Source organism: Aeromicrobium sp. MLTX1 (assembly GCF_046452335.1).
Lineage (GTDB): Bacteria > Actinomycetota > Actinomycetes > Propionibacteriales > Nocardioidaceae > Aeromicrobium.
Window position 1 is genome coordinate 2,071,097 of record NZ_JBKFDN010000001.1, and the last position, 56,153, is coordinate 2,127,249.

At 71.6% G+C, this 56,153-nt stretch carries 51 protein-coding genes, 3 tRNA genes, 1 other RNA gene and 1 pseudogene (1 of these 56 cut by a window edge); 42 read left to right on the forward strand and 14 right to left on the reverse strand.

Annotated elements, in window-relative coordinates:
• The 3 genes in view from ACK99Q_RS10060 to coaD are tightly spaced (at most 1 nt apart) and all read left to right on the forward strand, a layout consistent with a single transcriptional unit that may run on beyond the window.
• Positions 1-1,503, forward strand: the 3' portion of a protein-coding gene (locus ACK99Q_RS10060) for an ATP-dependent DNA helicase RecG (RefSeq protein ID WP_410185977.1). Its footprint begins 675 nt before the window's first position; the window shows 1,503 of its 2,178 coding nt (coding positions 676-2,178); its start codon lies beyond the left edge, outside the window; the stop codon is at positions 1,501-1,503.
• The gene (gene rsmD, locus ACK99Q_RS10065) at positions 1,500-2,039 is read left to right on the forward strand and encodes a 16S rRNA (guanine(966)-N(2))-methyltransferase RsmD (protein WP_410185978.1); all 540 of its coding nucleotides are present in this window, start codon (positions 1,500-1,502) and stop codon (positions 2,037-2,039) included. Before ACK99Q_RS10060 ends, rsmD begins: the two co-directional genes overlap by 4 nt.
• Before the next feature lies 1 nt (position 2,040).
• The gene (coaD, locus tag ACK99Q_RS10070; protein ID WP_410185979.1) at positions 2,041-2,517 is read left to right on the forward strand and encodes a pantetheine-phosphate adenylyltransferase; all 477 of its coding nucleotides are present in this window, start codon (positions 2,041-2,043) and stop codon (positions 2,515-2,517) included.
• 4 nt (positions 2,518-2,521) lie between these two features.
• Here the strand turns inward: coaD and dinB are convergent, their stop codons facing one another.
• Positions 2,522-3,703, reverse strand: a complete 1,182-nt coding sequence (dinB, locus tag ACK99Q_RS10075) for a DNA polymerase IV (RefSeq protein ID WP_410185980.1) — start codon at positions 3,701-3,703, stop codon at positions 2,522-2,524.
• Positions 3,704-3,934: 231 nt separating this feature from the next.
• Between dinB and ACK99Q_RS10080 the strand changes: the two genes are divergently transcribed.
• From ACK99Q_RS10080 to ACK99Q_RS10125, 10 genes are all read left to right on the forward strand, one after another.
• Positions 3,935-4,453, forward strand: a complete 519-nt coding sequence (locus ACK99Q_RS10080; RefSeq protein WP_410185981.1) for a YceD family protein — start codon at positions 3,935-3,937, stop codon at positions 4,451-4,453.
• 2 nt (positions 4,454-4,455) lie between these two features.
• Positions 4,456-4,641, forward strand: coding sequence for a 50S ribosomal protein L32 (gene rpmF / locus ACK99Q_RS10085; protein WP_179423890.1), 186 nt, complete (start codon positions 4,456-4,458; stop codon positions 4,639-4,641).
• A 10-nt stretch (positions 4,642-4,651) separates the two neighbouring features.
• Positions 4,652-5,380: a ribonuclease III gene (gene rnc / locus ACK99Q_RS10090; RefSeq protein ID WP_410185982.1), complete on the forward strand. Its 729-nt coding sequence runs from the start codon at positions 4,652-4,654 to the stop codon at positions 5,378-5,380.
• Positions 5,364-6,209: a bifunctional DNA-formamidopyrimidine glycosylase/DNA-(apurinic or apyrimidinic site) lyase gene (mutM, locus tag ACK99Q_RS10095; protein ID WP_410185983.1), complete on the forward strand. Its 846-nt coding sequence runs from the start codon at positions 5,364-5,366 to the stop codon at positions 6,207-6,209. The genes rnc and mutM overlap by 17 nt, the downstream gene beginning before the upstream one ends.
• Before the next feature lie 35 nt (positions 6,210-6,244).
• Positions 6,245-7,453: a deoxyguanosinetriphosphate triphosphohydrolase gene (locus tag ACK99Q_RS10100; RefSeq protein WP_410185984.1), complete on the forward strand. Its 1,209-nt coding sequence runs from the start codon at positions 6,245-6,247 to the stop codon at positions 7,451-7,453.
• Positions 7,454-7,501: 48 nt separating this feature from the next.
• Complete coding sequence (dnaG, locus tag ACK99Q_RS10105; protein WP_410185985.1) at positions 7,502-9,382, forward strand: DNA primase; 1,881 nt, start codon at positions 7,502-7,504, stop codon at positions 9,380-9,382.
• A gap of 243 nt (positions 9,383-9,625) precedes the next feature.
• Entirely contained in the window at positions 9,626-10,093 is a 468-nt protein-coding gene (locus tag ACK99Q_RS10110; protein WP_410186085.1) for a sigma factor-like helix-turn-helix DNA-binding protein, read from the forward strand.
• Positions 10,056-10,128 (forward strand) — tRNA-Asn (locus ACK99Q_RS10115). The genes ACK99Q_RS10110 and ACK99Q_RS10115 overlap by 38 nt, the downstream gene beginning before the upstream one ends.
• A 179-nt stretch (positions 10,129-10,307) precedes the next feature.
• Positions 10,308-10,511 carry a DUF2945 domain-containing protein gene (locus ACK99Q_RS10120; protein ID WP_410185986.1) on the forward strand — a complete coding sequence of 68 codons (204 nt, stop codon included), beginning with the start codon at positions 10,308-10,310 and terminating at the stop codon, positions 10,509-10,511.
• A 233-nt stretch (positions 10,512-10,744) separates the two neighbouring features.
• A tRNA-Met gene (locus tag ACK99Q_RS10125) sits at positions 10,745-10,818 on the forward strand.
• A 23-nt stretch (positions 10,819-10,841) separates the two neighbouring features.
• Here the strand turns inward: ACK99Q_RS10125 and ACK99Q_RS10130 are convergent.
• Positions 10,842-13,271 (reverse strand): LuxR C-terminal-related transcriptional regulator, encoded by a 2,430-nt coding sequence (locus ACK99Q_RS10130; RefSeq protein ID WP_410185987.1) that lies wholly within the window; start codon positions 13,269-13,271, stop codon positions 10,842-10,844.
• A 367-nt stretch (positions 13,272-13,638) separates the two neighbouring features.
• Here ACK99Q_RS10130 and ACK99Q_RS10135 point away from each other — a divergent pair, with 367 nt between their 5' ends.
• From ACK99Q_RS10135 to ACK99Q_RS10155, 5 genes are all read left to right on the forward strand, one after another.
• Positions 13,639-15,915: a choice-of-anchor G family protein gene (locus ACK99Q_RS10135; RefSeq protein WP_410185988.1), complete on the forward strand. Its 2,277-nt coding sequence runs from the start codon at positions 13,639-13,641 to the stop codon at positions 15,913-15,915.
• An 83-nt stretch (positions 15,916-15,998) separates the two neighbouring features.
• Entirely contained in the window at positions 15,999-16,769 is a 771-nt protein-coding gene (locus ACK99Q_RS10140) for a DUF5819 family protein (protein ID WP_410185989.1), read from the forward strand.
• A complete protein-coding gene (locus tag ACK99Q_RS10145) occupies positions 16,766-17,749 on the forward strand; it encodes an HTTM domain-containing protein (protein ID WP_410185990.1) in 984 nt (327 codons plus the stop codon). The genes ACK99Q_RS10140 and ACK99Q_RS10145 overlap by 4 nt, the downstream gene beginning before the upstream one ends.
• A gap of 22 nt (positions 17,750-17,771) precedes the next feature.
• Positions 17,772-18,218 carry a hypothetical protein gene (locus ACK99Q_RS10150; RefSeq protein ID WP_410185991.1) on the forward strand — a complete coding sequence of 149 codons (447 nt, stop codon included), beginning with the start codon at positions 17,772-17,774 and terminating at the stop codon, positions 18,216-18,218.
• Positions 18,219-18,315: 97 nt separating this feature from the next.
• Entirely contained in the window at positions 18,316-18,843 is a 528-nt protein-coding gene (locus tag ACK99Q_RS10155) for a DUF3145 domain-containing protein (RefSeq protein WP_410185992.1), read from the forward strand.
• Positions 18,844-18,863: 20 nt separating this feature from the next.
• Here the strand turns inward: ACK99Q_RS10155 and ACK99Q_RS10160 are convergent, their stop codons facing one another.
• A complete protein-coding gene (locus tag ACK99Q_RS10160; RefSeq protein ID WP_410185993.1) occupies positions 18,864-19,376 on the reverse strand; it encodes a hypothetical protein in 513 nt (170 codons plus the stop codon).
• A 60-nt stretch (positions 19,377-19,436) separates the two neighbouring features.
• Between ACK99Q_RS10160 and ACK99Q_RS10165 the strand changes: the two genes are divergently transcribed.
• Positions 19,437-20,411 (forward strand): alpha/beta fold hydrolase, encoded by a 975-nt coding sequence (locus tag ACK99Q_RS10165; protein ID WP_410185994.1) that lies wholly within the window; start codon positions 19,437-19,439, stop codon positions 20,409-20,411.
• Here ACK99Q_RS10165 and ACK99Q_RS10170 read toward each other — a convergent pair.
• Together ACK99Q_RS10170 and aceE are read right to left on the reverse strand one after the other, a co-directional pair.
• Entirely contained in the window at positions 20,345-21,433 is a 1,089-nt protein-coding gene (locus tag ACK99Q_RS10170) for a phosphatase PAP2 family protein (protein ID WP_410185995.1), read from the reverse strand. The two genes, ACK99Q_RS10165 and ACK99Q_RS10170, sit on opposite strands and share 67 nt — an antisense overlap.
• 57 nt (positions 21,434-21,490) lie before the next feature.
• Positions 21,491-24,250: a pyruvate dehydrogenase (acetyl-transferring), homodimeric type gene (gene aceE / locus ACK99Q_RS10175; RefSeq protein WP_410185996.1), complete on the reverse strand. Its 2,760-nt coding sequence runs from the start codon at positions 24,248-24,250 to the stop codon at positions 21,491-21,493.
• A gap of 117 nt (positions 24,251-24,367) precedes the next feature.
• Here aceE and ACK99Q_RS10180 point away from each other — a divergent pair, with 117 nt between their 5' ends.
• The 6 genes from ACK99Q_RS10180 (at position 24,368) to ACK99Q_RS10205 (ending at position 27,218) form a co-directional block, all read left to right on the forward strand.
• Complete coding sequence (locus ACK99Q_RS10180) at positions 24,368-24,754, forward strand: DUF3052 domain-containing protein (RefSeq protein WP_410185997.1); 387 nt, start codon at positions 24,368-24,370, stop codon at positions 24,752-24,754.
• Between the two features lie 2 nt (positions 24,755-24,756).
• Positions 24,757-25,215, forward strand: coding sequence for a peroxiredoxin (locus ACK99Q_RS10185; RefSeq protein ID WP_410185998.1), 459 nt, complete (start codon positions 24,757-24,759; stop codon positions 25,213-25,215).
• A gap of 180 nt (positions 25,216-25,395) precedes the next feature.
• A tRNA-Val gene (locus tag ACK99Q_RS10190) sits at positions 25,396-25,469 on the forward strand.
• A gap of 56 nt (positions 25,470-25,525) precedes the next feature.
• Positions 25,526-25,951 (forward strand): DUF6153 family protein, encoded by a 426-nt coding sequence (locus tag ACK99Q_RS10195; RefSeq protein ID WP_410185999.1) that lies wholly within the window; start codon positions 25,526-25,528, stop codon positions 25,949-25,951.
• Between the two features lie 95 nt (positions 25,952-26,046).
• Positions 26,047-26,643, forward strand: coding sequence for a DUF305 domain-containing protein (locus ACK99Q_RS10200; RefSeq protein WP_410186000.1), 597 nt, complete (start codon positions 26,047-26,049; stop codon positions 26,641-26,643).
• A complete protein-coding gene (locus ACK99Q_RS10205; protein ID WP_410186001.1) occupies positions 26,640-27,218 on the forward strand; it encodes a CueP family metal-binding protein in 579 nt (192 codons plus the stop codon). The genes ACK99Q_RS10200 and ACK99Q_RS10205 overlap by 4 nt, the downstream gene beginning before the upstream one ends.
• 46 nt (positions 27,219-27,264) lie before the next feature.
• Here ACK99Q_RS10205 and ACK99Q_RS10210 read toward each other — a convergent pair whose 3' ends face one another.
• The gene (locus ACK99Q_RS10210; RefSeq protein WP_410186002.1) at positions 27,265-27,951 is read right to left on the reverse strand and encodes a HEAT repeat domain-containing protein; all 687 of its coding nucleotides are present in this window, start codon (positions 27,949-27,951) and stop codon (positions 27,265-27,267) included.
• A 70-nt stretch (positions 27,952-28,021) separates the two neighbouring features.
• Between ACK99Q_RS10210 and ACK99Q_RS10215 the strand changes: the two genes are divergently transcribed.
• Genes ACK99Q_RS10215 through ACK99Q_RS10240 form a run of 6 tightly spaced genes read left to right on the forward strand, consistent with a single transcriptional unit; the run spans position 28,022 to position 34,439 of the window.
• Positions 28,022-28,351, forward strand: coding sequence for a TfoX/Sxy family protein (locus tag ACK99Q_RS10215; RefSeq protein WP_410186003.1), 330 nt, complete (start codon positions 28,022-28,024; stop codon positions 28,349-28,351).
• A gap of 47 nt (positions 28,352-28,398) precedes the next feature.
• Positions 28,399-30,504, forward strand: coding sequence for a RecQ family ATP-dependent DNA helicase (locus ACK99Q_RS10220; RefSeq protein ID WP_410186004.1), 2,106 nt, complete (start codon positions 28,399-28,401; stop codon positions 30,502-30,504).
• A gap of 1 nt (position 30,505) precedes the next feature.
• Positions 30,506-31,360, forward strand: coding sequence for a M23 family metallopeptidase (locus ACK99Q_RS10225; RefSeq protein ID WP_410186005.1), 855 nt, complete (start codon positions 30,506-30,508; stop codon positions 31,358-31,360).
• A 25-nt stretch (positions 31,361-31,385) separates the two neighbouring features.
• Complete coding sequence (locus tag ACK99Q_RS10230; protein WP_410186006.1) at positions 31,386-32,510, forward strand: Nif3-like dinuclear metal center hexameric protein; 1,125 nt, start codon at positions 31,386-31,388, stop codon at positions 32,508-32,510.
• A gap of 10 nt (positions 32,511-32,520) precedes the next feature.
• Positions 32,521-33,264, forward strand: a complete 744-nt coding sequence (locus tag ACK99Q_RS10235; protein ID WP_410186007.1) for a zinc ribbon domain-containing protein — start codon at positions 32,521-32,523, stop codon at positions 33,262-33,264.
• On the forward strand, positions 33,264-34,439 hold the full coding sequence (locus ACK99Q_RS10240; protein ID WP_410186008.1) for a bifunctional RNase H/acid phosphatase: 1,176 nt from the start codon (positions 33,264-33,266) through the stop codon (positions 34,437-34,439). Before ACK99Q_RS10235 ends, ACK99Q_RS10240 begins: the two co-directional genes overlap by 1 nt.
• A gap of 22 nt (positions 34,440-34,461) precedes the next feature.
• Here the strand turns inward: ACK99Q_RS10240 and ACK99Q_RS10245 are convergent, their stop codons facing one another.
• On the reverse strand, positions 34,462-35,205 hold the full coding sequence (locus ACK99Q_RS10245; RefSeq protein WP_410186009.1) for a YaaA family protein: 744 nt from the start codon (positions 35,203-35,205) through the stop codon (positions 34,462-34,464).
• Between the two features lie 18 nt (positions 35,206-35,223).
• Positions 35,224-35,805 carry a TMEM165/GDT1 family protein gene (locus ACK99Q_RS10250; protein ID WP_410186010.1) on the reverse strand — a complete coding sequence of 194 codons (582 nt, stop codon included), beginning with the start codon at positions 35,803-35,805 and terminating at the stop codon, positions 35,224-35,226.
• A 235-nt stretch (positions 35,806-36,040) separates the two neighbouring features.
• Here ACK99Q_RS10250 and rnpB point away from each other — a divergent pair.
• The 5 genes from rnpB (at position 36,041) to ACK99Q_RS10275 (ending at position 39,895) form a co-directional block, all read left to right on the forward strand.
• Positions 36,041-36,425, forward strand: an RNA gene (gene rnpB / locus ACK99Q_RS10255) — RNase P RNA component class A.
• A gap of 98 nt (positions 36,426-36,523) precedes the next feature.
• Complete coding sequence (locus tag ACK99Q_RS10260) at positions 36,524-37,195, forward strand: CDP-alcohol phosphatidyltransferase family protein (protein WP_410186011.1); 672 nt, start codon at positions 36,524-36,526, stop codon at positions 37,193-37,195.
• Between the two features lie 117 nt (positions 37,196-37,312).
• A complete protein-coding gene (locus tag ACK99Q_RS10265; RefSeq protein WP_410186012.1) occupies positions 37,313-37,507 on the forward strand; it encodes a hypothetical protein in 195 nt (64 codons plus the stop codon).
• On the forward strand, positions 37,504-39,000 hold the full coding sequence (locus ACK99Q_RS10270) for a hypothetical protein (RefSeq protein WP_410186013.1): 1,497 nt from the start codon (positions 37,504-37,506) through the stop codon (positions 38,998-39,000). The genes ACK99Q_RS10265 and ACK99Q_RS10270 overlap by 4 nt, the downstream gene beginning before the upstream one ends.
• A gap of 55 nt (positions 39,001-39,055) precedes the next feature.
• Positions 39,056-39,895 carry an aldo/keto reductase gene (locus ACK99Q_RS10275; protein WP_410186014.1) on the forward strand — a complete coding sequence of 280 codons (840 nt, stop codon included), beginning with the start codon at positions 39,056-39,058 and terminating at the stop codon, positions 39,893-39,895.
• Positions 39,896-39,941: 46 nt separating this feature from the next.
• Here ACK99Q_RS10275 and panB read toward each other — a convergent pair whose 3' ends face one another.
• Positions 39,942-40,793, reverse strand: a complete 852-nt coding sequence (panB, locus tag ACK99Q_RS10280; RefSeq protein ID WP_410186015.1) for a 3-methyl-2-oxobutanoate hydroxymethyltransferase — start codon at positions 40,791-40,793, stop codon at positions 39,942-39,944.
• An 81-nt stretch (positions 40,794-40,874) separates the two neighbouring features.
• On the opposite strand from panB, the gene ACK99Q_RS10285 reads away from it, so the two are divergent.
• Positions 40,875-42,569 (forward strand): hypothetical protein, encoded by a 1,695-nt coding sequence (locus ACK99Q_RS10285; RefSeq protein WP_410186016.1) that lies wholly within the window; start codon positions 40,875-40,877, stop codon positions 42,567-42,569.
• 4 nt (positions 42,570-42,573) lie between these two features.
• On the opposite strand, the gene ACK99Q_RS10290 is transcribed toward ACK99Q_RS10285, so the two are convergent.
• A complete protein-coding gene (locus ACK99Q_RS10290; RefSeq protein WP_410186017.1) occupies positions 42,574-44,325 on the reverse strand; it encodes an NAD+ synthase in 1,752 nt (583 codons plus the stop codon).
• An 88-nt stretch (positions 44,326-44,413) separates the two neighbouring features.
• Between ACK99Q_RS10290 and ACK99Q_RS10295 the strand changes: the two genes are divergently transcribed.
• From ACK99Q_RS10295 to ACK99Q_RS10305, 3 genes are read left to right on the forward strand one after another with little or no spacing between them, the layout of a single operon-like run.
• Complete coding sequence (locus ACK99Q_RS10295) at positions 44,414-45,751, forward strand: glutamine synthetase family protein (RefSeq protein ID WP_410186018.1); 1,338 nt, start codon at positions 44,414-44,416, stop codon at positions 45,749-45,751.
• A 4-nt stretch (positions 45,752-45,755) separates the two neighbouring features.
• The gene (locus ACK99Q_RS10300; RefSeq protein WP_410186019.1) at positions 45,756-48,647 is read left to right on the forward strand and encodes a bifunctional [glutamine synthetase] adenylyltransferase/[glutamine synthetase]-adenylyl-L-tyrosine phosphorylase; all 2,892 of its coding nucleotides are present in this window, start codon (positions 45,756-45,758) and stop codon (positions 48,645-48,647) included.
• 54 nt (positions 48,648-48,701) lie between these two features.
• Positions 48,702-49,598 carry a DUF3152 domain-containing protein gene (locus tag ACK99Q_RS10305; RefSeq protein ID WP_410186020.1) on the forward strand — a complete coding sequence of 299 codons (897 nt, stop codon included), beginning with the start codon at positions 48,702-48,704 and terminating at the stop codon, positions 49,596-49,598.
• A 33-nt stretch (positions 49,599-49,631) separates the two neighbouring features.
• Here ACK99Q_RS10305 and ACK99Q_RS10310 read toward each other — a convergent pair whose 3' ends face one another.
• Positions 49,632-50,180: a hypothetical protein gene (locus ACK99Q_RS10310; RefSeq protein ID WP_410186021.1), complete on the reverse strand. Its 549-nt coding sequence runs from the start codon at positions 50,178-50,180 to the stop codon at positions 49,632-49,634.
• Between the two features lie 591 nt (positions 50,181-50,771).
• On the opposite strand from ACK99Q_RS10310, the gene ACK99Q_RS10315 reads away from it, so the two are divergent.
• Positions 50,772-51,155: a hypothetical protein gene (locus ACK99Q_RS10315; RefSeq protein ID WP_410186086.1), complete on the forward strand. Its 384-nt coding sequence runs from the start codon at positions 50,772-50,774 to the stop codon at positions 51,153-51,155.
• Here the strand turns inward: ACK99Q_RS10315 and ACK99Q_RS10320 are convergent.
• The 3 genes and pseudogenes from ACK99Q_RS10320 to ACK99Q_RS10330 all read right to left on the reverse strand — a co-directional run.
• A pseudogene (locus ACK99Q_RS10320) lies at positions 51,098-51,691 on the reverse strand (DUF6801 domain-containing protein); the annotation flags it as partial. The gene ACK99Q_RS10315 and the pseudogene ACK99Q_RS10320 sit on opposite strands and share 58 nt — an antisense overlap.
• A gap of 276 nt (positions 51,692-51,967) precedes the next feature.
• The gene (locus tag ACK99Q_RS10325) at positions 51,968-53,245 is read right to left on the reverse strand and encodes a fatty acid desaturase family protein (RefSeq protein WP_410186022.1); all 1,278 of its coding nucleotides are present in this window, start codon (positions 53,243-53,245) and stop codon (positions 51,968-51,970) included.
• 11 nt (positions 53,246-53,256) lie between these two features.
• A complete protein-coding gene (locus tag ACK99Q_RS10330; RefSeq protein ID WP_410186023.1) occupies positions 53,257-54,348 on the reverse strand; it encodes a ferredoxin reductase in 1,092 nt (363 codons plus the stop codon).
• Between the two features lie 228 nt (positions 54,349-54,576).
• Here ACK99Q_RS10330 and ACK99Q_RS10335 point away from each other — a divergent pair, with 228 nt between their 5' ends.
• A complete protein-coding gene (locus ACK99Q_RS10335) occupies positions 54,577-56,142 on the forward strand; it encodes an MFS transporter (RefSeq protein ID WP_410186024.1) in 1,566 nt (521 codons plus the stop codon).
• Positions 56,143-56,153 lie beyond the last annotated feature (11 nt).

The window sequence follows — 56,153 nt, forward strand, 5'->3', positions numbered from 1 at the left end:
GAGGTGCAGGCGGTCTTCGCCAAGCGCCGTTCCGACTCCGAGCAGCGCCGCTCGCTCGCCCGGCCGGGGCGCGGCGACGGCATCCGCGTGGCGTTCGAACAGCGGCTCCCGTTCCAGCTCACCGCGGGCCAGGCGCAGGTGGCCGCCGAGATCGACCAGGACCTCGCCGCCACGCATCCGATGCACCGGCTGCTCCAAGGCGAGGTCGGCTCCGGCAAGACGATCGTGGCGCTGCTGGCGATGCTGCAGGTGGTCGACTCCGGCGGCCAGGCCGCGCTGCTGGCGCCCACCGAGGTGCTCGCGACCCAGCACCACCGCAGCATGGAGCGGATGCTCGGCGACCTCGCGAAGGGCGGGATGCTCGGCGGCGCCGACGAGGCCACGCGGGTGCGCCTGCTCACCGGCTCGATGGGTGCGAAGGCACGTCAGCAGGCGCTCCTCGACATCGTCTCGGGCGAGGCCGGCATCGTCGTCGGCACGCACGCGCTGCTGGAGGAGACCGTCCAGTTCGCCGACCTCGGCCTGGTCGTCATCGACGAGCAGCATCGGTTCGGCGTCGAGCAGCGGTCGGCCCTGTCCGACCGCGCGGCGGCGGCCGACGGGGTCAGCCCGCACGTGCTCGTCATGACCGCCACGCCGATCCCGCGCACCATCGCGATGACCGTCTTCGGCGACCTCGAGGTCTCCACGCTGCGCGAGCTGCCCGCCGGACGTCAGCCCATCCAGTCCAACGTCGTGCCGGTCGCCGAGCAGCCCGGCTGGCTCGAGCGGGCGTGGCAGCGCGTGCACGAGGAGGTCGCGCGCGGCCGTCAGGCCTACGTCGTCGTCTCGCGCATCGGCGAGGCCACGGCCGACGACGACGTCGAGCCGCCGCCCGACGACGACGCCGAGGAGAAGCGCCCCACGGTCGGCCTCGTCGAGCTCGCGGAGGCGCTGGAGCAGGGGCCGCTGGCGGGTCTGCGGCTCGGCCGTCTCCACGGCCGCATGCCGCCCGACGAGAAGGACGCCGTGATGTCCGCATTCGCGGCCGGCGACGTCGACGTGCTCGTCGCCACCACGGTGGTCGAGGTCGGCGTCGACGTCCCCAACGCGACGATGATGATCGTGATGGACGCCGACCGCTTCGGCGTCTCGCAGCTGCACCAGCTGCGCGGGCGCGTGGGTCGGGGGTCCGAGCCCGGTCTGTGCCTGCTCGTCACGGGGTCGCCCGCCGGCACCTCGGCCCGCGAGCGCCTCGCCGCCGTCGCGGCCAGCACCGACGGCTTCGAGCTTTCGCGCCTCGACGTCGAGCTGCGCCGCGAGGGCGACGTCCTGGGCGCCCGCCAGTCCGGCGTCCGCTCCAGCCTCAAGCTGCTGTCGGTGGTGCGGGACGAGCAGATCATCGCCGACGCGCGCGACGCCGCCGTGGCCGCGCTGTCCTCGGGCGACGTCCCGCCCGACCTCGAGGCGTCGATCCGCCGCCTCGAGGAGTCCGAGCGCGCCGAGTACCTGGAGCGGGCATGACGAGAATCATCGCCGGCCGCTGGGGTGGTCGGAGGCTGGCCACGCCGCCCGGCGACGGCACCCGCCCCACCTCCGACCGGGTGCGGGAGTCGATGTTCGCCTCGCTCAACTCATTGCTGGGCGGGTTCGACGGGGTGCGGGTCCTCGATCTCTTCGCCGGCTCGGGCGCGCTGGGTCTGGAGGCCGTCTCGCGCGGTGCCGAGCACGCCGACCTCGTCGAGTCGAACGACCGCGCGGCCCGCACGATCCAGCGCAACGTCTCCGACCTGAAGGCGCCCGCCCGGGTGCACAAGGTCACCGCGCAGCGATTCGTGGCCGCGCCGGGAGGCCCGTGGCACCTCGTGTTCCTCGATCCTCCGTACGCCGTCACGACCGACGAGGTGGCCTCGATCGTCGCCGCGCTGCGGCCGTCGCTGGCCGAGGACGCCGTCGTCGTGGTCGAGCGCTCCAGCCGCGATCCGTTCGCCTGGCCCGAGGGGTTCGACGCGCTGCGGGACAAGGCGTACGGCGAGACTCGGCTTTGGTACGGTCACTGACATGACGCGCGTGGTGTGCCCCGGTTCCTTCGATCCCGTCACGAACGGCCACCTCGACATCATCGAGCGAGCCTCGTTCCTGTTCGACGAGGTCGTCGTCGTGGTCCTGGTGAACGAGAGCAAGGCGGGTCTGTTCCCGATCGAGCGCCGCCTCGAGCTGATCGCCGAGGCGACCGCCGAGATGGAGAACGTCACCCTCGACTCGTACGCGGGCCTGCTGGTCGACTACTGCGCCCAGAACGACGTCCAGGCGATCGCCAAGGGCCTGCGCGCGGTGTCGGACTTCGACTACGAGCTGCAGATGGCCCAGATGAACGGCAACCTCACGGGCATCGACACGGTCTTCATCCCGACGTCGCCCGACTACACCTTCATCGCCTCGAGCCTGGTCAAGGAGGTCGCGCGCCACGGCGGCGACGTCAACGGCCTCGTCCCCAAGCACGTGCTGAACGCGCTCGACGAGGCCTTCGGTCACTGAGCCCTCACTGCACGGGCGAGCGCGGCTCCCAGCGCCGCCCGAGGTGACTCCCGCGGCGCACTGCCTGGTTCCCGAAGCGCGCGGCGACGCGGTCGAGCGTCTGGTCGAGCGCCGGGTCGGCCTCGTCGTCGAGCGGCAGCACCAGCTGCGCGCCGTGGTCGTCGAGTCCTGACAGCGCGACGCCCACCAAGGAGATGCCGTCGCGGTCGATCTCGTCGCGGCGCGAGGCGAGCAGCGCGCGGGCGACCTCGGAGATCACCGAGGTGCTCTCGGTGGGGTGGGGGAGCGTGCGCGAGGAGGTGGAGCGGCGGAAGTCGCCGAACCGCAGCCGCACCGTGACGGTCGCGGCCGTGCGCCCCGCCCGGCGCATCCGCCGCCCGACCTTGTCGCAGAGGGCGAGCAGCGCGAGGTCGGCGTCGGCGAAGCGCGCCCGGCCCAGTGCGTGCTGCGCGCCGATGGACCGGCGTGACGGGGCGGACTCGACCTTGCGGGCGTCGCGGCCGTGGGCGAGGGCGTGCAGGTGGTGCCCGGCGGCGCGCCCGACGATCGCCGAGAGCTCGGCGGGGGAGAGCCGCGCGACGTCGGCCACGGTGCGCAGGCGGGCCGCGTGCAGCTTCTCGGCGGTGACGTCGCCCACGCCCCACAGCCGCTCGACGGGCAGCGCGTGCAGGAACTGCAGCTCGCCGTCGAGCGGTACCACGAGCAGGCCGTCGGGCTTGGCGAGCGTGCTGGCGACCTTCGCGAGGTAGGGCGTGCGCGCGAGGCCGACCGAGATCGGCAGGCCCGTCTCGGCCTGCACGCGGCGCCGCAGCTCGCGTGCGATCGGCAGGGCCGGCCCGCGCAGGCGCCGCAGCCCCGACACGTCGAGGAAGGCCTCGTCGATCGACAGCGCCCGGACGAGGGGAGTGGTGTCGCGGAAGATCTCGAAGACCGCCTTGCTGGCGGCGACGTAGGCCTCGAAGCGCGGCGGCACGACGATCGCGTCGGGGCACAGGCGCAGCGCCTGGCGTCCGCCCATCGCGGTGCGGACGCCGCGCGCACGGGCCTCGTACGACCCCGACACGACCACCCCGCCGCCGACGATGACCGGCCGCCCCCGCAGCGCGGGGTCGTCACGCTGCTCGACCGAGGCGTAGAACGCGTCGAGGTCGGCGTGCAGGATGGACCCGAACGGGTCCGGTTCCACCGTCTCCACCCTCCGACCATCGCACCGAGGGCTGACGGTTTCCCCGGTTACGTGGGTTCGTCCTCACATCCCGGGGTTCGCGATCCCCGGGAAGTGACAGGAAACCCACGTAACCGGGGAAACCGACACCGGCACCGACCGCGATTCGCGTCCGCGAGGCGCGGCGGGGTAGGATCGACGCTGGCCCGTTTGCTGGCCGTAGATCTATGGTGCACTCGATGAGGGGCTGTTGTGACTTCCGGACCGTTCGTGTTCGACACCCAGGTGTTGGGACGTCGACCCGGGACCGAGAAGTCGTACGACCTCGTCCTCGATGCGCCGGCCGATCTCGGCCTGGACGTCTTCGGTGTTCCTGAGGGATCGCCCATCGAACTCGAGCTCCGGCTCGAGGCTGTGATGGACGGTGTCCTCGCCACCGGGACGGCCTCGGTCCACGCCGTCGGCGAGTGCGTGCGCTGCCTGATCGACGTCGAGAGCGATCTCGAGGTCGACTTCCAGGAGCTCTATCTCTACGACGACGCGGGCGAGGACGAGCTGGAACTCGAGGACGAGCTGTTGGACCTCGAGCCAGTCCTGCGGGACGCGGTGGTGCTCGCACTGCCGCACAACCCGTTGTGTGATCCGGAATGTCCGGGACTGTGCCCCGAGTGCGGGGTGCGACTCGCGGACGATCCCGATCACACACACGGTGAGGCGATCGACCCGAGATGGTCGGCGCTGACCCAACTGACCGAACGACCTGAGGAGTAACCGTGGCCGTCCCGAAGCGGAAGATGTCGCGCAGCAACACCCGGCACCGCCGTTCTGCGTGGAAGACGACGGCTGTCGCCACCGTCGACTGCGCCAACCCCGCCTGCAACGCGAAGGTGATGTCGCACCGCGCCTGCGCCGAGTGCGGCCAGTACGGCGCGCGCGGCGAGCGTCGTCAGGTCCTCTGACCTGCACGACGTGCCCGAGCTCGCGGCACTGAGTGAGACGCTCGGGGTCCCTGATCTGGACCCCGAGCTCCTCACGCATGCCCTGACGCACCGGTCGTTCTCCTACGAGAACGGCCAGATCCCGAACAACGAGCGCCTGGAGTTCCTGGGCGACTCGGTGCTCGGGCTCGTGGTCACGGAGACGCTGTTCCGGGGCCACCCCGACCTCCCCGAGGGCCAGCTGGCGAAGCTGCGTGCAGCCGTCGTCAGCGCCAAGGCGCTCGCGGAGGTCGCTCGCACGCTCGGCCTGGGCGACCACCTGCGGCTCGGCCGGGGCGAGGAGGCCTCGGGCGGCCGTGACAAGCCGTCGATTCTGTCCGACGCGATGGAGGCCGTGCTCGGCGCGATCTTCGTCGAGTTCGGCATCGAGCGCGCGGCCGACGTGATCCACTCGATCTTCGATCCGGTCATCGCCGACGCCGCCCAGATGGGCGCCGGCCTCGACTGGAAGACGTCGCTGCAGGAGATCTCCGCGCTGCACGGACTCGGCGTCCCCGTCTACGTCCTCGAGGGCACGGGCCCCGACCACGACAAGACATTCACCGCCTCGGTCGTGCTGAACGACCAGCGCTTCGACGGCGGCACCGGCCGCTCCAAGAAGGACGCCGAGCAGATGGTCGCCGAGATCGCCTGGCGCGCCATCAGCGCCCGCGCGGCGGCCGCCGACGGCCCGAGCTCCAACGGTGCCCGAACTTCCTGAGGTCGAGGTCGTCCGGCGCGGCCTGGACGACCACGTCGTCGGTCGCACCCTCACCGCGGTGGAGGTGCTCGACGCCCGCTCGGTCCGCCGCCACGGTCCCGGACCCTCCGACTTCGTCGCCCGCCTGACCGGCCGGCACGTCACGGCCGCCCACCGCCGTGGCAAGTACCTCTGGCTGTCGCTCGACGACGGCTCCAGCGTCCTGACCCACCTCGGCATGAGCGGCCAGGCGCTGATCTCCGATCCCGACGCCCCGCCGCCGCGCCACCTGCGGATCACGTTCGACCTCGACGACGGCCGCCAGCTGCGGTTCGCCGACCAGCGGATCTTCGGCGGCATGGCGGTCAGCGAGACCGACCCGCCCACCGAGATCGCGCACATCGCCCTCGACCCGCTCGACCCCGACTTCGACGACGCCGCGTTCGTGGCGCGCCTGCGTCGCCGCCAGACGGGCGTCAAGCGCGCGCTGCTCGACCAGGGCCTCGTCTCGGGCGTGGGCAACATCTACGCCGACGAGGCGCTGTGGCGCAGCCGCCTGCACTACGCCCGCAACACCAAGGGCCTGCGCATCGCCGAGGGCACCGAGCTCATCGGGCACGTCCGCGACGTCATGGCCGAGGCCCTCGAGCAGGGCGGCACCTCGTTCGACGCGCTCTACGTCAACGTCAACGGTCAGAGCGGCTACTTCGACCGGTCGCTGCACGCGTACGGGCAGGAGGGACGCCCGTGCGACCGCTGCGGGTCGATCATCGTGCGCGAGCCGTTCATGAACCGGTCGTCCTACCGGTGCCCCACGTGCCAGCCGCGCCCGCGCAACGGTCGCTGGTGAGCGCCGCGGGCCGCTCGCCTCGCTAGGGTGACGGCGTGGACCGGTACGGGAGCGAGGCGCGCGAGCGCTACGTCGCCGAGCCGCCCAAGCGCTCGGGACGCACGTCCTTCGAGCGCGACCGGGCCCGGATCCTGCACTCCTCGGCGCTGCGCCGGCTGGCCGGCAAGACCCAGGTCATGGGCGCCGGCACCGACGACTTCGTCCGCAACCGCCTGACCCACTCGCTCGAGGTCGCCCAGGTCGCCCGCGAGCTCGGCAAGAGCCTGGGCTGCGACCCCGAGATCGTCGACTCCGCCGCCTTGTCGCACGATCTCGGGCACCCGCCGTTCGGCCACAACGGCGAGATGGCCCTCAACGAGGTCGCGGGCTCGATCGGTGGGTTCGAGGGCAACGCCCAGACGCTGCGGATCCTCTCGCGGCTCGAGGCCAAAACCGTGGACGCGGAGGGCCGCAGCGTGGGCCTCAACCTGACGCGGGCGACCCTGGCCTCGTGCGTGAAGTACCCGTGGCGTCGCGGCGAGCGTGACACCCCCAAGTTCGGCGTCTACGAGGACGACCTGCCGGTGTTCGAGTGGCTCGACACGCGGGGCCGGCTCACGATCGAGGCGCAGGTCATGGACCTCTCCGACGACATCGCGTACAGCGTGCACGATGTGGAGGACGGGGTGTTCGGCGGCTGGTTCAGCCTCGTCGGCGACCTCGACACGCCGGGATCGTGGCAGGTGGCGCGCGACTGGTACGACGCCACGGCCACCGACGACCGTCTCGACGCGGCGCTCGCCCGGCTCCGGGACCTGCCCGAGTGGCCCACCGCCCCGTTCGCCGCCGACCGTCCGGCCCGCGCCGTGCTCAAGAGCCTCACCAGCGCGCTCATCGGCCGGTTCGCGGGGGCGGCCTACGCGGCCACGGTCGAGCGATGGGGGACCGACCCGCTCGTCCGCTATGGGGGCGACGTCGAGGTCCCGCGGGCCACGCTCGACGAGATCAACGTGCTCAAGTCCCTGGCCGCCCACCACGTGATGCGGGCCGATCCGCGCGTCCGCGACCTGGCCCAGCAGCGCGACCTCCTGCACGGGATCGTGGCCCACCTGCGGCTGAAGGGGGAGGGCGAGCTCGAGCCCGAGTTCGCCGCGGACTTCCGCGCGGCGGGCGACGACGCGCAGCGTCTTCGCGTCATCGTCGACCAGGTCGCGAGCCTCACCGACGCCTCGGCGGTCGCGTGGGGACGCCGGCTCCTCGGCTAGCCGCGACGACCCGCCCCGGGCGGTGGCGCCGCCGCGTAGGATCACGCCATGGCGCGGATCAAGGACGAGGACATCCAACTCGTCCGCGAGCGCATCCGCATCGACGAGGTCGTCGAGCAGTACGTCACCCTCAAGAACGCCGGCGGCGGGGCCCGCAAGGGACTGTGCCCGTTCCACGACGAGAAGTCGCCCTCCTTCAACGTGCGCCCCGCGCAGGGTTTCTACCACTGCTTCGGCTGCGGCGCGGGCGGCGACGCGATCAAGTTCCTCATGGAGATCGAGGGGCTGGCGTTCGCCGAGTCCGTCGAGCGGCTCGCCGACAAGTACGGCATCCAGCTGCGCTACGAGGAGACCGGCGCGCCTACGGGCCCGCGCCGCGATCCCGGCCAGCGCCAGCGCCTCCTGCTCGCCCACAAGGCCGCCGCGGCGTTCTACTCCGAGCAGCTGATGTCGTCACCCGAGGCCGTGCCGGGGCGCCGCCTGGTCACCGACCGCGGCTTCGACCAGGCCGCGGCCGAGCTCTTCGGCATGGGCTGGGCGCCCAAGTCGGGCGAGGCGCTCGTGGCGCACCTGCGCGGCAAGGGCTTCTCCGAGGAGGAGCTCGTCGTCGGCGGCCTGGCCCGACGGTCCGCGCGTGGCCTGTTCGACGCCTTCCAGGGCCGCCTGCTGTGGCCGATCAAGGAGATCTCGGGCGAGGTCATCGGCTTCGGTGGCCGCCGGATGTTCGACGACGACTTCATGAAGGGCAAGTACGTCAACACGTCCGAGACGCCGATCTACAAGAAGGCCCAGGTCCTCTACGGCATCGACCTCGCACGCGACCCCATCCGCAAGCAGAGCCAGGCCGTGGTCGTCGAGGGCTACACCGACGTGATGGCGTGCCACCAGGCCGGCGTGCTGACGGCCGTCGCCACGTGCGGCACCGCGTTCGGCGAGGGCCACGCCCGCGTCATGCGGCGCCTCATGCTCGACCACGACGCCTTCCACGGCGAGGTCATCTTCACCTTCGACGGCGACGAGGCCGGCCAGCGCGCGGCGCTCAAGGCGTTCGAGGGCGACCAGGAGTTCGTGGGCCAGACCTACGCGGCCGTCGAGCCGCGCGGGATGGATCCGTGCGACCTGCGGCTGACCGACGGCGACGGCGCGGTCCGCGAGCTCATCGGCTCGCGCATCCCGCTCTACCGGTTCGTCCTCGACAACACGCTCGAGCGGTACGACCTCGATCGCGGCGACCAGCGGATCGACGCCGTTCGCGAGGCCGTCCGGCTCGCGTCGTCGGTGCGCGACTCGTCCAAGGTCGACGAGTTCCTGCGCGAGATCGCCACGCGTGCGGGCGTCGACATCGACCTCGTCCACGCCGAGCACCGCAAGGCGGCCGGCCAGAAGCCGTCGGCGCCGCGGCCCTCGCGTGGCGCTCCCGAGCCCGAGCCGCAGCGCCCCGAGCCGTCGGTGTTCGCCAGCTTCGGCGCGCCGCAGTTCGCCGACGAGCGCGAGGCCCTCAAGGCGCTCGCGCAGTATCCCCACGTGGCGCGACCCGTCGCGGCGGACCTGACGGACGACGACTTCGTGCACCCCGTGGCGCGCGAGATCTGGCGGCACATGGTGGCGCGCGGCCTGCCGCAGCAGGCGGACGCCGGCTGGCTGCCGTCCGTCGCCGACTCGCTGCCGGGGGACGACCTGCGTCGCGTGCTCGGCGTCGCCGCGGTCGAGCCGCTGCACGCGTCCGAGCAGGGCGCCGTCGCGGTCGTGCCGGCCGTGCTCGTCCGGCTCCAGGAGCTGTCGCTGTCCCGCCAGATCAGCGACGTGAAGTCGCGTCTGCAGCGCACCGAGCCCACGGCTCCGGAGTACCAGGAGGTCTTCGGGCGGCTCGTGGAGCTGGAGCAGCGCCGGCGTGGCCTGCGCGAGCGGGCGCTCGGCGCCGCGCTCTGAGCTGTCGGCCCGGGGAGTGCGGTGGACGAGCGCTGTGCACGAGCGCCGGCGCCGTCCACAGCCTGACGCGAGGCCCTGTCGCCGCCTCGGCTCGCACGCGAGGTTGGGGTGGTGTCGCCCTTCGTCATCCACGCCCTCGCCCAGGTCCCGATCCCCGCGGACGCCGAACGGATCCTGGCGCGCTCCGCGGCCGCCGGCGACCGTGAGGCGCGTGAGGAGCTCATCTGCGCCGGCCTGCGCAACGTGGCACTGCACGCACTGCGGCTCGGCCACCGCGGCGAGCGTCTCGACGAGGCCGTCGCCGCCGGGGCCGAGGGCCTGATCCTCGCGGTCGACCGGTTCGACCCCGAGCGGGGGACGCGCCTGTCGACCTTCGCCTGGCAGTGGATCGCCCGAGCCATGACCCCGCCCCGCGAAGCCCCGGTCGTCGAGCTGGCCGAGACGCCCGTGTCCGGCGAGGACCTCCTCGTGGGCCTGCCCGAGCACCTCGCCGCGGTGGTCGGCCTGCGGTACGGCCTGCTGTGCGAGGACGGGGTCGGCCTGACGATCGACGAGGTCGCCGAGCACCTCGGGCTCACCCGCTGGCAGGTGCGCGATCGGGAGGGGAGGGGCCTTTCGCATCTTCGAAACCGACTTGCTAGAGTTGGTCGCCGTGCTCCTCTTGAGGAGCCGATCCCCCGTAGCTCAATTGGCAGAGCATTCGACTGTTAATCGAAGGGTTATTGGTTCGAGTCCAATCGGGGGAGCATCCGGGCCCCGTCTGACCTGCGAAAACAGGTCAGGCGGGGTTCTTCTCGTCCCGATCCTGAACCTCCGAGTGACGAAGTCGGGGCGGGGCCGGTAGCGGTGGGCGGGACCGTCCTCGGTCGACCATGGCCACTCTTCCGACGCGCGCAGCATGCACGAGGCTGGGAAAGTCGTCAGCATGACCATCAGCAAGGGTGACCGCGTGTCGTGGGGCACCTCGCAGGGACGCACGCAGGGCAAGGCTCTCGAGAAGCGCACCTCGGTGTTCCAGCACGACAAGCAGAAGTTCAACGCGAGTGAGGACGATCCGTACTGGATCGTCGAGAGCGAGAAGACAGGGGCCCAGGCCGCGCACAAGGAATCGTCGCTCAGGAAGCTCTGAGCCCCTTCCGGCGTCGGGACCGAGCCGGTCGGGAGCCGGCCGCGATCCTCCACGGGCTCCCCATGACCCAGGGGATCGCCAGACCTGCGATGACGAAGTCGCAGTGGTACTGGACCACGCGTCGCGCGGCACGTCGGGATGTCGAACCACCAGCGTCCGAACGCGGCGTTCGCTCGCTCGGGTCGAAGGCCTGCGACAGGATCCGCGGGCGACTTGTAGGGTCGTGCGCGACGGGGGAGGTAGCTCAGCCGGTCAGAGCAGAGGACTCATAATCCTTGGGTCGTGGGTTCGAGCCCCACCCTCCCCACCCGGTGGCGTCGACGCTGCGTGTCAGTCGTCCTCGTCCGGCGGCAGCAGGCGCGCGAGCTCGTCGCGGCTGCCCGCGCCGAGCTTCGCGCGGGCCTGGGCGAGGTGCGACTCCACGGTGCGGACGCCGCACTCGAGGGCCTCGGCGATGTCGCGGTTGCGCAGGCCGCGGGCGGCGAGGCGGGCGGCCTCGAGCTCACGCGGCGTCAGCGTCACCGGAAGGTCGGACACGGCCGCCTCGGCCGAGAGCCACGGCGCGTTCTGCCGGATCTGCTCGCGGACGGCCGCGAGCTCGTCGTCGCACGCGTGCGCCTTGCCCGAGGCGCGCCGACCCACGTAGATCCGGCGGGCGTCGCCGAGGGCGTAGGCGCTCGGCAGCCACATGTCGTACTCCCGGAAGATCCCCGCGATCCGCATGAGCTGGGCGGGATTGCGCTCGTGCGTGGCGTCGAGGTGGGCGCGCGCGAGGCGGATGAGCGGCAGCGCGCCGGACTTCGGCTCCAACCCCGTCCGGAGCGCCTGGAGCGGACCGTGCAGGCCGGCGAAGTACAGCAGGATCCGGTACGGGTACTCCGAGGACAGCTGCCCCAGGTCGTCGGGCTCGCGCGTGGGGTCCGACACCGCCTCGAGCGCCGCCCCGACCCGGTCGACGTAGTGGCGCAGACGGGCGGGGACGAGTCGCGGGACGGAGCCGGCGAACAGCTGCCATTCGAGCAGACCTCGGTCCATCTCGCCGAACGTGACGGCGGTGCTGGAGGCGACGATGTGGCGCAGCCACCGGTCGTGGTGGTCGCGGTCGGGGAGCCGGGCCGCCAGCTCCAGGAGGGAATCGCGGCGTGGCGAGGCCTCGCCGATCATCAGCAGGACAAGCGCCTGCGCGACGAGGAGTGTGCCGGTGACGTCGCTGAGGGCCGGTGAGGTCGGCATGGTCGCCGCGGGCAGCGGCTTCGGCGCGTGCAGCGTCGAGGTGTGGGGCGGCACCAGGCCCGCCCAGACGGCGTCGAGATCCAGCAGCAGCGTGGCCAGGGCGGCGACGGCGGGGTCGGGGTGCTGATCGGCGATGGCCCGCACGAGGCGCGTGGCGTCGCCCAGCGGCTCGGTGCGGTTCCACCACCGGAGCACGAGCTCGGTCGCGGCGTCCTGGTCTCGCACGTCATCGGCGCCGCCCGGCACCGGGGTCTCGCCGGTCTCGGCGAGCAGCACGCTGCGGACGAACCGGGTGGCGAGGCGGCCCTCGCTGTCGTCGTCCTCGATGGCGTCGACGACCATGAGGGCCTCGTTCGTGTTGCCCAGCGCTGCGAGGGCGCGTGCCCGCGCGAGTGGAGGCAGCTCGAGCCGGTGCGCCGCCAGGCGCAGCACGGCGGCGCGCACCTGAGCCGCCTCGCCGAACGTGGTCAGCCGGGTGACGGCACGGACGACCAGGTGCCGAAGCGCCTCGGCGAGATCCTCCTCGAGCACCTCGTCGGGCGCGAGCGCCCGGACGCAGTAGAGAGTGTCCCGCTCCGACAGGGGGACGCCGATCAGCTCCTGTCCCAGCAGGCCCGTCGCGATCTCCCGACGGCATCGCTCCACCTGGTCGAACGGCGACCGCTGGCGCAGCGCGGTCGCGACGAAGGCGGGGACCGCCAGCTGCTGGGATCCTCCGGTCGGGACGAGCACGCCGGCGACGGTGAGGGTCTCGACGATCGCCGGGTCGACCAGGGCGCTCAGGCCGAGCTCGTCGAGCGGCTCGATCCCCGACAGCGCCACCGCCGTGGCGGCGCACTCGGGCGAGACCGTCGCGAGCGCGGCGCGCAGGCTCTGCAGGGCCGGAAGGGGAGCGTCGCCGGGAGCGAGCAGCGGGTTGATGGTGGGGAAGGGGTCGGCTTGGACCTGACCTGCCCGGGCCAGGTTGAGGAGGTCCATCGCCCACGCTCGCCGGCCGAGCGCGAGGTCGGTGATGGCGCGCAGGGTGTGGGAGTCGAGCGGCTCCTCCCCGGCGTGCGCGTGCAGGAAGCGCGCCATGCTCTCGTCGTCGAGCGGAGTCAGGTGCGTGCGGTGGACCGCGGCGGCGGCACGACCCAGCGGGTGCGATCCGTACACGGTGCTCAGGGCGAGGGTGGAATACGCGCGGGGGTGCCGTCCCGTCTCGAACATCGCCACGACCCGACCGCCGTTCCCGGCATGGGCCGACAGCCGGCCCAGCAGGTCCTCCGGCGCGCTCTCGAGGTCGTCGACGAGCAGGACCGCGGTGGCCTCGTCCACGTCGCCGTCGCCGGGCGTCCAGACCTCGGCCCGCACCGTGTGGGCCTCGACGCCCGTGGCGTGGAGCCGGTCCTGCACGGTCCGGAGCAGGCTGGACTTGCCGGTGCCGCTGGGGCCCGTGACGAGGGCGCTGGCGCCCGCGCGCAGTCCTTCCACGATCGAGCGAGCGAGGTCCGAGAGGTCCTGCGCTCCGTCAAGTCTCGTTGTCATCACGCCGTTTCGCTGTCCCGAGAGGGTTCCGAAAAGGTCCGGTTCCCGATGCCGAATCCTAGATTCGCGCCGTACGCCCCGCTCCCTACGGAGGTGAACCACGCCACGTCTCTCAGTACGTACCCATTGAACCTCAGTAGTAACGCGCGTCACATCCGGTACTACGCAGCTGCGTGGCTCGCGGCCGGAACTGCTCCTAACGTCCAAGAAATCGGGGGAGGTGGAAGGCGCCTCCTGGATCACCAGCCCGCGCGGAGGCTCCGTGCGGCGATGCAGCGAATCGAGGGAACCCTTGAACGAACACAGCCGAAGGTCTCGTGGCCTTCTGACTCGTGCCCGCGCCGTAGCGATCGGCACGGCGGCCGCCGTGGTCATCGCGCCCACGGCACTTCTCAGCTCCGCCCTGGCCGACGACGTCGTCATCGCGGGCGACGCCGCGGCCCATGGCCACGGCCTGTTCGTGGAAGGTCTCGGCCTCGACGTGGCCGGCGCGGCCCGCTCGATCGCGAGCACCGACACCGACCCGGGGCCGACCGTCGACGACCTCGACGCCACCGTGCTCGAGGGACTCGTGGACCTCAACCTCGGCACGGTGAGCCTGCCGCTCATCACCCCGACAGAGGGCGGGGACGGCCTGCTCTACCTCGGTGACCTCGGCACGATCTCCAGCCGGTCCGCCACGCCCAGCTCGACCGAGGCCGTCGCCTCCTCGGGCATCATCAACGAGGACGGCTCGCTGAACGTCGACACCGACGCCGGCGGGGACTTCGAGCCGGCCCAGCTGGACGTCACGCGACTGCTGGGTCAGGTCATCGGCGCCGAGGCCGTCGAGGAGCTCGTGAGCGGTGCCTCGCTCGAGATCGGTGCGCTCGGCGCCCGTGCCGCGAAGGACGGCCCGGCCGTGACGAGCGAGTACGCCGTCTCGGACCTGGAGCTCAACGTCGACAGCCCGCTCGTCGAGGCCCTGACGACCGACGTGGACACCGCGGTCGGCGCGACGCTGCAGCCCCTCGTGGACCTGCTCGGTGCCGGAGGAGCGGTCGAGACCGCCGTCGGCGACGTCGTGGAGACCATCGACGCCCTGCCGCTGGTCTCTGCCGAGCTCGGCTCGCTCTCGATCGACACGCAGTCGGTGGTCGACTCCGTGCGCACCGAGCTGCTGAGCGAGCCGCTGTCGAACGCGGAGGGCTCCGTCTCGGTCAACCTCGCCGACGGGACCATCACGGTCGACCTCGCACAGATCATCATCGACGCCGCCGGCGTCGAGGACCTCAACGAGCTGCCCCCGAACACCGAGGTCCTCAGCGGCCCGGTCGTGAACGCGGTGCTCGACGGCGTCTCCGACGCTCTCGTCGGTCCGGGTCCGGACTCGCTCGTCTCCAAGGTCGTCGACGTGGTGACCGACGGTGTCTACGACGCCGAGCTCGACGTCGCCATCGACGTCACGGCGCCGCTGGGCGCCACGGCACCGGTCTCGATCAACGGCACGCTCGGAGGGTTCCTGGGGGAGGCCGGCGCGGCCGAGCCGACGGTCGACGTCAGCGGGCTCGAGCTCCTCGGCATCGACCTCGGCGGGATCCTGACGCCGATCACGACGGCGTTGACCGGACTGGTCGGCGACCTCGGAGCGCCGCTGGAGCCGGCCGTCGACGAGGTGCTCGCCGACATCCAGCCGACGGTGACCACGGCGCTCGAGCCGCTCGTCACCGAGCTGCTCGACGACGCCCTCGAGCCGCTGCTGGAGCAGGTCGTCGACGCGCGGATCAACGCGCAGCCCACCGCGGCGCCCTTCAACGGCACCGGTGACCTCGGCGCCGGCAGCTTCACGGTCCGCGCCCTGTCGATCAGCGTGCTGCCGGAGATCGCCGACGTGGACATCGAGCTCGGCTCGGCATCGGTGCGCGCCCTCGACGAGGACGACGCCGACGCGGATGCCGTCGACGCCGACGCGGTGGACGCGGATGCCGTGGACGCCGACGCGACCGACGCCACGGATGCGACTGATGCGGACGCCACGGACGCGACCGATGCGGATGCGACGGACGCCACTGACGCGACCGACGCGACCGACGCGGATGCGACCGACGCAACGGACGCGACCGACGCGACCGACGCGGATGCGACCGACGCAACGGACGCGACCGACGCGACCGACGCGACCGACGCGACCGACGCGACCGACGCAACGGATGCCACGGACGCGACCGACGCAACGGACGCCACGGATGCGACCGACGCGACCGACGCCACGGATGCGACCGACGCCACGGACGCGACCGACGCCACGGACGCGACCGACGCCACGGACGCGACCGACGGCACCGACGCCGGTGCGACGGACGCGACGGATGCCGCCGATGCCGGAGCCGACGCCGACGTGAGCGCCGATGCCGACGCCACCGACACTGATGCGACGGACGCCGGCGCCGACGCGGACGACGCCCTCGGCGCCGACGCGTTCGAGAACGACGACGCCGACAGCACCGACGCGCTCGACAGCGCGAGCGGCAGCGGCGTCGACGGCACGGGCACGCTGGCGGCCACGGGCAGTACTTCCTCGCTGCTCTCCGTGGCAGGCGCGATCTTCCTCGTCGCGCTGGGTGTCACCGCGATGGTGCTGTCGCGCCGCCGCGGCAAGGCCTGACCGGCCACCCGTGCTGACGGGCCGGGGGCGTTCCCAGGCGCTCCCGGCCCGTCCTCCCGCCCGGCCCACCACCAGGAGGACTCGTGAAGTCAGTCAAGGCCGCCGACCCGGTCCGGCGGACCGGGATCGTGGCGGTGATCGTCACCGCGGTCGTCATGATGACGACCGCCCTGGTCGTGGCGCCCGAGGGCACGCCGCTGCGGGACCAGGTGCGATCCCTCGTCCTGCCGTACTTCGGGCAGAACTGGCGCGTGTTCGCCCCGAACATCCTCAAGACCAACCGCACCCTCGAGATCCGCGCCCAGTGGCGCGACGACTCCGGTGACCTCGTGCGCTCCGACTGGGTGTCGGTCACCGACATCGAGCTGCGGGCCGTCACCGGCCACGTGGTGCCGTCGCGCATCGCGAAGAGCAGCTGGAACGCCTCGAGCACCTATCTCCAGCGCTACCAGGCCTTGGACGAGATCCAGCGCGAGACAGCCCGGGACTCGTTCGTGGAGGCCCACGACGGAGGCTTCCGCCCCGTGCCCGACGCTGAGCTCATCGATCGGCTCGGGGCAGGGGACCCGGACGTCATCCGCTTCCTGCGCATGGACTACATGATGATGCGGAACGCCACGATGTACGCCACGGCCGGCTTCGGACAGCGCATCGAGCGCGTTCAGTGGCGCGTGGTGCGCCAGCGCCCGAACGACTTCGCCAACCGGTTCGTGGAGCAGCAGCAGTTCCGCACCGCGACCACCACGTTCGGCTGGCGCCAGGCGAACGTCAGCGTCGAGCCGCGCGTCGTCGAGGCGTACCGCGACCTGATCCGGCGCCACGGTGCGGGCTGGGTCTTCCAGGAGGCCGCATGACGACCCTCGGCTCCCGCTTCGACGACCTGCTGGCCTGGCTGACCTCGGCGCAGCACCACCTGCGCAGCTTCGCGCTCCTGCGGATCCTGCTCGGCGTCGCGATCCTGATGACCCTCGTGCCCAGCGCCCGCGACCGTGGGCTGCTCTGGGGCGACGCCTCCTTCTGGGTCGACCCCGAGGCGAGGCGACGCGGCTTCGTCACGTTCGACCTCCTCATGCCCAAGGACTCGCCACTGCTGTTCGACGTCGCGTTCTTCGGCCTCGTCCTGCTGGCCGTGCTGTTCACGATCGGCCTGCGGACCCGGATCGTCCTGCCGGTCATGCTGGTGCTGCTGGTGTCGCTGCAGGCGAACAACCCCTACGTGCTCAACGGCGGCGACACCCTCATCCGGCTGGCGCTGCTGTTCATGCTGTTCGCGAACCTGGACGCCCACCTCTCGGTCGACGCACGGCTCCGGCGGGGGCGCGCGCGTCGACGCCGGGTGCCCGCCCACGTCGCCAACGCCGCGCACAACGTCGGCCTCGTGCTGTGCTGGTTCCAGATCCTCGTCGTGTACGTCGTGTCGGGCTTCTGGAAGCTCTCGGGAGGGGAGTGGCTCGACGGGACGGCGCTGTTCTACGCGCTGCGCCTCGACGCCTTCGCCGTCCAGCCGATCGCGAACGAGCTGCTGTGGCAGTCGTCCGTGGCGATCGGACTGGCCACGTTCGTGGCGCTCTGGGCGCAGACGCTGTTCCCGCTGGCGGTGCTGTGGCGGCCGACGCGGATCGCCGTGCTCGTCACCCTCGTGCTCATGCACCTCGGCGTCGCGACGCTGATGGGCCTGTGGCCCTTCTCGCTGGCGATGATCGGGCTGGACCTGCTCTTCGTCCGCGACTCCACGTGGGTCGGGCTCCGGGCCCGGGCCCGCCGCCTGCGGGACGGCGTCCGGCGACCGGCTGAGAATCCGACGCGCCCCCGTGCGGCGGCTCCGGTGCGCTGACCGCCGCTGACAGGATGGCCCCATGACCCGTGAGGCCGCCCTGTTCGATCTCGACGGCACGCTGTGCGACACCGCGCGGATCGAGCACCTCGTGAACGGGCCCGACGCCGACTACCGCGCCTTCCACGCCGCGTCGGCCGACGCGCCCACCCGTGCCGACGTGCGTGCCGCGCTGGACGACGCGCGGGGGAGAGGCCTGGCGATCGTGCTCTGGACCGGCCGGGAGTTCCTGTGGCGCGACCTGACGCTCGACTGGCTCGACCGGCACGGCATCGCCCACGACGGCCTCTACATGCGCCTGGCGGCCGACTTCCGGCCCGCGACCGTGGTCAAGACCGAGCTGCTGCGCGACATCGCGTCGGACGGGCTGACCGTGGTGGAGGCGTGGGAGGACGACCGTGAGATCGTCGACCTGCTGCGCGCCGCGGGGGTCGCCGACGTCCGCGAGGTGACGGGTGCGGCGCCGTGAGGGACGGGCATCGCTTGTCGGAAGGGCTCGGGATGGGTCACAATGAGGACAGGTATCACCCGAGATCGCTGGGGAAGGCGCACCTAGGGAGGTACCGATGAACACGGTGAATACGGTCCGGACCGGCACCCCGACGACCCGGGGTGTCCTTTTCGTGCACTCCTCACCCTCGGCTCTGTGTGCCCACATCGAGTGGGCGGCGGCCGGCGTGCTGGGCGGCAAGGTCGACCTCGCGTGGACCCCGCAGCCCGCCGAGCCGGGCACCTACCGCGCCGAGCTCTCGTGGCAGGCGCCGTCGGGCACCGCCGCCGCGCTCACGTCCGTGCTGCGCGGCTGGGACCTCCTCCGCTTCGAGATCACCGAGGAGCCCACCGCCACCAGCGAGGGTGCTCGCTACTCGTTCACGCCCAGCCTGGGCATCTTCCACGCCATGACCGGCCTGCACGGCGACGTGCTGATCCCCGAGGACCGCATCAAGGCGTTCCGTGTCAAGGCGGCGCAGGGCGACATCACGATGGACGAGGCCCTCGACGGCCTGCTGGGCGTCAAGTGGGACGCCGAGCTCGAGCCCTTCCGTCAGGCGGGCGAGGGCGCACCCGTGCGCTGGCTGCACCAGGTGATCTGAGCCCGGTGGCGTGAGCCGGCTCAGCCGATGGTGACGGTGATGTCGGGCGTGGAGTCGCCCGACGCCTTGTCGGTGACGCGGAACTTCCGCTCACCGGTGCGCGACGTGTAGATCTTCGTCTCGAAGCGCCCGCCGTCGGTGGCCGCGACGGTGACCGGGAAGTCGTCCCACGGCCCGTCGCCGTCCTTGACCTGGATCTGCAGCTGGGCGCCCTTGTCGGCCGTCGGCAGCACGCCGGTGATGTCGAAGCGCTCGCCGGGGGCGGCGCGGTTGCCCGGGACGGGCGTCAGCTTGGGCTGGGGGCCCTCGTCCTCGGGCTCGGGCTCCGGCGTGGGGGTCGGGGTCGGCGTGGGCGCCGTGGTGGGCTCGCTCGTGGGAGCCGCCAGCGGCGGGAGGTCGGCCGAGGTGACGCCCGTGGCCGTCAGCGCGCCGGCGGAGAACAGTCCGATCCCGACGCCCAGCGCCACGCCGATGAGCGCGAGCCAGCCGAAGGCGCGCGCGGCCGGGTGCCGCAGGTCAGGTCGAGACGTCACAGCCGGAAGTCTACGGGGCTTCTCCGAGAATCCCGCGATGACCTGACCTACGATGAGCGAATGGTGCTGCCCCCCGATCGCGGAGTGGTGGACGACGTCGAGTACGTCGTGGTCCACGGCTACCGCCGCGCGTATCGGATGCGTGGATCGGGCCCGCCGCTGCTGCTCCTGCACGGCATGGCCTGCGACTCCAGCACCTGGTTCCCGGTGATGGACCTGCTCGCGGAGCACTTCACCGTCATCGCCCCCGACCTGCTCGGCCACGGCGAGTCCGACAAGCCGAACGCCGACTACTCGCTCGGCGGCTTCGCCAACGGCATGCGCGACCTGCTGACGATCCTGGGGATCGACAAGGTCACCGTCGCCGGTCACAGCTTCGGCGGTGGCGTCGCGATGCAGTTCGCCTACCAGTTCCCCGAGCGCACCGAGCGCGTCGTGCTGGTGTCCAGCGGGGGACTGGGGCCCGAGGTCACCCCGCTGATCCGCGCGCTCACGCTGCCGGGCGTCGGGCTGGGCATGCGCCTGGCCACGCTCAAGCCGTGGCGTGGCGTCGCCAGCGGCGCCCTGAGGGCGCTCTCACGCGTTCCCGCGGCGCGCGACCTCGACGAGGTGGCCGCGATCTACGAGCGGCTTGCCGACCCCGCCACGACCCTGGCGATCCGTCGTCTCACCCGCACGGTCCTCGACATGAACGGCCAGTTCGTCACGATGGCCGACCGCGCCTACCTGACCCGGCTCATGCCGCTGCTGGTGGTCTGGGGACGCGACGACCGCGTCATCCCCGTCGCGCACGCCCAGCGGCTGCCGCTGATGGAGAACTCCCACGTGCACGTGTTCGAGGACTCGGGACACTTCCCGCACAAGGACCACCCGGAGGAGTTCGCCCGGCTCGTGGTCGACTTCTGCCGGATCCAGGCGCCCGCGCAGTACCACCGGGGCAAGTGGCGCGCGCTGCTGCGCCGTGGCGATCAGGCCGGGTTGGCCAGCGTGTCGCTGTCGGACGCCGGGTCGGAGTCGCCCTCCGCGGTCAGCTGAAGCTTGTGGTGCCTCTGGTGCCAGAACCCGTTGCCCGTGGCCCAGCCGCCCAGCGCCACCGCGAGCCAGCCGATGAAGGCGCCGGCGATGTCGTCGGCGATGAAGTGCCAGCCGAAGTAGATCGTGGCGATCACCGTGAGGACGAAGTAGACCCAGGCCGTGATCTGCAGGTAGCGCGGCTGGTCGGTGCGCTGGAAGAACAGCACCGCGGTGAAGGTCACCGAGACGTGCAGCGAGGCGAACGCCGCGATGCCCCAGATGGGCGCGCCGGTGGGGTCCTCGTAGTTCTGCGCCGCGTTGATGAACAGCGACTCCTGTAGCTGGGTGACGCCCGTGGTGGGCAGGTCGTCGAACAGGGTCGCGTTCGAGTACGTCGGGCCCAGCGACGGGAAGATGTAGTAGCTCGCGGTGCCGAGCACCCAGTTCAGCGAGAGTGCCGTGGCGTACCAGGCGCCGAGCGTGTAGTCGCGGTTCAGCACGAGGAACGCGGCCAGCGTGATCGGGATCAGCATGAGGTAGCTGACGTAGACCGTGGCCAGCACCTGCGCCGAGATGCCCGTGCCCAGCAGGCTGTGCATGACGTCGGCGGGGTGGTTGCCGAACATCAGCCAGTAGTCCCAGCGCGACAGCATCGTGTCGAAGTTGACGCCCTCGCGCAGGACGGGCAGGAAGCCCTTGATGTTCCGGTAGGCGACGTAGCAGATGTAGAACGTCAGCAGGCCGGTCGCGATGTGCGCGACACGACCCCAGGTCCACTCGTCGCGCACGATCTCGCGGGCGCCGCGGAACGCGTGACGCCACCCGGAGCGTCGGATCGCGGCCGGCAGGATGCCCAGGGCGAAGAACGCCAGACCCATGACGGGGAGGCGGACGTACGCCGGACCGAGGAAGCCCTCGGGGTCCTTCAGGGCGATGCCCAGCTGGGCCGACAGCACGATCGCCGTGATGCCGATTCCGGCCGCGAGGGCGACCCCGAAGGTGTACGGCCACGCGCGCAGCACGTCCCACCATCGTCTGAGCATGCGCACCAGTCTACGGCGCCCTCGCTGAGAGCACCCTGAGGCATCCTGCCGAACGGGTCAGGCGTCGGCGCCCTCCTGCTTCACGCCTGCAACGGCGGTGGGATCGTCGATGCGCAGGGAGTCGAACGCCTCCTGGGCGACCTTCGCGTCGATCCGACCCTCGCGTCCGAGCGACGCCAGCACCGAGACCACGATCGACTCGGCGTCGATCTGGAAGTACCGGCGGGCACCCGCGCGGGTGTCGGCGAAGCCGAAGCCGTCGGCGCCCAGCGAGGTCCACGTGCCGGGCACCCAGCGCGAGATCTGGTCGGGCACGGCGCGCATGTAGTCGCTGACGGCGATCGTCGGGCCGCCCTCGCCGAGCTTCGTGGTGATCCACGGCGTCCGGGGCTCCTCGGCGAGGTGGTTGAAGTTCCACCGCTCCGCGGCCTCGGCCTCGCGGGCCAGCTCGTTCCAGGACGTGACCGACCAGACCTCGGCGGCGACGCCGTACTCCTCGGCCAGCGTGGCCTGGGCCTGCAGGGCCCACGGCACCGAGACGCCCGAGGCGAGGATGCGCGCAGGTGCGTCGCCCTCGATCGGGGACGCGGCGTAGCGGTAGGCGCCCTTGAGGATGCCCTCGACGTCGACGCCCTCCGGCTCGGCCGGCTGGTTGATCGGCTCGTTGTAGACCGTCAGGTAGTAGATGACGTCCTCGCCGAAGCCGCTGCCGCCGTTGTCGGAGTCGCCGTACATCCGGCGCAGGCCGTCGCGCATGATGTGCGCGATCTCGAACGCGTACGCGGGGTCGTAGTGGACGACCGCCGGGTTGGTGCGCGCGATGAGCGGGGAGTGGCCGTCGGCGTGCTGCAGGCCCTCGCCGGTGAGCGTCGTGCGACCCGCCGTGGCGCCCACGAGGAAGCCGCGCGAGAGCTGGTCGGCCATCGCCCAGAACGAGTCGCCCGTGCGCTGGAAGCCGAACATCGAGTAGAAGAGGTAGACCGGGATCATCGGCTCGCCGTGCGTCGCGTACGCGCTGCCGGCGGCGATCGCCGAGGCGGCGGCGCCGGCCTCGCTGATGCCCTCGTGCAGGAGCTGGCCCTGCTCGCTCTCCTTGTACGCCAGCAGCAGCTTGCGGTCGACCGACTCGTAGGTCTGGCCGTGCGGGCTGTAGATCTTCGCCGACGGGAACATCGAGTCCATGCCGAACGTGCGGTACTCGTCCGGTGCGATCGGGACGATCCGCTGGCCGATCTGCTTGTCCTTCATGAACTCGCGCAGCAGGCGCACGAACGCCATCGTCGTGGCGATCTGCTGCTTGCCCGAGCCCTTGCGCAGGTCGGCGTACGCGCCTTCCTCCGGGAGCGTGAGCGGCTTGGCGCGGACGATGCGCGACGGCAGCGAGCCGCCGAGCTCGCTTCGGCGCTCGAGCATGTACCGGATGTCCTCGTGGTCGGGGCCCGGGTGGTAGTACGGGGCGCCGTCGGGGGAGTCGATCTGCTCATCGGTGATCGGGATGCGCAGCCGGTCGCGGAACGTCTTGAGGTCGTCGTTCGTCAGCTTCTTCATCTGGTGCGTCGCGTTGCGCGCCATGAACGACTCGAGCAGCCAGCCCTTGATCGTGTGGGCCAGGATCACGGTCGGCTGGCCCTTGTGCTTGCGGGCGGACTCGAACGCCGCGTAGACCTTGCGGTAGTCGTGACCGCCGCGCGGGAGCTTCTCGATGTCCTCGTCCGAGAGGTGCTCCACGATCTTGGCCAGCTCCGGGTCGGGACCGAAGAAGTGCTCGCGGTTGTACGCGCCGGTCTCGATCGAGAGGGTCTGGAACTCGCCGTCGGGCACGCGGTTCATCTGGTTGACGAGCGCGCCCGTGGTGTCGCGGGCGAGCAGGTCGTCCCACTCGCGTCCCCACACGACCTTGATCACGTTCCAGCCGGCGCCGAGGAAGAAGGACTCCAGCTCCTGGATGACCTTGCCGTTGCCGCGGACCGGGCCGTCGAGCTGCTGGAGGTTGCAGTTGACGACGAAGGTGAGGTTGTCGAGCTGCTCGCGCGCGGCGAGGCCGATCGCGCCGAGCGACTCGGGCTCGCCCATCTCGCCGTCGCCCAGGAACGTCCAGACGTGCTGCTCGCTGGTGTCCTTGATGCCGCGGTTCTCCAGGTAGCGGTTGAAGCGCGCCTGGTAGATCGAGTTGATCGCCGCGAGGCCCATCGAGACGGTGGGGAACTCCCAGTAGTCGCTCATGAGACGCGGGTGCGGGTAGGACGGCAGGCCCTTCCCCTCGCCCTGCGACTTCTCCTGGCGGAAGTTGTTGAGGGCGGACTCGTCGAAGCGGCCCTCGAGGAAGGAGCGGGCGTAGATGCCGGGGGCGGCGTGACCCTGGTAGTAGATCTGGTCGCCGCCGCCGGGGTGCTCCTTGCCCCGGAAGAAGTGGTTGAAGCCGACCTCGTAGAGGCTGGCCGCCGACTGGTAGGTGGCGATGTGGCCGCCGACGCCGAGGCCGGGGCGGTTCGCGCGCGACACCATGACCGCGGCGTTCCAGCGGATGTACGAGCGGATGCGGCGCTCGATGTCCTCGTCGCCGGGGAACTCGGGCTCGCGCTCGGGCGGGATGGTGTTGATGAAGTCGGTGCTGCGCAGCGCCGGCATGCCGACGGCCCGCTCGCGGGACCTCTCGAGCATGCGCAGCATGACGTAGCGGGCGCGGTCGCGCCCACGCTCGTCGACCATCTGGTCGAGTGAGCGGAGCCAGTCCTGCGTCTCGTCGGGGTCCACGTCGGGCAGCTGTGTGGGCATGCCCCCGTGGATGATGGGGCGGTCGGGGCCGGATGAGGCCATGGTGCACTCCCTGGGGTGTCGGGATGGACCCTTCCATCAAACCACCCGGAGTTCGCTAGTGTGAGTCCGGCAAGGAACCGATACGCCCTACTGGACAGTAGGGAAGAAGGAGGTGCGGTGGACGCGGGGAAGCTGGGCTTCGAACCTGACTCCGTCATCCAGGAGCTCGGCTGGGACGAGGACACCGACGAGGAGTTCCGCTCCGCCATCGAGTCCCACACGGGCAGCGAGCTGGTGGACGGCGACATCGGCGAGGTCGTCGATGGCGTGATCCTGTGGTGGCGCGAGGAGGACGGCGATCTGACCGACGCCCTCGTCGACGCGACGCAGGACGTCGCCGAAGGCGGATTCGTCTGGCTCCTGACCCCCAAGGTCGGCCACGAGGGACACGTCTCGGGCGCCGACATCGGTGAGGCCGCCCCCATCGCGGGCCTGTCCATCACCACGACGTCCTCCGTCGGCCCGAACTGGGTCGCCACCAAGCTCTCCACGCACAAGAGGTGACCGTGAGCATCGAGATCGGGTCGCCCGCACCGGACTTCACCCTCAAGAACCAGCACGGCGAGGACGTCACGCTGTCGAGCCTGCGCGGCCGCAACGTGGTCGTGCTGTTCTACCCCTTCGCGTTCAGCGGCATCTGCACCGGCGAGCTGTGCGAGATCCGCGACAACTTCGCGATCTTCAACGACGTCGACGCCGAGGTCCTGGCGATCTCGTGCGACCACATGTTCAGCCTGCGCGCCTACGCCGAGCAGGACGGCTACGACTTCAGCCTGCTGAGCGACTTCTGGCCGCACGGCGCCGTGTCAAAGGCCTACGGCATCTTCCAGGAGAAGGCCGGGGCCGCCGCCCGAGGCACCTACGTGATCGATCGCGAGGGGATCGTGCGCTGGAAGGTGGAGAACGGAATCGGCGAGGCTCGTGATCTCTCTGCGTACCGTGAGGCACTTGCGTCACTGGGGTAATCCCACAGCAAACTTTCAGGCCAGAACGCGTGGAAATCACTCACGCCGGCCATGCCGATCTGGTTTGATGGAACTACCGCGCCGCCGGGGACCCGAGACCCCGGCGGCGCGGCTTTTCTGTGCCGGGGCGGGACGCGAGCCGCTTGCGTTACGGTTCTCCTGCACTTCCTCGTGCCGAGGGGGCGAATAGCTCAGCTGGTCAGAGCATCCGGTTTACACCCGGAAGGTCGGGGGTTCGAGCCCCTCTTCGCCCACCGCGCCCCGGTCGCCGGCCGCTCGTCGTGACCGCCGGCCGACCTACACTGGCCGCATGTCCGTCGAGGCGGTGAGGAGCCGGGGTCGCATCCGGTACGTGCTGCTCGGCGGATTGCTCGTCGCAGGCGTGATCGTCGGCCTGCTGGGCATGCACACGCTCAACCTCCACGGTACCCGCGCCGCGCAGGCTCCCGCCGTCGCGCACGTCGCGCACGACGTGGGGGAGCACGTCGCGGCCGACGCCGTCGTGCCGACCGCCGAGAGCCCGACGAGTTGCGTCGAGTGCGCCGTCGGCGGCCACTTGGGCATGGCCATGGCCTGCGTCCTGGCGCTCCTGCTCGTCCTGCTGGTCCTCGCGCTCCCGCGCCTGCTCCCGTCGTGGCTCCATCGCGCGTGGACCGTGCCCGCGCGGCTCGACATCGCGCTCCCTGTCCTGTCCCGAGCACCCTCGCTCCACGTCCTCTGCATCAGCCGAACGTGATGGGTCGGGCCCCTGACGACACCCGTCACGGGGCCTCCCGCCCGAGCCGCGCCGACGACGGCGCGTGCCGACACCCTCACGAACACGGAGAAGACATGAGACGACGTACTGCCGCGCCCGCGGCACTGGCCCTCCTCGCGGCGCTGACCCTCGGCGGCTGCTCGGACGATGCACGCGAGCCCGGAGCCGACCACCGCGGTCACGGCTCGGCGGGCGCGCAGACCGAGAGCGCGGACGCCAACGAGGCGGACGTGATGTTCGCGACGATGATGATCCCGCACCACGAGCAGGCGATCGAGATGAGCGACGTGGTCCTCGCCAAGGACGGGATCGATCCGCGGGTCCGCGCGCTGGCCGAGGAGATCAAGCAGGCCCAGGCACCCGAGATCGAGCAGCTGCGCGGCTGGCTCGCTGACTGGGACGCCCCGACCGCCGGCGCGTCGCACGGCGGTGGCCACGGCGCCGGGATGATGGACGAGCAGGACATGGCCGCGCTCGAGGACGCCGAGGGCGACCGCGCGTCGCGGCTGTTCCTCGAGCAGATGATCGAGCATCACGAGGGCGCGATCGACATGGCGCGCACCGAGGTCGCCGACGGGCGTCACCCGGACGCGGTGGGCCTGGCGGGCTCGATCGTCGCCACCCAGCTGCTGGAGATCGAGCGGATGAACGACCTCCTGGAGCAGTCGTGACCGCGCGGTGGCGAGGCGCCCTCGTCCTGCTGGTCGCGTGCCTCCTCGCGATCGCCGGGTGCTCCGGCGCCGGTGGCGAGAAGTCCGATGGCGTCGATGACGCGTTCCTGGCCCGGTACGACCTGGACGGGCTCTCGGCGCGCGAGGTCATCGACCGCCTCGACGCGATGCCCGTGCAGGATCGTCCGGCAGAGCTCGCGGCCTCGGTGCGTCCCGACGTCCTCGTGCTCAGCGAAGGGCGGCGGGAGGTGGAGCTGCCGATGCCGCGGGACGAGGTCTACGTGTCGGTCGCGCCCTACCGTCGCGACACGCACGACTGCCACTTCCACAGCCTCACCACGTGCCTCGGCGAGCTCGCGAATGCGTCGCTGCGCGTCGAGCTCACCGCGGCCGACGGCGAGGTCTTGCTCAGCGAGACGCGGTCGACGTTCGACAACGGCTTCGTCGGACTGTGGGTGCCGCGCGGGGTCCGCGGGACGCTCACGCTCGAGCACGAGGGCAGCAGGGGCACCGTGCCGGTGTCGACGCGCGGCCACCAGGACGCCACCTGCGTCACGACGCTCCGCCTGACCTGAGGCACCGACGTGGGGCGCCCGGGCGACCGGGCGCCCCACTGCGGGCCTACAGGAGGGTCGACAGCCGCTTCTTGCGGCGGTTCTCCCGGACGATCCACGCGACGTCGGGATGCTCGGTGTCGAGGGCGAGGAACTGGCCGAGGCCCACCCCGGGATCGGCCGCCACCGCGACGCTCCAGCCGTAGCCCAGCGCCTGGCGCAGGGTCCGCGCGTCGGGCCGGCGCGCCTCGTCCGACGGCAGCGACGTGAGGTGACGGGTCGCCCGCGCACAGACGTCGACGGCCGCGGCAGCGGCCTCGCTCGTGCGGAGCAGCCGCGGCTCGCAGATCGCGGCGACGGCGGCGCGCTGGACGAGCGGACTCGGGTCGTCGACCCAGCGAGACGCGATCGAGCGCCACGCACCCGGGTCGGTGTCGCCGAGCAACTGGAGCCCGATCGCCACGCCCTCGCGCACGCGCCAGCGCTCGTCGTCGGCGAGCGCGCGAGCCGCAGCCTCGGCCGACGGATCCGACGACCGGCGACCGACGGCGGCGGCCGCGCACATGACGGGGTACTCGCGCCCGTCGGTCAGCAGTTCCTGGACCGTGGCGGCGTCGGCGTGCTGGGCCACGAACCCCACGAGCGCGAGGTTCGCGCGGGGACCGGGCAGCCCCGAGCGCCCCTCTACGTACTCCGGCCACTCCGGCGGATCAAGGCCATCGAGGGCCTCGCGCCACTGGCTCACGTCGGTCACGGACCCGAACGTAGCCGCAGCCGGGTTCGCGGGGATTCCCGTTCGCGTGTCCGCGTGGGAGGGTCGGGCCATGACCGAGTCGCCGCAGGAGGCGCTGGCGCGCCGGGTCCGCCACGAGCTCGCGGGGCGGGTGACCCGCGAGGTCACCATGTTCGGCGGGCTGTCCTTCATGGTGGAGGAGGCGCTCACGGTGGCTGCGCGTCGCGACGGGAGCCTGCTCGTGCGGGTCGACCCGGCGGCGCGGGCGGAGGCGCTCGGTCGTCCGGGCGCGGAGCCCGCCGCGATGCGGAACGGACGCGTGATGGGCGACGGGTGGCTCTCGGTGCGGTCGGAGGGGGTCGCCTCGGACGACCACCTGCGGTCCTGGCTGGCCGTCGCGCTGGCCGCCGCGGGCCGCTGACGCAGCGGTCCGGAGGCGTTGTCGGCGGAGCCTGACACGATCGGTGCATGACGTCGATCGCCACGACCACGGCCGAAGAGGCCCTCGAACGCCTGCGCGCCCTCACCGGCCGCCCCGACGCGACCTTCCACGAGGGTCAGCTCGAGGCGATCGCCGCGCTGGTGGACCAGCAGCGTCGCGCGCTCGTCGTCCAGCGCACGGGCTGGGGCAAGTCGGCGGTCTACTTCGTGGCCACCGCGCTGCTGCGCGCCCGCGGCGCCGGGCCCACGGTGCTGGTGTCGCCGCTGCTGGCGCTGATGCGCGACCAGGTCGCCGCGGCCGAGCGCGCGGGCGTGCGCGCCGCCGCGATCAACTCGGCCACCGTCGAGGAGTGGGACGACGTCGTGTCGCGCCTGGCGAACGACACGATCGACGTGCTGCTGGTCTCGCCCGAGCGCCTGAACAACCCCACGTTCCGCGAGCAGCAGCTGCCGCGACTGCTCGACCGGATGGGGCTGCTCGTGGTCGACGAGGCGCACTGCATCTCCGACTGGGGCCATGACTTCCGGCCCGACTACCGCCGGCTGGCCCACGTGATCGAGTCCCTGGGCTCGCACGTGCCCGTGCTGGCCACCACGGCCACGGCGAACGCGCGGGTCGTGGCCGACGTCGCCGAGCAGCTCGGTGGCGACGTGCTCACGCTGCGCGGGTCCCTCGCGCGCGACTCCCTGCGCCTCGGCTCGCTCACGCTGCCCACCGCCAAGCAGCGGCTCGGCTGGCTCGTCGCGCACCTGGGCGACCTCACCGGCAGCGGGATCATCTACGCGCTCACCGTCTCGGCGGCCGAGGACACCGCACGCCTCCTGCGCGAGGCCGGGTACGAGGTGCGCGCCTACACCGGTCGCACCGATCCGTCCGAGCGCGAGGAGCTCGAGCAGGCGCTCAAGGACAACCGGGTGAAGGCGCTCGTGGCCACGAGCGCGCTCGGCATGGGCTTCGACAAGCCCGACCTCGGCTTCGTGGTCCACCTCGGAGCTCCGTCGTCGCCCGTGGCGTACTACCAGCAGGTCGGCCGCGCCGGCCGCGCCACCGACCGGGCCGACGTGCTGCTGCTCCCGGGCACCGAGGACCGCGAGATCTGGCGCTACTTCGCCACCGCCTCGATGCCCGATCCCGAGCGGGCCGACCGCGTCATCGGCCAGCTGGGCTCCGAGCCGATCTCCACGCCGGCGCTGGAGGCCCTCGTCGACGTCAAGCGCACCCAGCTCGAGCTGCTGCTGAAGGTGCTCGACGTGGACGGCGCCGTCCGCAAGGTGCGAGGCGGCTGGATCGCCACCGGACAGCCCTGGACCTACGACGCCGAGCGTTACCAGCGGATCGCGGCCGCGCGCGAGCACGAGCAGCAGGCGATGCTCACGTACGAGCGCGGCGAGACGTGCCGGATGGAGCTGCTCCAGCGCGACCTGAACGACCCGTCGGCCACCCGGTGCGGCCGGTGCGACGTGTGCACGGGCTCCTGGTACCCGACCGACGTCCCCGAGGCCACTGTCGGGCGCGCCACCGAGGCGCTCGACCGGGTCGGCGTCCCGATCGAGCCGCGGGGCCAGTGGCCCACCGGCGCCGATCGCCGCGGCGTCGACGTCAAGGGTCGGATCGCGGCGGACGAGCGGGCCGAGACCGGACGCGTCATCGCGCGACTCACCGACCTCGGCTGGGGTGGCGCGCTGCGCGAGCTGTTCGCCGCGGGGGCGCCCGACCAGCCGATCCCCGAGCCGCTCGTCGGCGCCGCCGTCCGCGCGCTGCGCGACTGGCCGTGGGAGCAGCGACCCGTCGCCGTCGTCGCGATGCCGTCCGTCACCCGTCCCACGCTCGTGTCGTCCACGGCCGAGACGATCGCGCGGCTGGGGCGGATGCCGCTGCTCGGTACGCTCGACCTCGACCCCCACATCCCGCGGGCCGAGACCGGCGGCAACAGTGCTTTCCGGCTCGCGTCGGTGTGGGGACGGTTCGCGGTCGGCGCTGAGCTGGCCGCGCGGCTGCGCGAGGTCGACGGGCCCGTCCTGCTCGTCGACGACCTCGTCGACAGCCGGTGGACGACCACGGTGGCGGCCCGCGAGCTGAGGCGGGCCGGAGCGACCGCCGTGCTGCCCTTCGCGCTGGCGACGGTGGCCTGACATGAGCGAGACCGGAGCGTGGCGTCGTGTCGTCAGCAGCCTGTTCCCGCTCTGGGCGTGGCTGTTCCTGCTGGGCATCGCGGCGGGTCTGCTGCTCGACGTCCCCATCGGGGTCTCCAGCCTCGTCGTGCTCGTGTCCTTCGTGCTGTGCCTCGTGCGGCCGCCGAAGCAGGACCACCGTGAGCCGATCGACGTGGCCAGTCCCGTCCGCGGCACGTGGACCGTGGTGCACAGCCCTGCGTCGTCGGTGCCCAGTCACGGGGTCCGGGGGTACGGCCAGTCCCACGCGGTCGACCTCATCCACCCGCGACCTGCGGGCACCACGGCCGAGTACCCCGTGTTCGGCGGCTTCGAGAGGCCGGAGGAGTTCAGCTCGTTCGGCGAGCCGATCCACGCCGTCGCCGACGGCACCGTCGTGCGGGTCGTCGACGGTCGCCGCGACCACCTGTCACGCACCTCGTGGCTCGCCTTCGGCTACATGATGGTGATCGACGGGCTGCGCGATCTCGGCGGACCCGGCGCGGTGATCGGCAACCGGGTGGTCGTCGACCACGGTGACGGCGTCTACTCGCTCTACGCGCACGTGCGGCGGGGGACCGCGGCGGTGCGCGTCGGCGACCGGGTCGCCACCGGCGACGTCCTGGGCCAGGTGGGCAACTCGGGCAACACCTCCGAGCCCCACCTGCACTTCCAGCTGATGGACCGCGCGCAGCCGCTGCGGGCGGCCGGGCTCCCGATGACGTTCGCCGACATCTCCCAGGAGCCGGGCGCCGTGGACCGCGGGTGGACCACCAAGGAGCCCGAGACCGAGATCGAGCCGGGCATGCCGGCGAACTTCCAGGTCTTCGAGGCCTGACGGCGGGCCGTGACAGACTCGCCCCATGCCATCGCTGCGTGACGTCATCGCCGTCCTCGACGGCCTCTACGACCCTCGCTGGGCCGACGACTGGGACGCCGTGGGCACAGTCGCGGGCGACCCCGACGCCGAGGTCTCGTCGATCCTGTTCGCCGTCGACCCGGTCCAGGCGGTGGTCGACGAGGCGGTCGAGCGCGGTGCCCAGCTGGTCGTCACGCATCATCCGCTGTACCTCAAGGGCGTCACCTCGGTGGCCGCGACCACGCCCAAGGGCCGGGTCGTGCACACGCTCATCGCGAATGGGATCGCGCTGCACACGTGCCACACCAACGCCGACTGCGCGCCGCGCGGCGTCAGCGAGTCGATGGCCCTCGCGCTCGGCCTCACCGACGTCCGCCCGCTCGAGACCGACGCGGAGTCACCACTCGACAAATGGGTCGTCTACGTCCCGCGCGACGACGCCGAGCGGGTCGTCGGCGCCATGCACGACGCGGGCGCGGGTCGCCTCGGCGACTACGACCGGGCGCAGTTCCAGAGTCTGGGGCGCGGCTCCTTCCGCCCCCTCAACGGCGCCGACCCGGCGATCGGGTCGGTGGGGGAGGTCGAGTGGGTCGACGAGACCCGCGTCGAGGTCGTCGCCGAGCGGGGGATCCGCGAGGCGGTGCGCGCCGCGATGATCGGTGCCCACCCGTACGAGGAGGTCGCGTACGACCTCTGGCCCCTCGCGGCGCGACCCAGCGAGCGCGGCTCGGGCCGCATCGGCCGCCTGCCGCGGCCGATGACGCTGGGCGAGTTCGCCGAGCACGTCCGGACCAGCCTCCCGGCACACGCGGGCGCCACGCGCATCGCCGGCGACCTCGACCGGCGCGTCGAGACGGTGGCCCTGTGCGGCGGCTCGGGCGACTTCCTGCTCGGCACGGCACAGGCAGCCGGAGCCGACGTCTACGTCACCTCCGACCTGCGCCACCACCCCGTCAGCGAGCACCTCGAGCGCCCCGGTGCATGCGCCGTCGTCGACGTGCCGCACTGGGCGGCCGAGTGGACCTGGCTGCCGACCGTGGCGGCGGCCGTTCGCGAGGAGTTGGGCGATACGGTGAAGACCCACGTCTCCACGATCGGCACCGATCCCTGGAGCCGGACATTGTCATGAGGAGTCGCACGTGAAGGCTGAACCGGTCGCCCAGCAGGCGTTGCTGGACCTGCAGGAGAAGGACTCGGCGCTCGCGCAGCTGACCCACCGCCGCAACACCCTGCCCGAGCACGCCGAGATCGCCGCGTCCGAGGCGCGCCTGCGCGAGATCGAGTCCCGTCGGGTGGCCGCGCAGACCCGTGTGTCCGACCTCGAGCGGGCCCAGGCGAAGGCCGACGTCGAGGTGGAGCAGGTCAAGGCGCGCCGCACGCGCGACGAGGACCGGATGGCCTCCGGCGCGATCACGAACCCCAAGGACCTGTCCAGCCTGCAGAGCGAGCTGGAGGCCCTGGCCCGCCGGATCTCCACGCTGGAGGACGAGGAGCTCGAGGTCATGGAGCAGCTCGAGGCCGCGCAGGCCGAGCTGGACGAGGCTGTCGCCGCGCTCGAGACCGAGACCGCCTCCCGCGACGCGCTCGTGGCCGCGCGCGACGAGAAGATCGCCGCCCTCGACGCCGAGGCCGCGGAGGCGTCCACGGCCCGCGAGTCGATCCGGCCGAACGTCCCCGAGGACCTCTTCGCGCTCTACCAGAAGGTCGCTGCGAACCACGGCGGCCTCGGTGCCGCCGTGCTACGCGCGCGCCGCTGCCAGGGCTGCCACCTCGAGATCAACGGCGCCGACCTGCGGGAGCTGGCCGCCGAGCCCGAGGACACCGTGCTGCGCTGCCCCGAGTGCAGCCGCATCCTCGTCCGCAGCTCCGAGTCCGGCGTCTGATGGGCTGGGTCGCCGAGGCCGACGGAGGATCGCGCGGGAACCCGGGGCCGGCCGCCTACGGGTCGGCGCTGCTGCACGACGGCGTGCTCGTCGCCGACCGTGGCGAGACCATCGGCGTCGCCACGAACAACGTGGCGGAGTACCGCGGCCTGATCGGTGCGCTGGAGCTGGCCCGTGAGCACGCCGCCGGCCAGCCCGTCGAGGTCCGCATGGACTCCAAGCTCGTGATCGAGCAGATGGCGGGCCGCTGGAAGATCAAGCACCCCGACATGAAGCCGCTGGCGATGCAGGCGCAGGCGATCGTCTGCGACCTCGGCCCGGTCACCTGGACCTGGGTGCCGCGCGCGAAGAACGCCCGCGCCGACAGCCTGGCCAACGCCGCGCTCGACGCGCAGAAGGCGGGCCGTCCGGGCCTCGTGTCGACCCTCGAGTCCCGCGAGCCGGTGCAGCTGGCCGACGAGCCGCCCGAGGCTCCGGCGCTGTTCACCGAGCCTCGCGAGGCCGACGCTCCACTGGACGCGAAGGGCAAGAACCCGCTGCTGGGCTGGCGCGGCTCGATGCACGGCGACCCCACCACCTTCATCCTGCTGCGTCACGGCGTCACCGCCCACACGCAGCGCAAGCTCTTCAGCGGCACCGGCGGGGAGGACCCGCCCCTGGTCGACGAGGGCGTCGAGCAGGCCCGCCGCGCCGCCACGTGGATCGCCGAGCGCGGGGGAGCGGATGCCATCGTGGCCTCGCCGCTCCAGCGCACGCGCCAGACCGCCGCGCAGGTGGCCGAGCGTCTCGGCCTCCCGGTCGCGATCGAGGAGGGCTTCGCCGAGGCCGGCTTCGGCGAGTGGGACGGCTTCTCGTTCGGCGACATCATGAAGCGCTGGCCTGCAGAGCTCGAGAAGTGGCTCTCGTCCACCGCGGTCCCGCCGCCGGGCGGCGAGTCGTTCGACGAGGTCGCCACGCGCGTCGAGGCGGCCCGTGACCGGATCCTGCGCCAGTACGCCGGTCAGACGGTCGTCGTGGCCAGCCACGTCACGCCCATCAAGCTGATGGTGCGCCTCGCGCTCGGCTCGGACATGGGCGTCATCCACCGGATGGAGCTCGCCCCGGCCTCGATCACCACCATCGCCTGGTGGCCCGACGGCACCCCGAGCCTGCGCAACTTCTCGGTCACCCCCTGACGGGGGATCCCTCGCGGCGGAGTCAGCGCAGGATCACGTCGAGCCGCGTGGGGCCCGAGGACTCGACCGTCCAGCCGAGGTCGCGCAGCGCGTCGGCGAACGACTCCGCGTCCTTGGCCTCGACGCCCTCCACGAGCAGCTGGCGGACGACCTGGCCCTTGGTGGCCTTGTTGCTGTGGCTGACGATCGATCGCCTGCCGTTCGCCTCCGTCAGCACGCGCAGCGTCACCGAGCCGGCAGGAGCCTGCCCGAGCGCCACGTAGGTGCCCGAGCGGAGGTCGAGCACGAGCTCGCCCTCGGCCAGCTCGACGAGCGCCTTCGGCACGACGGGCTTCCAGCGGCTGGCGACGGTGCCGAGCCGGGGGAGCGAGACCGAGCCGCTCATCCGGTAGGCGGGGATGGCGTCGTGCGGCCGCAGCAGCCCGAAGAGCGCCGACGCGATCGCGAGGCTCGACCGCCCGCGCTCCTGCGCGGCCGCGTCGAGCGTGGCCCAGCCGAGCTCGGAGTAGAGCACGCCGGTGTAGACGTCGATCACCGGAGCCGTCGGCTCCTCGCGCAGTCGCGCGTTGCGGGCGATGTCGTCGACCTGCTTCGGCCCGAGCTCGAGGACCTCGGCGGCCCGCTTCGTGGAGCTGAGCCGCACGAGCGCGTTCAGCAGCTGCTCGCGCGTGCGGCTCAGCCGCGGCGACGAGAGGGTCTCGAGCTCGAGCGCGGGACCGGACTCGGGACGGGTCTTGCCCTCCGAGGGCGGCAGCACGATCAGCACGTGGCGACCCTATCGACCTCACACGTGCGAGACGCCCTCGAGGATCAGTACGACGGCGAACACGAAGAACGCGATCGCGGCGGCGTACTTGATCGTCTTCTCCGGCAGGCGCTTGCCGAGCAGGAAGCCCACCCAGATGGCCAGCGCGTCCGCCGCGACCATGCCGACGGTGCTGCCGATCCACGTGCCGAACCAGTTCTCCTGCACCGCCAGGGTGATGGTCGCGAGCATCGTCTTGTCGCCGAGCTCGGCGAGGAAGAACGCGGTGCCGACGGCCAGGATGGAGAAGCCGGTGCTCTTCTTGGCCTTCTCCGCCTCCTCCTCGGTGAGCTCGTCACCGCGCAGGGTCCACAGGCCGAACGCGATGAAGGCGACACCGGCCGCGATGGAGATCCAGGCCTGGTAGTCCTCGAAGGCGGCGCCGATGAAGTAGCCGATGGCGACCGACGCGAGATGGACGATCGCGGTGGCGATCGTGATGCCGATCAGCACGTCGCGGGCGCGGTAGCGCGTGGCGAACGTCATCGCCATCAGCTGGCTCTTGTCGCCGAGCTCGGCGACGAAGATCACCACGGTGCTCAGCAGCAGGGCTTCCCACATGAAAAAGGCTCCTCGTCCTGCCCGGACGAGGAGCGTGAGCGTACCGACGAGCCTCGACCGGGCTCGTGTACACGAATCCGGTCGAAAGTCTCGTCCGCCAGTTGCCTGGCCCGCTGCACCGGAGGCAAGGCCTCAGTGTGTCGACGCAGCGATTGGGGACTACTCCCTTTCGATGTCACCAGCCTACCGGGCGGGTCATGGCGCGGGTGCGGCGGGCATAGGATGGACGCGCGAATGAGTCGGCCGGGCGGTCGCGGCATCCCTCGAGGGTGTCGAGGAAAGTCCGGACTCCACAGAGCGACGGTGGTGGCCAACAGCCACCCACGGCGACGTGCGGGACAGTGCCACAGAGAACAGACCGCCAGCGGCCACCCTCGGGTGGTGCGGGTAAGGGTGAAACGGTGAGGTAAGAGCTCACCAGCACGGCGGGTGACCGTCGTGGCTCGGTAAACCCCACCGGGAGCAAGACCAAGTAGGCCCCGTCCGCGGGGCCGTGCCGCAGGGCTGCTCGTCCTCAGCGGCAGGTAGGTCGCACCGAGGTGTCCAGCAATGGGCATCCCAGATGGATGGCCGCCCCTGCTCCGGCAGGACAGAATCCGGCTTACAGGCCGACTCATTCGCGCCCCCGGGCGACCCGGGAGCGGTGGGGCTCGCGGAGGCCGTTCGGTCGACGTGCTCCCGACCGGCACACGCCAGTGGTTGCGCGTAGGTTGGCCACGTGAGCAAGGCGGTGTCGCCCACCCACCACCTGCCGGGCCCAGGTCCCTTTCTGACGATCCCCAACGCGATCACGTTGCTCCGCGCTGTGGGTGCCGCGGTCCTGGCGGTCACCGCGCTCGTCGTCTCTGATCCCGTCCCGTGGCTGATCGCCGGATACCTCACGTACTGGCTCGGTGACAGCCTCGATGGGCTCGCTGCGCGCGTGCTGGGTCAGGAGACGAGGGCCGGCGCGGTGTTCGACATCTGCAGTGATCGCCTGAGCACCGCGATCCTGGCGGCGGGACTGGTGATGCACGAGCCGGACCTGGCCCTACCCATCGGGATGTTCCTCGTCAACTTCATGGTGATCGACCAGCTCCTCTCGCTCTCGTTCCTGCTGTGGCCAATCGTGAGTCCCAACTACTTCGGCCAGATCGATCCCACCGTGTTCCGCTACAACTGGTCGCATCCGGCCAAGGCACTGAACAATGCCGGGATCATCGTCGCCGTCCTCATCGGCAGCATGCCCGTGGCCCTGGTGATCGTCACGGCCCAGCTGGCCGTCAAGATCGCCAGCGCCGTCCGAGTGGCACGTCTGGCCTCTGAGAGAGCGCCCGGGCCGATACGGGCCTACGGTGAGGTGGGTGCAGACGTGCTCCCCGATTCCGGCCACCCACCGGGTCGTGCGTGAGGCGCCTCGGGTCGGTGTAGACCCGGGGCTTCCCTCGGAGTCACGTCCATCCGTGTCGCGATGCCTCCGGAATCGTGCCCCCGGGCGTCCGGTCCCCGCATCGGGCACGATGAGCCCATGGCGTACTTCTACTGCTTGAAGCACAACACCGTCGAGGGCGAGGAGGGCTGCCGGGCGTCCGACCGCCTGGGGCCCTACGAGACCGAGGCCGATGCCGCGCGCGCCCTCGAGACCGCGCACGAGAAGTCGAAGGCGTGGGACGAGGACCCCAACTGGAACGACGACGCCCCACCTGCCGGCTCGCCTGAGTGACACAGTCCGACCGGCCTCCCCGCGGCGGGTGGCCGATCGCGTGGGCGGCACTCGTGCTGCCGTTGCTGGTGTGGGCCGTCGTGCTGGCCGGGGGCTGGGTCCCGCACGGTGACACGGCGGTCGAGGCCGTGCGCGCGCACGACGTGTTCGGCGCCCACACGCCCCTGCTGGGCATGCCCTCGACCAGTGGCGAGACGGTCGCGGGAGTGCACGCACACCATCCCGGACCCCTGCAGTTCCAGCTGCTCGCACCGCTCTACGCGCTGAGCGGCTTCGCCCCCTGGGCGCTCGTGGTCGGCTCCCTGCTGATCCTGGCGGCCCTCGTCGCCGTCTCGCTCGCCGCCGCCGACCGGGCGGCGGGCGCGCGGGGATGGCAGACGATGACGGTGGTGAACGCCGTCCTGGTGCTGGGAGTCGGCAGTGCCCTGGTCACGCCGTGGAACCCGTGGGTGGCGATGTTCGCCCTGGCGGCCGCGACCGCGTCGGCCTGGGCGGTCCTGGGCGGTCACGGTCGCTGGTGGCCGGCGTTCGTCGTCACCGTCTCGCTCGCGGCGCAGTCGCACCTGGCGGTCGCACCGGTGGCGGTGGCGATCGGCGTGGTCACGCTCGTCGTGTCGGTGCTGCTGGCGCGCCGCGATCGACTCGACCTGCCGCGCCGCTCCGTCGTCCTGACGGTGATCCTCGGGATCGCCTGCTGGGCCGCGCCGCTGGTGGAGGTCGCCCGGAACGAGCCCGACAACCTCGACCTGCTGTGGACCGTCGCGCGGTCCGGAGGCGGCGGGCCGCTCGCGATCCTGCTCCTGATCGCGGGGATCGCCGCCGTCGTGGGATGGACGGGCCGCCGAGGTCGCGGGCTGACCTCGGGTCGCCCGTTCGCGATCGTCCCGCTGACGCTCATCGGCACGCTCGTCCTCGTGGCGGCCGGCACCCGGGCGGGGGAGGGCCGCGACTGGTACGTCGTCTACGGCGCCGCGGTCCCGCTGACCCTCGTGGCCTGGGCCGTCGTCGGCCGGGTCCGCCGGTCGCGCCACCGCCGGACGCTGGGCCGTGTCGCCGTCGCGGTCGCCGTGGCGGCGTTCCTCTTCCTGGCTCGTCCGCTGTCGGACGCCGCGCGCCTGGACAGCGAGCGCGCCGCGCCCGTCGTCGACCGGGCGCGCGAGCTCGTCGAGGGCGGCGACGGACCGATCGCGATCGAGACGGTCGGCGGTCTCGCCTGGGTCAGCATCGGCCCGGCGGTCTACGCGGCGCTGCTGGCCGAGGGCCACGACGTGTCCTTCGACGCGCGCGTGGACGGGATGCGCGAGGACGACTTCCGGCACCCGCGGCACCTCGACGAGCCGCACCGCACGCTCGTCGTGCACAGCCATCCCGGCCGGCCCGAGCCGCCGCCCGAGGGGGCCGTGGTCGAGCGGGTCGAGCTCGCCCGGGACGCCGGGGCCACGGAGGTGGCGGGGGACGAGCGGTACGTCGACCTCGTGCTCGTGCAGCCGTAGGTCCCGAGCGGTCGCGCGTGTGCGGCGCTCGGGTGCAGCCCGTAGCGTCGGAGGCATGACCGTTCCCACCCTCACCCTCAACAACGGCGTCCAGATCCCGCAGTTCGGCTACGGCACGTGGCAGGTGCCGCCGGAGACCGCCGAGGACCGGGTCACCGAGGCCCTCGAGCTCGGCTACCGGCACATCGACACGGCGCAGATGTACGGCAACGAGGCCGGCGTCGGCGCTGCGATCGCCGCCTCCGGACTGGCGCGCGACGAGGTGTTCGTCACCACGAAGCTCAACAACAACCGCCACGACCCCGCCGTGGTCGCCTCGTCGCTCGACGAGTCGCTCGAGAGGCTCCAGCTCGACCGCGTGGACCTCTTCCTCATCCACTGGCCGCTGCCGACGATCGACATCGACTTCGTCGACACGTGGCGCGCGATGGAGGAGGTCTACTCCGCGGGCAAGGCGCGCGCGATCGGCGTCTCCAACTTCCAGCCCTCGCACCTGCGCCGCGTGGTGCAGGAGGCGACCGTGGTCCCGGCCGTGAACCAGGTCGAGATCCACCCGTACTTCGCCCAGGACGAGCTGCGCGCGCTGAACACCGAGCTCGGCATCGCGACCGAGGCCTGGTCGCCGCTCGCGCAGGGCCAGGTCTTCGACGACCCGGCGCTCCAGGCGATCGCGAACAGCACGGGTCGCAGCGTCTCGCAGGTCGTGCTGCGCTGGCACCTCCAGCGCGGGGACATCGTGTTCCCGAAGGCCTCGTCGGTCGAGCGCCTGAAGCAGAACTTCGACCTGTTCGACTTCGAGCTCTCCGACGCCGACATGAGCGCCGTCTCGGCCCTCGACGCCGGCCGCCGCATCGGCGCCGACCCGGACACGATGGCCTGGATCCCGCAGGGCTGACTGACACGAGAGCCCCGCTCGGTCGGCCGAGCGGGGCTCTCGTGCGTCAGCTCTCGAAGGAGTGCTCGGCCGCGGGGAACGTGCCGTCGGCGACCTCGTTCTGGTACTGCTCGACCGCACCCGAGATCACGCTGCGCAGGTCGGCGTACTTCTTGACGAAGCGCGGGGCGCGACCGGCGCGCAGGCCGAGCATGTCCTGCCAGACCAGCACCTGCGCGTCGCAGCCGGCGCCGGCGCCGATGCCCACCGTGGGGATGCGCAGAGTCGAGGTGACCTCTGTCGCGACCGGCTCGGGCACCATCTCCATCACCACCGCGAACGCGCCGGCGTCCTGCACGGCGAGCGCGTCGTCGATGAGCCGCTGACGGGCGTCGCCCCGGCCCTGCACCCGGTAGCCGCCGAGGCTGTGCTCGGACTGGGGCGTGAAGCCGATGTGCGCCATCACCGGGATGCCGCCCTCGGTGAGCTTGCGGATCTGGGGGGCCATCTCCGCGCCGCCCTCGAGCTTCACCGCATGCGCGAGGCCCTCCTTCATGAACCGCACGCCCGTGTCGTAGGCCTGCTCCGGATCGCGCTGGTACGAGCCGAAGGGTAGGTCGGCGACGACGAGCGTGCGCTGCACCGACCGCGTCACGGCCTTCACCAGGACCAGCATCTCGTCCACCGTGACGGGCAGCGAGGACTCGTAGCCGTAGACGTTGTTCGCGGCCGAGTCGCCGACGAGCAGCACGGGGATCCCGGCCTCGTCGAAGAGCTGGGCCGTGTACTGGTCGTAGCTGGTGAGCATCGCCCACCGATGACCCTCGGACTTCCACTTCGCGAGGTGGTGCGTGCGGACCTTGCGCACGTCGGGCGAGACGGTGGGACGGGAACCGTACGGTGCGGGCTCTTCAGTCATGCCCACACGGTAGCCCCCGGCGGACGGCGCTCGGCGACCGTAGACTGCTCGGGACCTCGATCCCGTCCCGCCAGGAACTCCGTGTCGACCTCATCCGCCTCGATCCCCAGCCGGATCGGACGACGACTCGCCCTGCGCGAGCACGCCTGGTTCTGGATCGCCCTCGGACTGCTGCTGGTGCCGATCGTCGTCTGGCTCGTCTCGCGCCTCGCGGAGGGCTGGCTGCCGCAGGGCGACGACGCGATGATCGCGATCCGCGCCCACGACGCCTGGACCGGCCACTGGCCGCTGGTGGGCATGCGCTCGACGAGCGACCAGACCGTGGAGGGCGTGTTCGCCTACCACCCCGGCCCGCTCGAGTTCTACGCGATCGGGCTGCCGTACCTCCTGTCGGGCTGGCGGGTGTGGGGCCTGCTCCTGGGCTGCGCCCTGGTGCTGGCGGCGTTCGTGGCCGTGTCGCTGTGGTCGGGCTACCGCGCCGCCGGGCGCCCCGGACTGTTGATGATGGTCGGCGCCACGGTCACGCTCTACGGACTGTTCGGCTCGGTGCTCGTGCTCCCGTGGAACCCGTGGCCCACGGTCTTCGGCCTGCTCGCGAGCCTCGCCGTCGCGTGGCGGATGCTGCTCGGCCACCGAGGCCTGTGGCCGCTGTTCATGGTGTGCGTCAGCTGGACCGGGCAGGCGCACCTGGGCGTCACGCCGATCGTCGGGCTGCTCGGCGTGTGGATGCTGGCCCTGACGGTCCGACGCTGGTGGCGGGGCTTTCGCAGCGCGCGCGGCGAGGTCGCCCGCACGCTGGTGGTCACGGTCGTCTGCTGGCTCGGACCGCTGGTGGAGGTGCTGACGTACTCGCCGAACAACATCGGCGAGATCGCCGCGCTCACGACCGCCGAGAAGACCGAGGACACGCCCACGGGCGAGGCCTGGGTCCACCTGACGCACATGGTCTTCCCGTGGGTCCGGCTCTGGCGCGATGCCGGTGACGTGACGTACCCGGGCGTGGCGCTGATCGTGCTCGGGATCGTCGCCGTCGTGTGGCGCCGGCGGGACCGGCGCCGGCGCCGTCCGGTCGACCGTGACGTCGATGCGGCCACCAGCGCGGTCGTCGTCGGGCTCTTCGCGGTGGCCGCGACCTTCTGGGCCGGCACGCGCACCGGCGGCGGACTGCGCATCGTCTACCTCGACTTCACGATGGCGGGACCGGTCTTCTTCACGTTCGCGGTCGCACTCTGGGCGTTCCACCGGGCGCGCGTCTCGCTGCGCGGGAGGGACGCGAGCGATGAGCGGATCCGCACGCTGACCACCGCGGCCGCCGCCGGGGTGCTGGCGCTGCCGGTGCTGGGCACCGCCGCGGGCTCCTCGTCGGTGCGCACGTTCGTCGAGGCGGGCCACCAGGTCAACGTGGAGCAGGCCCGCCTCGTGCTCGACGAGCTCGTGCCGGTGCTGGGGGAGGCGCCGTACGCCGACCTGCCGGTCGAGGTCGAGGGAGTCGGCTTCACGGCGTGGGGGAGCGTGGGACCGGCGGTCTCGCACCGGCTCGTGGTCGACGGGCGCGACGTGTTCTACGAGTCGTGGTGGCCGAAGTCGGCCGACGACGACCACCGGCGCCCGCGCGACATCGACGGCGAGCGCGTGGTGGTGCGCCTCGAGGAGCGCCCGGGCACCGCGCCGTGGGAGGACCCGGAGGAGCCCGTGGACGAGACCCTCACCTTCCCGCTGCTGACCGACGAGGCCGGCGGCGAGATCCGCGTCCTGCTGTCGGTCCGCGCGGACTGACGTCTCAGAGGCTCTCGCGCCACCGGCTGGTGATCGGCACGCGCCGGTCGCGACCGAAGTTGCGCTTGCTGATCTTCGGACCCGGCGGGTACTGGCGACGCTTGTACTCGGCGCGGTCGACGAGCGTGATGACCTTCTCCACGATCGCGGGGTCGAAGCCCTCGGCGACCACGTCGGCCGAGCCGAGGTCGCGCTCGACGTACGCGTCGAGGATGCCGTCGAGCACCGGGTAGGGGGGCAGGCTGTCGGAGTCCCGCTGGCCGGGGCGCAGCTCGGCCGACGGCTCCTTCGAGATCGTGTTCGGCGGGATCGGGGGCGTCTGACCCTGCGACTCGGCCCACGCGTTGCGCCACTTCGCGAGCTCCCACACGACGGTCTTCGGCACGTCCTTGATGGGCGCGTAGCCGCCCACCGCGTCGCCGTAGATCGTGGAGTAGCCCGTGGCCAGCTCGGACTTGTTGCCGCACGCGAGCACCAGGTGGTTCTCCTGGTTGGACAGGCCCATCCAGATCACGGCGCGGATGCGGGCCTGGAGGTTCTCCTCGGCGATCCCGTCGAGGCTCAGCACGTCTTGGTAGGCGTCGAAGATCGGCGCGATCGGGACGGTGCGCAGGCTCAGGCCCGTGCGCTGGGCCTGGTCGGCGGCGTCGGAGCGCGAGTGCTCGGTGGACCACTCGCTGGGGTTGGAGACGCCGAAAACCCGATCGGGGCCCAGCGCGTCACACGCGATCGCGGCGACGAGGGTGGAGTCGATGCCGCCCGACATCCCGAACAGCACCGAGGTGAAGCCGTTCTTCTCGACGTAGTCGCGCAGGCCCAGGACGATCGCCTGCCACCGCTCGCCGAGGTCGTCCCAGCGCTCGGCGACGCTGCCGCTGGTGGGCTCGTAGGCGGGCAGTGGATCGCTGCTGATGACGGTGCGCTCGACCAGCAGTCCCTCGAACCGGGTGCCGGGCTCGGGCATGGCGGCGGTGGCGGCCTGCAGGTCGAGGTCGGCGATCAGCAGCTCGCTCTCGAACTGCCCCGCACGGGCGACGACCTCGCCCCGGGAGTCGACCACGAGCGAGTCGCCGTCGAAGACCAGCTCGTCCTGGCCGCCGACGAGGTTGGCGTACGCGAGGGCGCACTCGCCCTCGCGAGCCCGGCGCGCGCACAGGTCGAGCCGCTCGTCGTCCTTCGCGGCCTCGTACGGCGAGCCGTTGAGCACGACGAGCAGGCCGGCCTCGGCGTGCCTGGCGGCCTGGGACGGCCCGTCCTGCCAGATGTCCTCGCAGATCGCGATCGCGATGTCGACGCCGTGGACCTGGATGATCTGGGTGCGGTCGCCGGCCACGAAGTGGCGGAACTCGTCGAACACGCCGTAGTTGGGCAGGTGGTGCTTGTCGTAGCGCGTCACGACCTCGCCGCCGGTGAGGACCGAGGCGGAGTTGACCGGGGCGTTCTTGGGCACGCCGAGGCGGTCCTCCACGTGGGTGGCGCGGTCGAGGTGGCCGACGATGACGACGAGGTCGCCCAGGCCCTCCTGCGCGAGGCGCTCGGCCAGCGTGACGACGGCGGCCTGCGAGCGCTCGATGAACGACTTGCGGTAGGCGAGGTCCTCGATCGGGTAGCCGGTCAGCACCATCTCGGGGGTGACCAGCACGTGCGCCCCCGCGGCGTGCGCGTCACGCGCGTGCTGCAGGACGAGCTCGAGGTTGCCGTCGACGTCTCCGACGACGGCGTTGACCTGGGCGAGGGCGAGACGAAGTTGGGGCACGACTCCCAGCCTAGGGCGTGCGACGGACGCGGGCCGGGTGACGCAAACCGCGGCGCGGACCGCGCGACGGCGGCCCTACACTGACCGCATGGGTAAGCAGGAGGACTTCGTCCTACGCGCGATCGAGGAGCGGGACGTCCGCTTCGTCCGGCTCTGGTTCACCGACGTGCTCGGCTCGTTGAAGTCGGTGGCGATCGCCCCGACCGAGCTCGAGGGCGCGTTCGAGGAGGGCATCGGCTTCGACGGCTCGGCGATCGAGGGCTTCGCCCGCGTGCACGAGGCCGACATGCTGGCCAAGCCGGATCCGTCGACGTTCCAGATCCTGCCGTGGCGCGGCGAGACGCCGGCGACGGCGCGCATGTTCTGCGACATCGCGATGCCCGACGGCAGCCCCTCGTACGCCGACCCGCGCTACGTGCTCAAGCGGGCGCTGGCGAAGGCCGCCGACGCGGGCTTCACCTTCTACACGCATCCCGAGATCGAGTTCTTCGTCTTCAAGAGCAAGCCCGAGCCGGGCACCCGCCCCGTCGCCGTCGACGACAGCGGCTACTTCGACCACACGGCCCAGGGCGCCAGCCAGGACTTCCGCCGCGAGGTCATCACGATGCTCGAGGCGATGGGCATCTCGGTCGAGTTCAGCCACCACGAGGGCGGCCCCGGCCAGCAGGAGATCGACCTGCGCTACGCCGACGCGCTGTCGATGGCCGACAACATCATGACCTTCCGCACGATCGTCCGCGAGGTCGCGCTGAGCCAGGGCAAGTGGGCCTCCTTCATGCCCAAGCCGTTCACCGACCACCCGGGCTCGGGCATGCACACGCACGTGTCGCTGTTCGAGGGCGACGAGAACGTCTTCTACGAGGCCGGCGCCGAGTACCAGCTGAGCAAGACGGGCCGCGCGTTCATCGCGGGCATCCTCGAGCACACGCTCGAGATCACCGCCGTGACGAACCAGTGGGTGAACTCCTACAAGCGCCTCGCGTGGGGCGGCGAGGCCCCCAACTACGTCTGCTGGGGGCACAACAACCGCTCCGCCCTCGTGCGCGTGCCGATGTACAAGCCGCACAAGTCGGGCTCGGCCCGCGTCGAGCTGCGCGCGCCCGACTCGGCGTGCAACCCCTACCTGGCCTACGCGCTGATCCTCGCCGCGGGCCTCAAGGGCATCGAGAACGGCTACGAGCTGCCGCCCGAGGCCGAGGACGACGTCTGGTCGCTCAGCGAGAACGAGCGGCGCGCGATGGGCATCGCCCCGCTCCCGCGCAACCTCGACGAGGCGATCCGCACGATGGAGACCAGCGAGCTCGTCGCCGAGACGCTGGGCGAGCACGTCTTCGACTTCTTCCTGCGCAACAAGCGCGCGGAGTGGCAGGACTACCGCTCGCAGGTGACCCAGTTCGAGATCGACCGGCTGATGCCGGTCCTGTGAGCGCGTGACCCGCACCCGCTTCTCCGACCCCGAGGCCGCCGCCGCGAACCTGGCGCGGCTCGGCGAGATCTCGCCCGAGTTCGTCGAACAGATCGCGGCGGTGGCCGACCCCGACGGCGCGCTCGCGTCGCTCGTGGCAATCGCCGAGACCGACGAGGGACCCGGTCTCGTCGCCGCGATGGAGGACGACGCCGTCCTGCGCCAGCGCACCCTGATCGTGCTCGGCACCAGCCGGGCGATCGGCGAGTTCTGGCGCCGCCACCCCGCCTACGTGCGCGACCTCGTGGGGGAGCGGCTACTCGAACGGCCGGCCACCGAGCAGGAGTACCGCGACTGGGTGGCCGACGTCGAGGATCCCGACGCGCTGCGCGTGGGCTACCACCGTGAGCTCGCCGCGATCGCCGCGCGCGACCTCAACGCCCACACCACGTTCGCCCAGTCGTCGGCCGAGCTCTCCGACCTCGCGGTCGCCACCCTCGGCGCCGCCCTGCGGATCGCCGCGGCGGAGGAGGACGACTCCGACCTCGTGCGCCTCGCCGTCATCGCGATGGGCAAGACGGGCGGTCACGAGCTGAACTACGTGAGCGACGTCGACGTCATCTACGTCCACGAGCCGGTCGAGGGTGCCGACGAGCAGCGTGCCGCGGCCGCCGCCACCCGCATGGCCGCCGCGATCATCCGGATCTGTGGCGACCACACGGCCGAGGGCACGATCTGGGAGGTCGACCCGAACCTGCGCCCGGAGGGCAAGCAGGGGCCGCTCACCCGCACGCTGGCCAGCCACGTGGCCTACTACGACCGCTGGGCCGTCACGTGGGAGTTCCAGGCGCTGCTGAAGGCGCGCTACGCCGCGGGCGACCGCGAGCTGGCCGACGCCTACCTCGAGGCGCTGCGGCCGCTGGTCTGGAAGGCCGCGGAGCGCGAGGACTTCGTGCCCGAGGTCCGTCGCATGCGCCGGCGCGTCATCGAGAACATCCCGGCCGCGCACCGCGACCGCCAGCTCAAGCTCGGCAGCGGCGGTCTGCGCGACGTCGAGTTCGCCGTCCAGCTGCTCCAGCTGGTCCACGGACGCGTCGACGAGAACATCCGCAGCTCCAACACGCTCGAGGCGCTGCGCGCGCTCACCGACCGCGGCTACGTCGGGCGGCGCGACGGCTCGGCGCTCGAGGAGGCCTACGAGTTCCTCCGCGCCCTCGAGCACCGCATGCAGCTGTTCCGGCTGCGGCGCACTCACCTCGTGCCCGAGGACCTCGACGACCTGCGCCGCATCGGCCGCAGCATGGGGTTCACGACGAACCCCGCCGACAACCTGGTCAAGGAGTGGCAGGCGCACCGGCGCATCGTCAGCCGCCTGCACGAGAAGATCTTCTACCGCCCGCTGCTCGAGGCGGTCGCCTCGCTGCCCGAGGACCGGCTGCGGCTCAGCACGCAGGCGGCGGAGGACCGGCTCGCCGCGCTCGGCTACAGCGACCCCAAGGGGGCGATGGCGCACATCAGCGCGCTCACCTCCGGCGTCACGCGTCGCGCCGTGATCCACCGGTCGCTGCTGCCGGCGATGCTGTCGTGGTTCGCCGAGTCGCCGCAGCCCGACGCCGCCCTGCTGGCGTTCCGGCAGATCTCCGAGGAGCTCGGCGACTCGCCCTGGTACCTGCGCAAGCTGCGCGACGAGGGCACGGGCGCCCAGCAGTTCGCGCACATGCTGGCCTCCAGCACCTACGTCACCGACCTCATCCGCCGCGCGCCCGACGCCGTGGCGCTGCTCGGCGACGACGCTGCCCTCGTGCCGCGCGACCTCGACCGGCTCGACACCGAGATGACGCTGGCCGCGAAGCGGCACCAGATCCCCGAGGGCGCCGTCCGCGCCGTCCGGCGGATCCGGCGCCGCGAGCTGTCGCGCGTGGCGATGTCCGACGTGCTGGGCCGACTCGACGTCACCGAGGTGGGAGAAGCGCTGACGGCGATCAACACCGCCACGATCTCGGCCACGCTCGCCACCGCCGAGGCGGCGTGGACCCTCGAGAACGACCGTCCGCTGCCCACCCGCAACGCGATCGTGCTGATGGGGCGCCTCGGCGGTCACGAGGCCGGCTACGGCTCCGACGCCGACGTCATGTTCGTGCACGACCCCGTCGAGGGCGCTGACGTCGACGAGGCCAAGGCGTGCGCGCTGTGGATCGCCCAGCTGATCCGGCAGATGCTCGGCGCCGCGGGCGCCGACCCGGCCCTGGAGATCGACGCCGGCCTGCGCCCCGAGGGCAAGAACGGCCCGCTGGTGCGCACCTTCGAGGCGTACGCGGCGTACTACGCGAAGTGGTCGGACACGTGGGAGGCCCAGGCGCTGCTGCGTGCCGAGGCGGCCGTCGGCGACCCCGACCTGCGCGAGCGCTTCACGGCGCTCATCGACCCGCTGCGCTACCCCGAGGGCGGCCTCTCGGCCTCGCAGGAGCGCGACATCCGCCGGATCAAGGCGCGCGTCGACTCCGAGCGGCTGCCGCGCGGGGCGAACCCGAACACGCACCTCAAGCTCGGCCGCGGCGGACTGGCCGACGTCGAGTGGACGATCCAGCTGCTCCAGATGCAGCACGCGCACCGGGTGCCGGCGCTGCGGACCACCCGCACGATCGAGGCGCTCGAGGCGGCCGCTGACGCCGAGATCCTCTCGGCCGACGACGCCCAGGCGCTGATCGACTCGTGGCGCCTCGTCACCCGCATCCGCAACGGCGTGGTGCTGTGGCGCGCCAAGCCCGCCGAGTCGATGGTCGAGACCGCCGCCGACCGCACCGGGCTGGCCCACATCCTCGGCATCGGACAGGACCACACCGAGGAGATGGTCAACGACTACATGCGGATCACCCGCCGGGCCCGCCAGGTCGTGGAGCGCGTCTTCTACGAGTGAGGGTCGCTGTGTCTCGATGCGGGGGAGTGGGTGGCCGCGGGTTAGCCTGAGCGCATGCTCGCGCGACTGCTGCTTCCCCTCGTCCTGGCCGTGGGCCTGCTCTCGGCGGCGCCCGCCCAGGCGGCCGGCCCCACGCCGGTGGCCCCCGCGGCGGTCGCGGCCACCTCGGAGCCGGCACCGCAGCGGATCGTGGTGCTCGAGAACCCGAAGGTGAAGGGCACCCACCGGTTCGGCAAGACGCTGACCCGCTCGGTCGGCCGCTACTCCGTCGGCGGACTGAAGATCCGCACGCAGTGGCTGCGCAACGGCAAGCCCATCAAGGGCGCCACCCGCTGGAAGTACCAGCTCAAGGCCCAGGACGTCGGCAGCACCCTGCGCGTGCGGGTCACCGTGAGCCGGCCCGGCTACACGACCGTCTCGAGGCGATCGCCGTGGCGCAAGGTCAAGCACGTGCGCGACGTGCGCCGCACCGTGAAGTACTCGATCGTCACGAACGGCAAGATGACCACGAGCGTGAAGACGTTCAAGCGCCAGGTCGCCGAGATCCTCGACGACCCGCGCGGCTGGCGCGCCGCGGGCATCCGGTTCAAGCGCGTGAAGTCCGGCGGCTCGATGACGATCGTGCTGGCCCAGGCCTCGCGCGTGCCCACCTACTCGAGCGCGTGCTCCTCGACCTGGAGCTGCCGCGTCGGTCGCCACGTCATCATCAACCAGGAGCGCTGGAAGCACGCGTCCCCGGCGTGGAACGCCGCCAAGGGCACCACGCTGCTGGGCTACCGCCACATGGTGGTGAACCACGAGACCGGGCACTGGCTCGGCTGGCACCACAAGTCGTGCGGCGGCAAGGGCCAGAAGGCGCCGGTCATGATGCAGCAGTCGAAGGGGCGCAACGGGTGCACGTTCAACCCGTGGCCGAAGCCGTCCGAGCGCAACGTGCCCCGGTACCGCTGAGGGCACCGGGGCACGCAGGCGGGTCGGATCGGCTCAGCTCATGATCGACGCGCAGGTCTTGTCGTCCTCGAAGGCCTGCTTGAGTCCCTCGTCGCTCGCGCTGAGCTCGGCCAGCGGTCCCTGGTAGCTCGACGACTCGGCCAGTGACTCGCTGACCTGGAGCAGGGTCGCCTCCATCTGGTCGGCGTCCTCCGAGCTGGCCGCCTTGAGGTTCTTGATCACGCCCTGGAGCGTCTTGGCGCCCGACGCAAGGGACTCCTTCGCCTGGTCGAACGAGGCGGGATCGACCTCGGGCGGAGCGCCCGCGTCGTCCAGCACGGCGGCCTGGGCCTCGAGCCGGTCGCGCAGCGTGCGCAGGAACCCCACGATCGCCTCCTGCGACTCGGCGGCGCTGCCACCGGTCGCCGGGGGCTCGACCGGCGCGGTGGTGGGCTCGAGCGCCTTGCACAGCGACTGGACCCACTGCTCCTGAGGTGTCGCGGGCTTCGCCTGCGCCTCGGGCTCGTCGGCGGAGCCCGTGCACCCGCCGAGCACGAGACCCATCGCCGCCCCGGCGAGGACCACTCGGATCGTCCTGTTCATGTCATGCCTTCCGCATCGGAACGAGGGAGGGCCCCACCGCGACTGCGGCAGGACCCTCCCCGGGGTTCAGCTGGTGATGATCACGCTGCTCACGGGGCGAGCGTCGCGGTCAGCTTGTTGCCCGGACCCGAGGCGAAGATCGACAGGACGTCGTTCAGCAGGCCACAGCCCTGCAGCTTCGCGATCGAGTACGTGCTGGAGACCGAGCCGCCCTGGAGCGGATCGAAGCGGCCGTTGGACGCCAGCGTGATGTCGGACGGCTTGGACGTCTGGCACTTGCTGCCGCCGCCCAGCTTCAGGCCGAACGACTTGATCGACGTGATCTGGATGTTGACCTTCGAGTTGGCGGTCAGCTGGCCGTTGGCCAGGTTGATGCCACCGGTGGTCTTGCCCACCGAGGTGAAGGCCAGGTCAGCGTCGACGGGCAGGAAGCCCAGCGCCTTCAGCTTCGCCTGGGTCTTGTCCAGCGTCAGGTCGGCGACGAACTGACCCGTGGCGAGGTTGAAGTCGGCCGCGATCTTGCCATTGAGCGGCGCCGTGCCGTTGCCGGCCTTGATCGTGGTGCTGCCCTTCAGCTTGAACGGCACCTTGATGACCGGATCGGTCGTCGGCTGCGTCGTGGGCTGGGTGGTGGGCTCCGTGGTCGGCTGCGTCGTGGGCTCCGTGGTGGGCTCCGTGGTCGGCTGCGTCGTGGGCTCCGTGGTCGGCTCCGTGGTCGGCTCCGTCGTGGGCTCCGTCGTGGGCTCCGTGGTCGGCTCCGTGGTCGGCTCCGTCGTGGGCTCCGTGGTCGGCTCCGTCGTGGGCTCCGTGGTCGGCTCCGTCGTGGGCTCCGTGGTCGGCTCCGTGGTCGGCTCCGTCGTGGGCTCCGTCGTGGGCTCCGTGGTCGGCTCGGTCACGCCGATCGAGCCCAGCGCCAGGTCGGCCGGACCGTTGCAGGCCAGGGTCGACGGGATGGTGGAGTTGTCCGCCTTGTAGATCGTCGCGGTGATGTTGAAGCTCGCGGGCATGCCCACGACCACCGAGTCGACCGCGTAGTCGGGGGTGGTGATCGGCGGCACGGTGCCGGTGGCCGGGATCAGCCACGGCTCGTTCGCGACCTGCGGAATCGGGGTGCGCGGCGAGCCCAGGTTCGGGATCGCGATGGTCGTGGTCTGGCCACCGGTGGTCAGCGTGACGGCCGAGTCGGTCGACGAGCCCGCCGCCTCGCGGCCACCCAGGAGCAGCGCCGTGGACTGCCGCAGCAGTTCCGGCATGGTGAGGGTGATGTTCACCGGGGTCGCGGGGATGACCTGGCCGGGGGTCACCGTGTCGGGCACGACGGTCGAGGCGCGGACGCCGATGTCCTGGATGCCCAGGTTGAGGCCGCCGGCGACCACCTCACACTTGTAGAGGAAGTTCTTCTCCAACGTCACGTCCGCAGCGCTGGCGCTGGCGGCTCCGATCACACTGATGGCCCCGGCGCTCAGGGCTGCAGCTACCCCTGTCGCCAGGACCTTTCCGGTCTTCGTCATCTTCTTCACAAGGGTGTCCTTCTATGGGAGTTGAGCCGACCCGTCGAGAACGCGAGAGGTGCCCTCGGAGGAGTCGGCTGTGACAGACACCACACAACCTAGAGCCACGAAAACGAAAGTGCAACTAGTGGTTACAAAGTCAGTGATCACTTTCTTCCCACCCGTCACACGGTCCGGTATCGCTCCGGAACGCCGGGGAAAAGAGATGGTCGCCGGAACGCCGAAGCGCACCGAATCGAGGGATTCGGTGCGCTTCTGAGGGCGTGCGAGAGGTGGTCAGGCGACCTGCGCGGCCTGCTTCGCCTCGCGCTTGGCCCGACGCAGGGCCTTGGACTCCGGCGAGTTGCCGACCTTGTAGGGGTCCGAGGGCTTGCGGCTGTACTGCGCGAGCTGGCGCGCCACGCTCAGCAGCTGCTTGGGCAGCGGGCCGGTGTTGTAGCGCAGGCCGTACTTCTCCACGAGGCGCTTCACGTCGACGCTCACCTCGGCGTAGCGGCGGGCGGGGATGTCGGGGAACAGGTGGTGCTCGATCTGGTGCGAGAGGTTGCCCGACATGAGGTGCAGCAGCTTCGAGCCCGAGATGTTGGCCGAGCCCAGGAGCTGGCGCAGGTACCACTGGCCGCGGCTCTCGTTCTGCGCGTCCTCCTCCATGAAGGTCTCGGCGCCGGCGGGGAAGTGGCCGCAGAAGATGATGAGGAACGTCCAGATGTTGCGGACGATGTTCGCGACCACGTTGGCGCCCAGGACCCACAGGGGAGCGGACCAGCCCATGATCGGCACGAGCGGCAGGGCGAGCGCCGGGTAGATCACGTAGTCCTTGAACACCTGGCGACGCGTCTTCTTCAGGGCGCGCGCCTTGTGCTCCTTGAACTCCTCCTTGCTCATGCGGCCGTTGATGTAGTCCGAGATCTCCAGGCCGTGGTACATCACGCCCCACTCGAAGAAGACCATCAGCGCGAACGACAGCGGAAGGTTGAAGCGGTGGTTCGGGTACCAGGGCTGGTCCTCGTCGATGCGCAGCAGCCCGTAGCCGATGTCGCGGTCCATCCCGTGGATGTTGGTGTACGTGTGGTGGATGTAGTTGTGCCCGTGCTTCCAGTCGTGGGCCGGGGCGACGTTGTCCCACTCGTAGCGCTTGCCGTCGATCATCGGGTCGTTCATCCAGTCGTACTGACCGTGCATGATGTTGTGCCCGATCTCCATGTTCTCGATGATCTTCGAGATGGAGAGGAAGATGACGCCGGCGATGAACGCGGGCGGGAAGATCGGCAGGAAGATGCCGATGCGGCCGAGCACCTCGAACCACTTCTGGGCGCGCAGGACGCGCCGGATGTAGTCGGCGTCCTCCTGGCCCAGGTCGTCCAGCACGCGCTTGCGCACGGCGTCGAGCTCGTCACCGAACTCCTCGAGCTGCTCGTACGTCATGTACTCGAGGCCGATCGTGGACCGGCGGTTCGGGTCGTAGGCATCGACCAGCGGGACCGGGGCCTGGTTGTGGCCGCTGGCGCTCAGGGGCTCAATCGGGGCGGGCTTGGACCGTCGCAAGAGGGACATGTTCTCTCCGTTCAGAGGTCGACCGCGACATCGCCCACGGGGACGTTGACGCAGACCTTGATGGTTTCGTCGGTGTCGGCACAGACCTCACCGCTGATGACGTGGCGCACCGCGCCGTGGAGCTTCTTGACCGCACACGTGTTGCACACGCCCATGCGGCATCCGTAGGCCGGCTTGAGGCCGGCGGCCTCGGCCTGCTCGAGGATCGTGGCGCCCGAGTTGGGCGCGTCGACGCCACTGGCGTCGAAGGTGACGCTGCCGGTGGCGTCCTCGGCGTCGAGGTCCACCGACGGGACCTTGAAGTACTCGGCCGTGAGCTGGTCGCCCGCGCCGAGCTCGTCGTACAGTTCGGTGACCGTGGCGATGAGGCCTGCGGGTCCGCAGACCCACGTGGGGGTCGTGGTCGGCTCGAGGTCCAGGCGCTTGAGGTGCTCGAGCGTGATGCGCCCGGTGAGCTCGGCGTCGGGCTCGGGGTCGCGCGTGTAGACGCGGACCATGTCGACGAACGGCAGCTGGGCGAGCGCGTCGAGCTCGATCGAGAACATCTCGTCCTCGCGCGAGCGGGCGTAGTGCAGGAAGGTGACGCGGCCCTGGTGGCCGCGGTCGGCCAGGGTGCGCAGCATGCTCATGACGGGGGTGATCCCGGAGCCGCCGCTGATCAGCAGGACGTGGTCGGGCACCTGCTGCGGCAGCACGAACTCGCCGGACGCGGGGGAGAGGTAGACGACGGTGCCGGGCTCGAGGCTCCCGGCGTGGAGGAACTGTGAGACGTAGCCGTCCGGGTGGGCCTTGACCGAGACGCTGAACAGGCCGTCCTTGCGCTCGGCGGAGCTCGAGACGCTGAAGACGCGCACGCGGCGGGTGCCCTCGACCTCGACGCCGAACTCGACGTGCTGGCCCGGGACGAAGCCCGACCAGGAGCCGTTGGGGCGCATGACGACGGTGCTGGCGGCGCCGGTCTCGCGGATGACGTCCACGACGCGACCGCGCACGGCCTTCACCGTGAGCATGGGGTGCACCAGGGTCAGGTAGTCGTCCGGGTGGTGCGGAGACGTCACCTTGGCGACGACCGAAGAGGCCAGGGCCTTGCGGATCAGTCCCATGGGACTCCTGTCGGGTGCGGGGGTTTCCATCAATCAGTGAACATCTGTTCACCAAAGCATGTCAGGTACGGACGCCATGGGTCAACACGACGTGCCGTGTCGTGGAACACGTGTTCACCGAATTCGCGCGCGTCGGGGCCCGCGGCGCCTCACCCGCCGCGGGTGAGGCGCGCGAGCTCCGCGTGCGACAGCCTGCGGGAGACGGTGTGCGCCGGGACGGGGGACGCGATGAGCAGATCGGTGGCCGGCAGCGACGTGCGGGACGCGCGCCGCTGGGCCTCGCTCGCCGGCATCTGCGTGGCCGCCGCGATGGTGTGGCTCGCGTTCGCCGACCTCGGCGTCGCCAGCCCCGCGATCGGGGACGACTTCGACGCGCAGCTCGGAGCGCTGCAGTGGGCCAACAACGCGTTCAGCCTCGTGACGGGCGCCCTCGTCATCGCTGCCGGGCGGTTCGGCGACGTCTACGGGCGCCGGCGGATGCTGCTGCTCGGGATCGCGATCTTCGGCGCGTGCTCCGTGGTCTCGGCGCTCGCGGGCAGCCTGCCGATGCTGATCGCCGGGCGTGCGCTCATGGGCGTCGGCGCTGCCCTCGTGCTCCCGGCCACCCTCGCCCTCATCCCGCCGCAGTTCTCCGGCAAGGAGCAGCTGACCGCGTTCGGCGTCTGGCAGGCCGTGGCGTGGGGCGGGCAGGCCGTCGGCCCCGCGGTCGGCGGCGGACTGACCGACGGGCTCGGCTGGGCGTGGCTGTTCTGGATCAACGTCCCGCTGGCCGCGGTGGCGTTCGTGGTCGTCGCCCGCTTCACGCCCGAGTCGAAGGACGACGGAGCGTCGAGCCACGTCGACTGGCCGGGGCTCGTGACGATCGCGCTCGCCGTCTTCGCGCTCCTCTACGCGCTCACCGAGGCGCCGGACGTCGGCTGGGGCTCGCCGCTCGTGATCGGCATGTTCGTCGCGGCGGCCGTGCTGGCCGGGGCCTGGTGCCTCATCGAGCTGCGCGTCGCCGACCCGCTGGTCGACTTCCGGCTCTTCCGGCTGCGCGCGTTCGACGGCGCGCTGACGGCGAACCTCATGATGAACCTCGCGTTCGGCGGCCTCAGCTACCTGCTGGTCCTGTGGCTGCAGAACGTCCGCGGCTTCAGCGCCGTCGAGGCGGGCCTGCTCATGCTGCCCTCGACGCTCGGCATCTTCTGCACGATCGCCCTCGGCGGCCGGATGGACGCCCGTCGCGGCTCCCGGCTGCCCGTCCTGATCGGCCTCGTCGTCATGAGCGGCGGTCTCCTCCTGCTGGGCACGACCTCGCGGACGTCGTCGCTGTGGCTGATGGCCGCGGGGCTCGTGGTCGTCGGCCTCGGCCTGGGCCTGCTCTCCACGCCGATCTCGAACACCGCGGTCGGGAACGTGCCCGGCCACCTCGCCGGCACGGCCGCCGGCGTCTTCAAGATGTCGAGCATGGTCGGCGGCGCCGTGGGCGTGGCCCTGCTGACGGCGATGGGTCGCGGCTTCAGCCTGCGCGAATGGAAGGCCGTGGCGACCGACGCGGGCGTGGGTGCCGACACGATCGACGAGCTGCGCGCCGCGCTGGTCGACTCGTCGTCCTTCGCCGACGCCATCGCCGCACTGCCGCGCGACGTGCAGGACCTCGTGACGCAGGCCGTCATGACGGCCTTCTCCGACGGCGTCCGCGACGCGCTCGTGGCCACCGGGGTGCTCAGCCTGGTCGTCACGGCGGTCGTGTGGCTGCTGTGGCCGCGACCCGCGTCGCAGCCCGCCGGCGACGAGAGCGCGCAGCGGTGAGCCCGGCCGGC

What these genes read in the sequence shown, in the direction of transcription:
- ACK99Q_RS10250 (WP_410186010.1), bottom strand. Translation starts at nt 35,805, where the DNA reads ATGTGGGAAGCCCTGCTGCTGAGCACCGTGGTGATCTTCGTCGCCGAG.
- aceE (WP_410185996.1), bottom strand. Translation starts at nt 24,250, where the DNA reads ATGGCCTCATCCGGCCCCGACCGCCCCATCATCCACGGGGGCATGCCC.
- ACK99Q_RS10325 (WP_410186022.1), bottom strand. Translation starts at nt 53,245, where the DNA reads ATGTCCCTCTTGCGACGGTCCAAGCCCGCCCCGATTGAGCCCCTGAGC.
- ACK99Q_RS10220 (WP_410186004.1), top strand. Translation starts at nt 28,399, where the DNA reads ATGACGTCGATCGCCACGACCACGGCCGAAGAGGCCCTCGAACGCCTG.
- ACK99Q_RS10305 (WP_410186020.1), top strand. Translation starts at nt 48,702, where the DNA reads ATGCTCGCGCGACTGCTGCTTCCCCTCGTCCTGGCCGTGGGCCTGCTC.
- rsmD (WP_410185978.1), top strand. Translation starts at nt 1,500, where the DNA reads ATGACGAGAATCATCGCCGGCCGCTGGGGTGGTCGGAGGCTGGCCACG.
- ACK99Q_RS10335 (WP_410186024.1), top strand. Translation starts at nt 54,577, where the DNA reads ATGAGCAGATCGGTGGCCGGCAGCGACGTGCGGGACGCGCGCCGCTGG.
- coaD (WP_410185979.1), top strand. Translation starts at nt 2,041, where the DNA reads ATGACGCGCGTGGTGTGCCCCGGTTCCTTCGATCCCGTCACGAACGGC.
- ACK99Q_RS10165 (WP_410185994.1), top strand. Translation starts at nt 19,437, where the DNA reads ATGGTGCTGCCCCCCGATCGCGGAGTGGTGGACGACGTCGAGTACGTC.
- ACK99Q_RS10240 (WP_410186008.1), top strand. Translation starts at nt 33,264, where the DNA reads ATGGGCTGGGTCGCCGAGGCCGACGGAGGATCGCGCGGGAACCCGGGG.
- ACK99Q_RS10225 (WP_410186005.1), top strand. Translation starts at nt 30,506, where the DNA reads ATGAGCGAGACCGGAGCGTGGCGTCGTGTCGTCAGCAGCCTGTTCCCG.
- ACK99Q_RS10215 (WP_410186003.1), top strand. Translation starts at nt 28,022, where the DNA reads ATGACCGAGTCGCCGCAGGAGGCGCTGGCGCGCCGGGTCCGCCACGAG.
- panB (WP_410186015.1), bottom strand. Translation starts at nt 40,793, where the DNA reads ATGACTGAAGAGCCCGCACCGTACGGTTCCCGTCCCACCGTCTCGCCC.
- ACK99Q_RS10145 (WP_410185990.1), top strand. Translation starts at nt 16,766, where the DNA reads ATGACGACCCTCGGCTCCCGCTTCGACGACCTGCTGGCCTGGCTGACC.
- ACK99Q_RS10150 (WP_410185991.1), top strand. Translation starts at nt 17,772, where the DNA reads ATGACCCGTGAGGCCGCCCTGTTCGATCTCGACGGCACGCTGTGCGAC.
- ACK99Q_RS10295 (WP_410186018.1), top strand. Translation starts at nt 44,414, where the DNA reads ATGGGTAAGCAGGAGGACTTCGTCCTACGCGCGATCGAGGAGCGGGAC.
- ACK99Q_RS10265 (WP_410186012.1), top strand. Translation starts at nt 37,313, where the DNA reads ATGGCGTACTTCTACTGCTTGAAGCACAACACCGTCGAGGGCGAGGAG.
- ACK99Q_RS10310 (WP_410186021.1), bottom strand. Translation starts at nt 50,180, where the DNA reads ATGAACAGGACGATCCGAGTGGTCCTCGCCGGGGCGGCGATGGGTCTC.
- ACK99Q_RS10200 (WP_410186000.1), top strand. Translation starts at nt 26,047, where the DNA reads ATGAGACGACGTACTGCCGCGCCCGCGGCACTGGCCCTCCTCGCGGCG.
- ACK99Q_RS10130 (WP_410185987.1), bottom strand. Translation starts at nt 13,271, where the DNA reads ATGACAACGAGACTTGACGGAGCGCAGGACCTCTCGGACCTCGCTCGC.
- ACK99Q_RS10120 (WP_410185986.1), top strand. Translation starts at nt 10,308, where the DNA reads ATGACCATCAGCAAGGGTGACCGCGTGTCGTGGGGCACCTCGCAGGGA.
- ACK99Q_RS10275 (WP_410186014.1), top strand. Translation starts at nt 39,056, where the DNA reads ATGACCGTTCCCACCCTCACCCTCAACAACGGCGTCCAGATCCCGCAG.
- ACK99Q_RS10230 (WP_410186006.1), top strand. Translation starts at nt 31,386, where the DNA reads ATGCCATCGCTGCGTGACGTCATCGCCGTCCTCGACGGCCTCTACGAC.
- ACK99Q_RS10315 (WP_410186086.1), top strand. Translation starts at nt 50,772, where the DNA reads ATGACCGGATCGGTCGTCGGCTGCGTCGTGGGCTGGGTGGTGGGCTCC.
- ACK99Q_RS10155 (WP_410185992.1), top strand. Translation starts at nt 18,316, where the DNA reads ATGAACACGGTGAATACGGTCCGGACCGGCACCCCGACGACCCGGGGT.
- ACK99Q_RS10330 (WP_410186023.1), bottom strand. Translation starts at nt 54,348, where the DNA reads ATGGGACTGATCCGCAAGGCCCTGGCCTCTTCGGTCGTCGCCAAGGTG.
- ACK99Q_RS10195 (WP_410185999.1), top strand. Translation starts at nt 25,526, where the DNA reads ATGTCCGTCGAGGCGGTGAGGAGCCGGGGTCGCATCCGGTACGTGCTG.
- ACK99Q_RS10170 (WP_410185995.1), bottom strand. Translation starts at nt 21,433, where the DNA reads ATGCTCAGACGATGGTGGGACGTGCTGCGCGCGTGGCCGTACACCTTC.
- dnaG (WP_410185985.1), top strand. Translation starts at nt 7,502, where the DNA reads ATGGCGCGGATCAAGGACGAGGACATCCAACTCGTCCGCGAGCGCATC.